Raw genomic sequence first — 53,762 nt, 5'->3', positions numbered from 1 at the left:
CAATTTCCGCCTCCAAACCATTTGAGCGGAAACTTGTTTCAACTTTTCCGCCCAGCCTGTAGCCGATTTCTCCGCGCAGAAGGGTAAGGCCGAAGCCGCTGTCGGTTGGCTCCTTGATGCGGGGGCCGCCCTTCTCGCGCCAGACGAGCTTGAAGGTTCCATCCACCACCGACCATTTCACAATTATCCGCCCGGCAGGCTTCGACAGTGCGCCATATTTGGCGGCATTGGTCGCCAGTTCATGGATTGCCATGCCGAACGAAAGCCCCTGTACAGCCTTGAGGCTTACCCGCTTGCCATCGAGCTCGAACCGTTCGGCCCCGAAGGGATCAAGCTCCTGGCGCAGCAGTTCCTCGACGGAGGCTTCCGTCCAGCTTTCGCGCGAGAGCAGACTGTAGGCTCGTGACATTGCATGCAGACGGCCGATCAAGGCTTCAGCGAACTCGTTTTTCGACGCCGAGTATTCACGCGTCCGGTTGGTGATGCTGGCGACAACCGCCAGCATGTTCTTGACGCGATGGTTCAGCTCCGAGATGAGCACTTGCTGACGCTCTTCAGCCTGCGCCAGCGTCGTCACGTCGATCAGGGTCACGACCACGCCTTGGATGCTGCCGCTTTTGTCCCGGTAAGGGTTGATGCGAACCAGGTAGAACCGGCCCTTGTCGTCGCGCGCAAGGTGATGGTTCAGGGTCTCTCCCGTCTCGAACACCGCCTGGATGTGCCGCTTCAACTCGGGGTAGTCGAGCTGGCTCGAAAGATCGGTCAGCGGTCGGCCGACATCGGACGGACGCAAGTTGAAGAACGACGACGCGGCGGGAGTAAAGGTCCGCACCACAAGGTTGCGGTCGAGGAAGATGGTGGCGATTTCCGTGCTTTCGAACAAGTTTCTGAGATCGCTGTTGGCGCGATCGAGTTCCTCTATCTTGCCGGTCAGTTCCGCATTGATGGTGTTGAGCTCTTCGTTGAGCGACTGCATTTCCTCCTTCGAGGCCTCAAGCTCCTCATTGGTCGACTGTGCCTCTTCATTGACGGAGACGAGTTCCTCGTTCGAAGATTTTACTTCCTCCAGCGCGGTTTCGTATTCCTCGACTGTCGACTGCAGCCGCTCGCGAGTGTCGCGCAACTCCCGTTCGAGATAGGCCGCATCTTCGGTGCCGCGGCTTTCCCGTGTCGGATCGGAGCGGATCTGGGCCTGTCCCACCGGATTGAACAGGACGAGGTAGAGGGGCTCGCCATTACTGCGTTCCGTGTATGGCTCGACCGTCAGTGTAATGAACTGAACCTGTCCGTCGTCTTCCTCGACCGCTATGTTCTCCCGCACGACCGTGCGGCGCGTCGTGGCTGCTTCCCGCAACGCGGCGCGCAGTTCCAGTCTCAGCCCGCGGCGGGCCAAGGTCAGCAACTGCCGGCTCGGGGCGCCTTGTGGCGCTTCCAGATATTTGCCCGTCCGCGCCGAATAGTAGACGATGTCGCCATCGCCATTGACCAGAACGTGAGGCGGGGCGAACCGCTCCAGCACCTGAGCCTCGATCGCCTGGCGCAGTGAATGGCTGGCCGCATCCTTCTTCGAGCCGCCGCGTCCAACCGGAAGGGCACCCGTGCGGCCATTGCCGATCAGGACCGGCGGCCGCGGCGTGGCATGTTCCCGCGCCTGGAATATCCGCTGCTTCTTGTCGACCGTGGCGAACAGGTCACCGTGCTGACCGATGCTTTCCGAGTTGCCGAGGAACAGGTAGCCGCCCGGCCTCAGCGCGTGATGGAAGATCGGAATGACCCGGTTCTGGATTTGCGGGCCGAAATAGATCAGCAGGTTGCGACACGAAATCATGTCGATGCGCGAGAAGGGAGGATCGCGGATAATGCTGTGCGGGGAAAAGATGCACAGTTCGCGCACCTCCTTGCCGAGCACATAGCTCTCGCCGTCACTGTGGAAAAAGCGTTGCCTGCGCTCGGGCGAAAGCCCGTGCAGCAGCGCTTCTGGATAACGTGCCGCACGCGCCACCGCGAGCGCCGGCTCATCGATGTCGGTCGCGAATATCTGGACGCGCGGCGGCGCGGAAAGCTTCTCCATGCGCTCGCGCATCAGCATGCCGATCGAGAACACCTCCTCGCCGGTGGCGCAGCCGGGCACCCACACACGCACGGCATCGGAGGCGTTCTTGCCTTCGAAAATCTGCGGTATGATCTTTTTCTCCAGCAATTTGAACGCTTCGGCGTCGCGAAAAAAGCTGGTGACGTTGATGAGCAGGTCGCGAAACAGCTTCGCCACCTCGTCCGGATCCCTTTTCAGCCGTTCTATGTAGGTGGTGATCGACTGCAGCTGCGTTATCTGCATGCGCCGCTTTACGCGACGCAGAAAAGTCTTGGTCTTGTAGCCGGAAAAGTCGTGACCGGAATGGCTGCGCAAAATGGCGTAGATTTCATCGCGGGCCTGATCCATCTCGGCCTTGTGCTCGTCGTCGGCTTCGGTCAGTCCGTTCAGCACATCGAAACCGCGGGCAAACGCCTGAAGCTTTGCCCCGATCTGCTCGGCGGGCGCCGCTATGTCGATCAGGCCGCTCGAAATCGCACTCTGCGGCATGTCCGGATTGCGCGGGCCGGAACCGTTGGAGGCCTGGGCAATCGTCAGCCCGCCATGCTCCTTGATCGCCCTGGCGCCGAGCGTGCCGTCCGAATCGCCACCCGACAAGATAATGCCGACGGCATACTCGCCCTGGTCCTCGGCCAATGCGCTGAAGAAAATGTCGATCGGCTTGCGCTCGCGGTTGAGCGTGTTCGGCCGGCGCAGCGAAAGCGCGCCCTTGCGGATGGTGAGGACGACGTTTTGCGGCATCACATAGACTTGGCCGGGCTGGACCGCCGCGCCCTCCTCGGCCACCAAGACCGGCATTTCGGTATAACGTCGGATGACCTCGTGCAGCAGGCTTTCCCGCTCCGGGCTGAGATGCGTGACGACGACGAACGCCATGCCGGTGTCGCCGGTCAGTCCTTTGAACAGGCCCTCCATCGCGGGAATGCCGCCGGCCGATGCACCGACGCCGACTATGGGAAATCTTCCATTCTGGGATGCCACGCCAAGCCCTTAGACCCAAATCACGCCTCAGACTAAGACCGGGCCGAGCCTGAGGCCAGTAAATAGTCCAATAACGGAACAAAGCACCGCCGGTGGCATTAACATTTGACTTCGGAGGCGGTTCCAATGGCAAGACGACCACCTGAAATAAAGCCGGCCAAGCGAATCCTGTTGCCCTCGCCGGATCTGACCAGGTTCCCGGTATCTGAAAACATCCCGCCTCGCCTGCTCGCGCTCGCGGAACGGTTGCAAGAGGTCCTGGCCCGCCATTTTGCAGAAGTCCGCGCCGACAGCCGTAAATCCCGCAGGAAGAAGGAACAATGAGGTGCGCGACCTGCAAGGCTTGCATATCCTGATCGTCGAGGACGAATGGATGCTGGCGGGCGATCTTGCACGTTACTTCAGCAAGATGGGCGCCGTCGTGCTTGGCCCAGTGGCGACGGTCGAACAGGCATCGAAACATACGGACGAGGCGGAGGCCGCGATCCTGGACGTCAATCTCAACGGACGACGGGTATTCCCGATCGCCGACGAGTTAATGCGCCGTGGCGTGCCGTTCGTGTTTTTCAGCGGCGATGAAGACATCGTTATTCCTGAGCGCCTTCGGTATGCCAGCAGCCTCCGAAAATCCTCGGACGGCCAGGCTGTTTTCGATGCTCTCTTCCCAGCCGAGACGCCTGCATCGAAAGGAGGTCGAGCGTCGGAGCCCTCGGACGACGTATTTTCACTGCTGCCCAAGCTCAGGCTCGCTGCACGCCTGCTGCTGGGAGACATGGATGCTTCCGACCGGCTGGTTGAGCGAACGCTCGAGCAGGCCATCGGCGAGATCGACAGGAGACGATCCGGCTCCTCCACCGAGGACTGGCTCAACGGCATCATGCGAAACATCGTCAGGGCACGTGGAGCGAACCTGCTGCACTGACCGCGGCCGTTGCCGGCAACTAGACGCGGTCAGCCTTTCCGGCTGCGCTCGACGAATTTGTTGAAACGGCTGGTTTTCCCGCCGCTGGTCTCGTCCTGATAGAGGAAGGCCAGTTCGTTCTCGTCGAATATCCTGAAGAACTCGTCCCATTCGACAGGCTCGAACGTCTCTTCAGGCTCGCCGAAGTCGATGCGCAGTATGCCGCCCTCGCCCTTGGTGCGAACCACCGCCGGCCGCCCGTCGCGGTCCTCGGCCCAGCGGCGGATTTCGTTATGATCGGTGGTCGTCTTCGATTCAGACATCGCAATCTCCCTTCGATTCCACCGCAGACCGCGAGACCCCCGCGTTGCCGGTCTGCCTTCACACAACCAGCAGATGCATCGCTGTCGGCATGTGCGCGCGGTCAGTCGAATATGGCTCCTAACACCAAGCGCGCTTCGATGTTCCCGTCCCCAGCCCAAGCCGGCCGGGACACTTTCGCGATCACACGGCGTTCCGGGAACTTTGTTGAAGCAAGGGAACAAACCTTTCGCCCGGAAGTTTGGGGCGGCAAAGCCATTCGTATGAGGAGTTGTCGTGAAACGTATACTGGTCACGGGAGGCTGCGGTTTCATCGGCCGCCACGTCGCCCAGGAACTCGTTGAACATGGCTATGGGGTTTCAATTCTCGATGCGCTGCTGGACCAGGTGCATGGCGGCGAGGCAATCAGCCTGCCGCCAGGCGCCAAGCTGATCAAAGGCGACGTTCGCGATCGCGATGCCGTCACAGAGGCAGTCGAAGATGTCGACGCGATCATTCACCTGGCGGCTGAAGTGGGCGTCGGCCAGTCCATGTACGAGATCGCCCGCTATGTCGGCGCCAACGACCTCGGCACCGCCACGTTGCTGGAAGTGCTGATCAAACGCCCGATCGAACGTATCGTCGTTGCTTCGTCGATGAGCGTCTATGGCGAGGGTCTCTATGCCACGCCGGATGGCCGGCGCATCGACAATGCGAGACGGCAGCCGGACGATATCCGCAGCGGCCAATGGAATCCCCTGTCGCCGGAAGGTGAAGTCCTGTCGCCGTTGCCGACCGACGAGCAAAAACCGGTCGATCTCGCCTCGATCTACGCGCTGACGAAATACGCTCAGGAGCGCGCCGTACTGATCTTCGGCGAAGCCTATGGCGTCGATGCGGTCGCGCTGCGCCTGTTCAATGTCTTCGGCGCCGGACAGGCACTCTCGAACCCGTATACCGGCGTCTTGGCGAACTTCGCCTCGCGCATCGCAAATGGCCAGCGGCCGCTGATTTTCGAAGACGGCGAACAGAAGCGCGACTTCGTTCATGTACGCGACGTTGCCCGCGCCTTCCGGCTGGCGCTGGAACAGCCCCAGGCGCGCGGCCACGTCATCAACATCGGCAGCGGGCGGGCCTATGCGGTCAGCGAAGTCGCCCGGCTGCTCGCCGAAGCGATGGGCGTGCCTGGCCGCCCGCCGGAAATCCTCGGCAAGGCACGCTCCGGCGATATCCGCAACTGCTTTGCCGACATCTCGAAGGCGCGCGAACTGCTCGGCTTCCAGCCGCAGTACCGGCTGGAGCATTCGCTCGGGGATTTCGTCGCATGGGTGCGTAACACGGTTGCCATCGATCGCAGCGCCGAGATGAAGCGGGAACTCGAAGCGCGAGGGCTGGTATCATGAGACCGGATTCACGCAATTTTCGCGAAGCGCCCGTCGCCATTATCGGCGGCAGCGGCTTCATCGGCTCGAACCTCGCCGACAGCCTGTTGTCGGACGGCGAGCCGGTGCTGGTCATCGACAATCTGAGCCGTCCCGGCGTCGAGCAGAACCTCGAATGGTTGACGCGAAAGCACGGCAACCGCCTCACCGTCGAAATAGCGGATATCCGCGACGCGGAGGCGCTCGCGCCGTCGGTGGCACGTTCGAAGGCGGTTTTCCACCTTGCCGCGCAGACCGCCGTAACCACGAGTCTGGTTCAACCGGATGAGGATTTCGAAATCAACCTGCGCGGGACGTTCAACGTCCTGGAAGCCGCCCGCCGCAGCGGCAAGCGCATCCCCGTCGTTTTCGCCAGCACCAACAAGGTCTATGGCCGCCTCGCCGACCTCGCAATGCGAGAAGAGGACGGCAAATACGCGCCTTGCGACGCGGGCATCCGTGCGCACGGCGTCGACGAGACGCGCGGCCTCGATTTCTGCACGCCCTATGGCTGCTCGAAGGGCGCGGCGGACCAGTATGTTCTCGATTATGCCAAGTCATACGATCTGCCGACGGCGGTGCTGCGCATGAGCTGCATCTATGGACCGCGCCAGTTCGGGACGGAGGATCAGGGCTGGGTCGCCCATTTTCTGCTCAGCGCGTTCTCCGACCGGCCGATCACCATCTACGGCGACGGCAAGCAGGTGCGCGACATCCTGCATGTTTCCGATGCGGTCGCGGCCTATCGCGCCGTGCTCGACCGGATCGAGACGATCAAGGGCCAGGCATTCAACCTCGGCGGCGGACCGGAAAACGCCGTCAGCCTGCGCATGCTGCTGAAGGAGATTCGCGACATAACGAAACGGGACGTTTCGATCCGTTACGACCGCGAACGCACTGGCGACCAACCGTTCTTCGTCGCCGACACGCGGGCGATCACCGCTGCGCTGGGGTGGAGAGCGCACATCTCTTGGCGCGACGGTATTCGTGACCTCGCCGACTGGCTGCAGCGTCATCGCATCGACCCGCGTCCCGAACCGGCGAGGTACGTGGCATGAAGGTCGCCCTGGTCAATCCGTCCTGGACATACCAGGACAGCATCTATTTCGGCTGCCGTCAGCCGCATCTGCCGCTCGAACTCGGTTATTCGAAAGCCCTGCTAGAAACCGCCGGCCACGAGGTGCTGATGCTGGACGGGCAGATCCAGAAGCTCGACAACGCCGCGCTCGCTGATCGCGTCGCCGCCTTCGAGCCTGGCATGACCGTCGTCAGCACCGCGCCGACCTATCTGTTCTGGCGTTGCGCACCGCCCGAGTTGCGCGTGCCGGCCGATTTCCTCAACCGTCTTGCCCGCCACGGCGGCCGCACCGTCGCCGTCGGCCCGCATGGCTCGGCGACGCCGGCGCCGACATTGCGCAAGCTTGGGGTCGACATTGTCGTGCGCGGCGAATGCGAGGAAGTGGTCGCGGAACTTGCCCTGCGCGACGACTGGAGCGCGGTGCCGTCCACCGCCCATTTCGAGCATGAAAAACTGGTTTCGAACGGCGGCGCCCATGCGAGTTCGTTCATCAATCACCCACCGCTCGAATGGCCGTCGGACTGGATTGCCGCGCATTCGCACCACCACCATCGCTTCGACGACAATCAGGTCGGTTTCGGAGCGGAGGTCGAAGCGTCGCGCGGCTGCCCGTATAATTGCAGCTTCTGCGCCAAGATCGATTTCCGCGATGCCTACCGCCGCCGGAACCACGAAGCAGTGATCGCGGAGATCGATCGGCTCATCGCACAGGGCGTGGGCTACATCTACTTCATCGACGAGATTTTCCTGCCGCAAAAGGCGTTGCTGGAGGCGTTGGTCGATCGCGATGTGAAGTTCGGCGTGCAGACTCGCATCGACCTCTGGAAGCCGGAGCTGCTGAGACTGCTCGGTGCCGCCGGATGCGTCTCGATCGAAGCGGGCCTCGAAAGCCTGACGGTGGAAGGCCGCGCCATGCTGGCAAAACGCTGCCGGCTGGGCACCGAGGAACTGGCGGCGTTGCTGGTCGACGCTAGGCGCCACGTGCCGTTCGTGCAGGCCAATCTGATCGGTGTGGTCGAGGACGATCCCGCGCTGGTCGACTATTGGCGCAAGCACCTGATCGACAACGGCGTTTGGGCCAACGAGCCGGTGCCGCTTTATCCTTATCCGAGTTCGCCAAGCTATCGCGAGCTTTGGGGCGAGCCCGACGACCTCGCCTGGGAGCGCGCGCATGAACATTACCTCGCATCCTTCCGAACGTTCAGCGACATCCAGGAGAAGCGTCCGCGTCCGCTGGCCGAATTGGAGGCCACATGTTGCGGACACTGAGCCCGCCGCGGCGCATCCTGATGACCGTCGATGCCGTTGGCGGCGTCTGGCGCTATGCGCTCGATCTGGCCAGGCAACTGGTCGCCGGCGGCGACAGCGTCGTGCTTGCCGGGCTTGGTCCGGAACCGTCCAGGCAGCAGGCCGAGGAGGCCCAGTCTTTCGCGGCGCTGACATGGCTCAACACGCCGCCCGACTGGATGACCCGCAACGAGCACGACCTCGACGCATTGCAGCAGGAGCTGCACCCACTCATACGTGACTACGCCATCGACGTCGTCCATCTCAACGCGCCCACGCAGGCTGCGGGGCTCGATGTGCCTTGCCCCGTCGTAGCGGTCTCGCATTCCTGCGTGGTGACATGGTTCCATGTCGTCAAGGGACAGGCGGCGGACGGCGAATGGATCTGGCAGAAGGACCGCAACCGGCGCGGTCTCGACAAAGCAGGCATGGTCGTTGCGCCGAGCCGCAGCCATGCCGCCATGCTGGAAACCTGCTACGGGCCGATCGCGCGCCTGAGTGTCGTCGGCAATGGCGCGCGGCCCGGCCCGAAGAGCGAAAGGCGGGAATCGGTCGTTTTCGCCGCTGCGCGCTGGTGGGATGAAGGAAAGAACGCGGCGGTGCTGGACCAGGCCGCCTCCCTGACGCAATGGCCAGTCTTCGTCGCAGGTTCGCTGCAAGGGCCGGAGGGCCAGCATGTTGGCTTCAGTCACGCGGTTCCCGTCGGGCCGGTGCCGCATGAGGAAGTGCGCTCGTTGATGGCGCGGGCCGGAATCTTCGTTTCGCCGTCGCTCTATGAACCGTTCGGCCTGGCCACGCTGGAAGCGGCAATGTCGGCAACGCCTTTGGTGCTCGCCGATATCGCGACTTATCGCGAATTGTGGGACGGCGCCGCCATGTTCTACGACGTGCGCGATCCGCGCGATCTCGCCAGATGCATCAATGATCTTTGCAGCGACGCCCAGCGCCGGCGAGAGCTCGGTGAAGCGGCGGCCCGCCGAAGCCGCAGATTTTCGCTAGCAAGACAAGCGACCGCCATGCGCGGCGTCTACGACAAGGCGGCCCTGGCCACCATGGCGGATAGTTGATTATGCGGTTTTTATTCTACACCCATTCGATCGTTTCCGACTGGAACCACGGCAACGCACATTTCCTGCGCGGCATCATGCGCGAGCTGGTCGCGCGCGGACACCAGGCGATCGCGCTGGAGCCCGCCGAAGGCTGGAGCCGGTCGAACCTGGTTGCCGAGAAAGGGTCCTTTGCGATCGAGCGATTCAGGAAGGATTTCCCCGAGTTGATGCCGGTGACCTACGATGCCGCCTTCGACCACGAAGCCTGGATCTCCGATGCCGATGTGGTGATCGTGCACGAGTGGACCGAGCCGGACCTTATTGCGCGCCTGGGCAGGGCGAAAGCGACTGGCAGCCGTTTCACGCTGCTGTTCCACGACACGCACCATCGCGCCATCTCGGCCACGCAAGCGATTTCTGCCTTGCAGCTTGAACATTACGACGGAGTGCTCGCCTTCGGCGAAGCGCTGCGGGAAAGCTATCTTCGCGCCGGATGGGGCAAGCGGGTCTTCACCTGGCACGAGGCAGCCGATGACCATCTGTTCCGGCCACATCCTGAAATCGAACGCAGCGCCGACCTGATCTGGATCGGCAATTGGGGCGACGACGAGCGCAGCACCGAAATCAGGGAATTCCTGGTCGACCCGGTGTATGAGCTCGGCCTGAGCGGCACCGTCCACGGCGTCCGCTATCCACGGGATGCGCTCGCCGACCTTGCGGCCGCCGGCCTGCACTACGAAGGCTGGATCGCCAACGCCGACGTGCCGAAGGCGTTCGCAGCAAACCGCATCACGGTGCACATCCCGCGGCGTCCATACCGCCAAAGCCTCCCCGGCATCCCGACCATCCGCATGTTCGAGGCGCTCGCCTGCGGCATTCCGCTCGTTTCGGCGCCCTGGTCCGATGTCGAACGTCTGTTCAGGCCGGGCGCCGATTTCCTGTTTGCAAACAATGGCTTCGAGATGCGGCATCATCTCCGCGCCGTGCTGCATGATGCGGATCTCGCCGCTTCTCTGGCGACATCGGGCCTCGAGACCATTCGCTCGCGGCACACATGCCGGCACCGGGCGGATGAACTGTTCGGCGTGCTCGCCGAATGCGGGCACCGGCAAGCCGCCGACACGATCCTTGCAAAGGAGGCCGCCGAATGAAGATCGCATTTTACGGGTCGAGCCTGCTGTCGTCCTATTGGAACGGCGCGGCCACCTATTACCGCGGACTGCTCAAGGCTCTGGCCAGGCTCGGCTACGACATCACCTTCTATGAGCCGGACGTCTACGATCGCCAGAAGAACCGCGACATCGAAGCGCCGGACTGGTGCACCGTCGTCGTCTACGAGGCCACCCCAAATGCGCTGATGCAGGTGGCGGCCCGGGCGGCCGAGGCAGACATCGTCGTCAAGGCAAGCGGCGTTGGTTTTGCCGACGACGCGCTGTTGCGTGCGGTGCTCGATCACGCCCGCGCCGACGCGCTGACGGTGTTCTGGGATGTCGATGCGCCGGCAACGCTTGGCCAGTTGCGCGACGAGCCTGACCATCCGCTGCATAGTGCGCTACAGGAAATCGACCTCGTGCTGACTTATGGCGGGGGCGACCCGGTGGTGTGGGCGTACCGCGCCATGGGCGCCGCCGAATGCGTGCCGATCTACAATGCACTCGATCCGGAAACGCATCATCCGGTCGGCAAGGAGATGCGCTTTGCCTGCGATCTCGCCTTTCTCGGCAACCGGCTGCCGGACCGCGAGGCGCGCGTCGAGGCCTTCTTCCTCGAGCCCGCCAGCCACTTGGCCGATCAGCGCTTCCTGCTCGGTGGGTCGGGCTGGGGCGACAAGCAGATGCCCGCCAATGTCAGGTGGCTCGGCCATGTCGGCACGCGTGACCACAATGCACTGAACGTCACGGCCAAGGCGGTGCTGAACATCAGCCGCGACAGTATGGCGGCCAACGGCTTTTCGCCGGCGACGCGCGTTTTCGAGGCGGCAGGCGCCGGCGCATGCCTCATCACCGACGCCTGGCTCGGCGTCGAGCTGTTCCTGAAACCAGGCGAGGAAATCCTGGTCGCGCGCGACGGTGAGGATGTCGCCGAGATCATGCGAAACCTTACGGCCGAACGGGCCAAGACGATCGGGTCATCTGCGCTTCGACGCGTGCTTGGCGAACATACTTATACGACACGGGCCGTTTTGGCCGACGCCGTTTTCAGGCGCCATTTCGAGCGCCCGACCGTGGAGGCCGCGGAATGACGAAGCCGCTCGACATCGTCTTTCTCGGCCTGTCTCTGTCCTCGTCCTGGGGAAACGGCCACGCCACGACCTTTCGTGGCCTGCTCAAAGGCCTCCATGAGCTCGGCCATCGCGTCACCTTTCTCGAGCGCGACGTGCCGTGGTATGCAAGCCACCGGGACCTGCGCGATCCCGATTTCTGCGCCTTGCGCTACTATGAAACGACTGATGATCTTCGCTGCAATTTTGCGCGCTGCCTGCGCGAGGCCGATATCGTGGTCGTCGGCTCCTTCGTTCCGGAAGGCCCTGAAGTCATCGACGTCGTGGCGTCGCTGTGCACGGGTCGGTTCTGCTTCTACGACATCGACACGCCGGTCACGCTGGCAAAGCTTTCGGCCGATGATTGCGACTACATTGCCAAGCGGCAGGTCCCGTATTTCGACATCTATTTCTCCTTCACCGGCGGGCCGACGCTTGCCCGTCTGACGGCGGAATTTGGCGCAAGGCGTGCCGAGCCGCTCTACTGTTCCGTTGACCCGGAACGGCATCACGGAACGGGTGATCCGATCCGCTGGGATCTCGGCTATCTCGGCACCTACAGCCCCGACCGCCAGGCGACGCTGGAGGCGCTGTTGTTCGAACCGGCGCGTCGCATGCCGGAGCGCCGCTTCGTCGTGGCCGGCTCGCAATATCCGCGCGACATCGTCTGGCCGGACAATGTCGATCGCATCGAGCACCTGCCGCCGGCAGACCACGCGGCCTTTTATAGCCGCCAACGCTACACGTTGAACGTCACGCGCAGTTCCATGATCGCGGCCGGCTGGTCCCCCAGCGTGCGCCTCTTCGAGGCGGCGGCCTGCGGCACGGCGATCATCAGCGACTTCTGGGCCGGACTGGAAAGCCTGTTTCCGGGGCGGACGATCCACACAGCGCGCAAGACTGAAGACGTGACCGGCATCCTGTCCACGGAATCCAATAGCGCCCGGCTTGCCATGGCCAGACAAGCGCACGCGCTCATCCTGGCAGCCCACACAGGCACAGCGAGAGCCTGCGAATTCGTTTCGCTGCTGGCGCAGGCCAAATCGCCACGTTCTGCTCTCGATCTGGACGTCGAGAGTGCAGCATGACCCGCAGACGGGAGAAATAGAGATGCGGCAATCAAGAAAGGCGCAACGGACCAGGACCGTGCTTGTCGCCGGCGGCGCAGGCTTCCTCGGTTCGCATCTTTGCGAGACATTGCTCCAGATCGGCTGGCGCGTGATTTGCGTCGACAATTTCCTTACCGGCCGTATGGAGAACATAGCATCGATCGCCGATCGTCCGCATTTCCGGCTGATCAAGCAGGACATTTGCCGGCCGTTGGAGCTTGGCGAGCCGGTAGACCGCATCTTCAACATGGCATGCGCGGCCTCGCCGCCGCGCTACCAGGCCGACCCGGTCCACACGACGCGAACCTGCGTCATCGGAACGCTCAATCTGCTCGACCTCGTTGCCCGGAACGGCGCCCGCTTCCTGCAGGCGTCCACCAGCGAAGTTTATGGCGATCCCGAACAGCATCCGCAGAAGGAAGACTATGTCGGCCACGTGAACTGCATCGGCCCCCGCGCCTGCTATGACGAAGGCAAGCGTACCGCCGAAACCTTGTGCTTCGACTATTTGAGAATGGGAAAAGCCGATATCCGTGTCGCGCGCATCTTCAACACCTATGGTCCCCGAATGGACCCGGCCGACGGACGGATCGTTTCCAATCTGATCATGCAGGCACTCGAGAGACGGCCGCTGACCATATTCGGGGACGGATTGCAGACGAGGTCGTTCTGTTACGTCTCGGATCTGGTCGACGGCTTGATCCGACTGATGGACGTCGATCCCAATCCGCGCCAGCCGGTCAATTTGGGCAATCCGGGGGAGTTCACCATCCTGCAATTGGCGGGCCTGGTGAGAGGCATGACCAGCACCAAATCGGCCTTGAAATTCCTGCCACTGCCGCAGGACGATCCTCGCCGTCGGCAACCGGATATTTCCCGTGCAAAAAAGCTTCTTGGCTGGTCGCCAAAAGTGCAGCTTAGGCAAGGTTTGATGCGCACAATCAGCTATTTTGCCGAGCTTGAGGCGGCCCAGATGGTCGACAGAAGACCCCCGATTGCCGCCAGCGTGCATTCCGCATCAGGCCGGCTGCAAAACCTGCCGGCCTGAACGGCGGGGAATCGCCCAGCCGCTCGCACGAATCATGTCGGAGAGCGCGGGTCGTTTCGCGTCGGGTCGTCGGTCACTTTTTCTCGTCGCGGGAACAAGCTGTCCAGCTTCTGGTTCGGCCAGGGTACCGGCATGGAGACGATTTGTGCATCCGAAGCGATCCGCCAAAGACATCGAGCAAATGGCCGCAAGGGAGACGGCTGCCTTCCTGCGGCGGGCTTCCATCACCTATCTGGAATGCTGCGTGAGCCTGATGATGACGCATCTTCAGCGCGAAGAGGTAGTCGCCATCCTCGAAAAGGAAGCGGATATGCTGCGCCGACTGGACTGATCCTGCTCAAGCGGCCGCAGGTCCCGTAGGCTATCCAGGAAACGAAGCAGCGCTGCAGTGTAGCGCCCCGCCGCGGCCGCCAGCCGGTCGTGTTCCCGACCGTCGCCAGATCGTTCAGCCATGCTCCACAAGCCAAACTGGAAGGCAAGATAGCAGGGCTCGTAGTACTCGACCAAATTGGCGTCGACGAAACGAGAGGCTCTCGCCTCGACAGCTTTGCAAAGCGCCGCAGTCGCCGCGTCGGGGAGGCTGTACTCGACACGGGCGCCGGCAATGTCCCAGGCGATGTCCTGGCAACCGATCAGCTCGTGCGATCGGCAATGGTCGAGGGCGTCCGTCTTGACCAGCCTTCCACCGGGCGAAAGGATGAACTCCCACGGATGAAGCCGCCCGTCGATCTCGACCCGCTGCATGTTCTTGGGTGGAGCCTGCTTCGAGAACCAGTTCCGCAACTCCGCCGCACGGCTTTCCCCCAGCGCCTCGCTTGTATTCTGCACCGCCATGTCGGCAAGCGCCTCCAGCGAGGCACCCGGCTCGGAGGCGGGCAGATTGGCTGCGCGCCAGGCGAGATAGCGCGCGAGATGAGCGACCACTTTTTCCTTCGAAAGCCTTGCACGGTCCAGCGTTTTACCGCCGACCCAGCGTTCTACGAGAAAGCCATGGCACAGCCCGGCGACTTCCGGAGCAAAGCCTTCGTCATGCAGCCTCCTTGCAGTCTCGGCCTTGTGCATTCCGATTTCGCCGAGGCCGACGAATTTGACCGACCATTTTTCCCGGCCTGCAGAAGCGAGGAACTTCCGCCGCTCGAAGCCGCGGTGAACGGGTGGCCAATGATCCTGCGAGCCGTAGTGCAGGCGACGCCACTCTCCGCCGGATGTTTCCGTCAGGCTGACCGCTGTGCTGCCGATCGTCCGGGCTACCCAGTCCCGCAGCGTCGGGACAGCGGATCCAGCTAGGAAAGTACGTTCGAAGTCGGCGGTGTGTTTCTGGCAGCGCATCCATGCCTCGCGACTGTCCGCCGAAGCCTCGGGACCCGGGCCACTTGAATGGCTTGGGAACAGATGGATGCGTCCGGCATCGATGCCTAGCCCTTGCAGCCATGCGACGACGGCGTGGAACGAGCTGCCGGACAGGCCCGGGCCTTCATCGACGACAGCGAAGCGGGCCAACGGCTTCGTCCTCCAGCCGCTGATCAGCTCCGGATCGGCGGCAAGCCGCCTGCGAAACGGGTGACCGGTCGGACGGACGCTGACGGGTGCCGGTGTGTCGATGGCTGCAGCCACCATCGCTGCCAGCCCTAGGCCGATGCTGCGGATGCCAATCACGCATGTGTTCGCATCGAGACCCGACTGCCGCGCGGCGACGAAATAGCTCTCCGGATAGAGCGCATAATGGGCGTAGCCTTCAGCCGTGCCGGTCAGGATTTCGCCATCGCAATCGAGTTCGGCCATCATCCGCGGCACGTCCGCACCGACCGGGCCGTCGACTGCAAATCCGGCCTCGCACGATCTACCCACGTCCCGGGCCAAGCCGACCAAGAGATTTGCGCCCGCGATCCGCTGTGGGGAATTCCTGTCCGTGCCGTTGGCTTCGAATTCAGCATCGGCAAGGCCCTGGACCAGTTCCGAGAGCTTGATGAACAGGCCGACCAGGGCTGCGTGGCGTTCGATCCCGCTTGGCATGTCCGCAATGTGCTCGGCCGCTTCGCAGGCCGAGCCGCGAAGATATTGCGCGCTCTCCATTTGCTTGTGGTCGCCATAGACGATCATTGTCCCATCCCGGTTGGCCTTGCCCCCCGCTGCACAACTCGGCGAGCGCTACTTTGATCCACCGTCGGTTGCACGATTTTTGCAGCCGGCAAGGAACAATCCGGGAGGCAGGCGGTTTGGCACGAAGAACTTACCTTCAACAGCATAGGCAGCGGTTTCGTGGGATCGAAGAAAGTTCGGATCGGTATAGTCGGCGTCGGCAACTGCGCCTCCTCCCTTGTTCAGGGCATCACCTATTACCGCGACGCAAGGAGCAATGAGCCCATACCCGGGCTGATGCATGCCGATCTTGGCGGCTATCATGTCAAGGACATCGAAGTGGTCTGCGCTTTCGACGTCGCCAGGGGCAAGGTCGGACGCGATGTGGCGGAGGCGATCTACAGCGCGCCCAACAATACTTTCCGCTTTGCCAATGTGGCGGCTACCGGTGTTCGCATCGAACGCGGGCCGACGCTGGACGGCATCGGCAAATATTTGCGCGACGAGATCGAGGAGGCCGACGAGCCGGTCGCCAACATCAGCAAGATCCTCGCCGAAAGCGGCGCCGATGTCCTGGTGTCCTATCTGCCTGTCGGTTCTGAGGAGGCAACGCGCTTTTATGCCGAGTGTGCGCTCGAGGCGGGCTGCGCCTTCGTCAACTGCATACCGGTCTTTATCGCCTCGCGGCCGGAGTGGCGCCGGCGCTTCGAACAGCATGGCTTGCCGCTGATCGGCGACGACATCAAGAGCCAGGTCGGTGCGACGATCGTCCACCGGCTACTCGCCAACCTGTTTCGCGAGCGCGGGGTGCGTATCGACCGCACCTACCAGCTCAATTTCGGCGGCAACACCGACTTCCTCAACATGCTGGAGCGCGAGCGGCTGGAATCGAAGAAGATCTCGAAGACGCAATCCGTCACCAGCCAGATCGACGTTCCTCTGGAGCCCGGCAACATTCACGTCGGGCCGAGCGACCACGTTCCGTGGCTGACCGACCGCAAGTGGGCCTATATCCGGGTCGAAGGCACGACCTTCGGCGGCGTGCCGCTGAGCGCCGAACTCAAGCTGGAAGTGTGGGATTCACCCAACTCGGCCGGGGTCGTGATCGATGCGGTGCGTTGCGCCAAGCTGGCGCTCGACCGCGGCATCGCGGGCGCTCTGACCGGTCCCTGCAGCTATTTCATGAAATCGCCGCCCGAGCAGTTCACCGACGCAGAAGCCCGCCTGCGCACGCTCTCTTTCATCGCCGGTAAGGACGAGCCGATGCTCGATGCCGCGGAATGACGACGACGTTTTTTCTGGTCCGCCACGCCGCGCACGATAATGTCGGCTGTTATCTTGCGGGACGAATGGCTGGCGTGTGCCTCGGCGAAGCCGGCAGGGCACAGGCCTCGCATCTGGCTGACCGCATGGCACGCGAGGCGATAGCGGCAATCTTCTGCAGCCCGCGCGAACGCACGCGCGAGACAGCAAATCCGATCGCAATCGCCTGCAATGCCGGTGAAATCGCGATCCATGAGGAACTCGATGAGGTCGACTTCGGCACCTGGTCGGGAAAGACCTTCGAGGAACTGAACCAGGACGCCGACTGGCGGGCGTGGAACGACCAGCGTCAGCAGGCGAGAACGCCGAGCGGCGAGACCATGCTGGACGTGCAGCAACGCGTCGTCTCGTTGATCGAGGAGGTTCGCGGCCCATACCAGAACCAGTGCGTTGCACTGGTCAGCCATGCCGACGTCATCAAGGCCGCCGTGTGCAACGTGCTCGGCCTGTCGCTGGGAGACTGCTTTCGCTTCGATATCGACCCAGCGTCGATCACCACGGTTCTTTGGGGAGACTGGGGGTCGAAGCTGATCAGACTCAATGAAGCTGCCTGACGAGGAATTGCCGGATGCGCATGGTCATTTTCGGTCTTACCGTGACATCGTCGTGGGGCAACGGGCACGCCACGCTGTGGCGCGGATTGATCCGGGCGATGGCCGGGCTGGGCTGGTCCATCACCTTCTTCGAACGCAACACTCCCTATTACGCCGGGACGCGCGACCTCGACCAGCTGGATGGCGGCAGCATTGTCCTTTATCCGGACTGGGAGGACATCCAGCGCGTTGCCGAGCAGGCGATGAATGAGGCCGATGTCGTCATTGTCACCTCCTATTGCCCTGATGCCGTGAGCGCCTCGCGCCTTGCCCACCAAGCCTGTCGCGGACTGAAGGTGTTCTACGATCTGGACACGCCGGTGACGCTGGCCCGGATCGAACAAGGTGCGCCTCCGGCCTATTTCGGGCCGGAAGGGCTTCGCGATTTCGATCTCGTGCTGAGCTACACGGGAGGCACCGCCATCGACGCATTGAAGTCGATGCTGGGTGCACGCCGCGTCATGCCGCTCTACGGCCATGTCGATCCAGAGCGACACCGCCCGGCCCCGCCCAGGCCAGAGTTCGGCGGCGACCTGTCCTATCTCGGAACCTATGCAGCAGACCGCCAGGCCGGGGTCGAAAGGCTGCTGGTCAGCCCGGCCGCGCGCCTGCCGGAGCGCCGTTTCGTCATTGGCGGTGCACAATATCCGCAAGAATTCCCGTGGAGCGACAATATTTTCTTCGTCCGTCACCTGCCGCCCGCCGACCACCCGGCCTTCTTTTCATCATCGCGGCTGACCCTGAACGTGACCCGCGAGGCGATGGCCGAAAGGGGCTGGTGCCCATCCGGCCGGCTGTTCGAGGCTGCCGCTTGCGGCGCTGCGATGGTGAGCGACACATGGCCGGGATTGGACGCCTTTTTCCGGCCCGGCGAGGAGATCGTCGTGGCGAACAGCACTGACGACGTGGTCGCCGCGCTCGACCTGTCCGACGCCGAGCTTGATGCGATCCGGCGCCGTGCGCGGGAGCGGGTGCTGGACGAACACACCTCGGCACGGCGGGCGAAGGAATTCGATCGCATCCTGTCCGATTCACTGCAAGGCTACACGCTTGGCGAGCCGTTGAAGGAGGCAGTTTGATGTTGGGCATCGTGCCCGCAGCCGGACGGGGAAGCCGCATCCAGCCGCTCGGCTTTTCGAAGGAACTTCTGCCGGTCGGCAGCCGCATCGACGGCAACACCGAGCGGCCTTGCGCGGTCAGCGAATATCTGGTGCGCCGCATGGTGCGCGCGGGGGCCGACAAGATCTGCTTCGTCATCGGTTCGGGTAAGTCGGATATCCTCGAATATTATTCTGCCGGCTATGCCGATGCGGCTGCGCTGTTTGTGGTGCAGCCCTCTCCAGTCGGCCTTTGCGACGCCATCTTTCGCGCCGCACCGCTGGTCGCACCGGACGAGACCGTTCTGGTCGGGCTGCCCGATACGATCTGGTTTCCCGAAGACGGCTTCTTGGCCCTTCCGGACGATGGCCTGTCCTTTCTGCTGTTTCCGGTGGACCAGCCGGAATTCTTCGATGCCGTCGTTGTCGACCAGGACAGCCGGGTGAAGCAAATCCAGGTCAAGCAGCAGAATGCCGCGTCGAACTGGATCTGGGGTGCGTTCAAGATGCCCGGCCGCACCCTTCACCGGCTTGCCGCGCTATGGCGGGAACGGGACCGGTGCGATGAATATATCGGCACGCTGGTCAACGCCTATTTGGCCGCGGGGGGTGAAGCCTATGGCGTCAAGGCCGGCACCGCCTATGTCGATGTCGGCACCTTCAACGGCTATCGCACGGCACTTCGGCTGCTTGAAAGCAGAGCCGGGAGCAAGGACGACCAAGCCGCCGTGACGCTGCCCGGCCACCAGCACGTCCCTATCCTCGCAGGCGAAGGAGGCTAGCCATGCTGCATTCCGATGCCGAAATCCGCCGCCGTATCGATGCGCTCGGCCCATGGTTCCACAATATGGAGCTGGCCGGCATCGAAACCGCTCCCGACCATTTCCTTGGTAACTATCCGCTGATCAAATGGCGCAAATTCGCCGACGCCATCCCCGCCAATCTTTCCGGCAAAGCGGTACTCGACATAGGCTGCAATGCGGGCTTCTACTCGATCGAGATGAAACGGCGCGGCGCCGGCCGCGTGCTTGGCATCGACTTCGATGAGGCTTATCTGGCGCAGGCCCGCTTTGCCGCCGAGGTAGCGGACTGCGACATCGAATTCCAGCAGCTCTCGGTCTACGACGTCGGCGCCTTGCGCGAGCGGTTCGACATCGTGCTGTTCATGGGGGTGCTCTACCATTTGCGCCATCCCTTGCTCGCTCTCGATCTGATCCGGAAGCACGTCGCCGACGACCTGATGATCTTCCAGTCGATGCAGCGCGGCAGCACCGACGTGCCGGCACTCGAGCAGAATTATCATTTCTGGACCCACGACCTGTTCGACCGGCCGGAGTTCCCAAAGCTGCATTTCATCGAGCATCGTTACGCCGACGACCCGACCAACTGGTGGATTCCCAATCGCGCCTGCACCGAAGCCATGCTGCGCAGCGCCGGCTTCGAGATCGTGCTGCATCCGGAGCAGGAGGTCTATTTCTGCCGCACCGCCGACATACCGGCCGGTGGCGGCGCCGTCTACCCGTCGAAAGGACAGATAAATGATTGAAGCCGCGATGATCTGGAACGAGCCCAATAACAAATCCCACTGGGATCCCGAGCTCGACCCCGACTGGAGCCGCTTCGCCAATATGGCAATTCTGGCCGCCGACGCGATCGCCTCGGAGAATCCGGCCTTGACCAAGGTGCTTGGCGGCATCTCGCCGATCGATGCTGGCTTCATGACACGGATGAAGGAATTCGGCGTGCTCGATCATGTCGACGCGGTCGCCGTGCACGGCTTTCCGCTCGACTGGAACCTCTGGCAGATCCACGCATGGCCACAGAAGATCGGCGAGATTTCGGCTGTCACCGATCTTCCGGTATGGGTCAGCGAGGTCGGCGTGTCGACCTTCGGCGCCGAGGAGGTACAGGTCTGGGGCCTGCGCCGGACTGCGGAGCTGCTGATCGGCAACGCGCCACGCATCCAATGGTACAGCCTCTACGACCTGCCGCGAGAATGGGAAGCGACGACGCGCCATCGCGAGGCGGAAGGCTCTTCCTACTACCGCCATTTCTACATGGGCCTGCTGCGCCAGGACGGTACGCCAAAGCCGGCGCTCGAGGAATTCCTGCATCACGCGCCGGCAATGGGACTGGTGCAGTGGTTCCATTTCGAAGATCACCGGCTGGATGACGCCGTCGCCTGGATGAAACGGCTCGGCGTCACCAATCTGCGTACCGGGCTTTCCTGGGCCGACAGTTTCAGGCCCAACGCACTTGACTGGTTCGACCGGCAGATGGAGGCATTGGCCGACTTCGACGTGACGGTCACCTTCTGCTTCACGCCGGAACACTGCGGAATGATGCCGCACCACGCCAGTCCGCCGCTGGTGCCGGAGGAATTCGCCGAGTTCTGCGCGGCAATGACGCGCCGTTATGCCAGCAGCATCGCTGCCCCTTCCGCCGGCAGGCAGCGCGCCTCCGCAGCGTGAGGAGCTTCGGCTCGCCAGCCATGACGCTCACCGTCCTCAACGTCGCCTATCCCCTCGCCCCGGTCGGGCCGGATGCGGTCGGCGGCGCCGAGCAGGTGCTGTCGATGCTCGACCAGGCGCTCGTACAGGCCGGACACCGTTCGATCGTGATCGGCTGCCAGGGCTCGAGCGCTGCGGGCACTCTCATCGAGACGCCGGCGGAACCGGGCGTGCTCGATGAAGCGGCGAAGCGTCGGGCGCAGCGTGGGCATCGCGCTGCAATCGCCAGCGCACGGGCTCGCTGGCCGATCGACGTGGTTCATTTGCACGGCATCGATTTTGATGCCTATCTGCCAGGCGACGGGCCGACATTGGTGACCTTGCATTTGCCGCTCGACTGGTATCCGGCCGACGCTCTCAATCCGGCGCGGAACGATCTGTGGCTGCATGCGGTATCGGCGGCTCAGCAACGAACCGCGCCACCGGGCGCCAGGCTGATCGAACCGATCCCCAACGGGGTGGACATCGATGCGTTGAGTGAACGGCAGGCCAAACGCGACTTTGCGCTCGTGCTCAGCCGCGTCTGCCCGGAAAAGGGCATCCATCTGGCGCTGGACGCGGCCCAAAAAGCCGGTGTGCCGTTGGTCATCGGCGGCAAAGTCTACCCCTACGAAACCCACACCGCGTATTTTCGCGACGAGGTCGAGCCGCGGCTGGACGACCGGCGCCGCTTCCTCGGTCCGCTTGGCTTCGTCGCCAAGCGGCGCTTGCTCAACGCGGCCCGCTGCCTGCTCATCCCGAGCCTTGCCGCGGAAACCAGTTCGCTCGTCGCCATGGAGGCACTCGCCTGCGGGACCCCCGTGGTGGCCTTCCCGAATGGCGCACTGCCCGATGTGGTCGAGCATGGCAAGACCGGGTATCTCGTCGGGGGTGTCGACGATATGGCGGAAGCCATCGTTGCAGCATCCGGCCTGAATCCCGAGACGTGCCGGGCCGAGGCGCGCCGGCGCTTTTCACTCGACCGCATGGTTTCTTCCTACATGGACGCCTACCACGCGCTGGCACGGCTTGGCACGAACAGCGGACAGCTCGCGGCGACGAAGTGAACGGACATGTTCCGCAGCGAGATCATCGACGATCCGGCGGGCCTCGAAGCCCTCGAACCGCACTGGTGGGAGCTCTGGTCGCGCAGTCCTTCGGCGACGCCGTTCCAGTCGCCCGCATGGCTGGTGCCGTGGTGGCGGACATTCGCTCCCGGTGAGCTTGCGACGGTCGCTGTCTGGCGTGGCGATGATCTGGTCGGCCTGGCGCCGCTCTATCTGGAACACCAGGAAGCCGGCGCGCGATTGCTTCCGCTCGGGATTTCGTTGAGCGACTATCTGGACGTCCTTTGTCTTCCCGAGATCGCCGAACCGGTCGCCGCCGCCATCGCCGGCGCGGTTCTTTCCGTCGATTGGTCGCAATGGATCTTGCAGGACCTGCCGGCCGGCGGCGCCGGCCTCGCCATCAGGCATGCCGGGCTCGAAACGAGCCAGGCTGTCGGCCACGCCGCTTGCCCGGTGCTTTCCATTGGTGGTGACGAGACGCTTCAAAGCTGCGTTCCGGCGCGGCGAAGACGCCAACTGCGCCGCGCCCACAGAGCCGCTTCGAGACGTGGCCGGGTGTCCATCGAACGCGCACTGTCCGACCCACAGACATTCCTCGATCATTTGATCCGCCTTCACCGCGCGCGCTGGGCCGCACACGGCGACGGTGTCCTGTCCGACGGCCGCGTGGAAGCATTCCACCGTAAGGCGCTGCCGCAGTTGGCTGCTCAGGCGCTTGCCCGATGCTGGCTTGTCGCCATTGGTGGCGCGATCGTGGGCGCCTATTACGGATTCCATCATCACGGCCGCTCCTATGCCTATCTCGGTGGCTTCGATCCGGCCTACGCCGAGGAAAGTCCCGGCGCGTTGCTCATTGGCCAAGCGGTAAGGCAGGCGGTCTGCGAAGGCGCGGAAGAGTTCGATTTTCTGCGCGGACAAGAAGCCTACAAATACAGCTGGGGCGCCGTCGACCGGTGGACCATGCGCAAGATCTGGACGCGGAGCGCGGCGCGATGAGCGCGACCCAGTTGAGATCCGAGCAGTCGATTTCAGCAAGGCTGGTGCTGGAGGACTGCATGGCGGACGGTGCTTGTGTCGAAGCCGTCATCGCCAGGCTGGCACTCCGTTTCGAGACAGGAATCGATGCTGCAGATTTGGCTGAGCTTGCGCTAAATATGCACTCGGCCGATCCGCGAAAGACGGCAAAACTGCAACGGATTGCCGACCTGCTTCAGCGTAGGCCCGAGATCTTCGCCACGCTGCGCAAAACGGGTGCTGCCGTTCGGCACGAACGCGGTGAGGGAGAGACGGACGATGCGGTCGTCAAGCGGCTGGCAGCCGGGTTTGACGCGGCGGCGGCGATTTCCCCGGCGGCGAGCGTCCAGCTGTCGTCGCTGGGCGATGAGGAAAAACTCGCGGCCGCGACGGCTGAGATCGGCGCATGGCTGGAGAGGCGAGGCTTTACCGGCACCGAACGCGACATACTCGATATCGGCTGTGGTATCGGTCGTTTCGAACGCGCGCTCTCCCCTCTATCGCGCCGGATCGTCGGCATCGACATATCCCCGGCGATGATCTCGATCGCCCGGCGGCGATGCACCGGGCTCGGCAATGTAGAATTCCGCCCTACCCAGGGTTTCGATCTTGCCGATTTCGGCAATGCCAGCTTCGACCGCGTGCTGGCCGTCGACAGCTTTCCCTATCTGGTGCTGGCTGGCCTCGCGGAACGGCATTTCGTGGAAATCGCGCGCGTGCTGAAGAGGCCGGGCATGGCCGTGCTTTTGAATTATTCATATCGCGGATCGCCGGCGCTGGATCGCGCCGATGTTCATGACTTCGCTAATGCGAATGGCATGCAAGTCCTCGTCGGCGGCGAAAGGCCGTTCCGGCACTGGGATGGCGATGCCTTCCTGCTTACGATTTCCAGCGGAACATTGCGGCCCAACGCTGGTTCGGATGCCGAACGGGAAAAGCCGCTATTCGACAGTATGAAGGAGGACAAGATGGCGTCCGGCAGCAAGAAGCACATCGGTCGCGGCAGTCACGGCAAAGGCGCTGGCGCTGGCGCAATGACCGATCTTCCCAAGGATAAGATCGGGGAGAACACTGTTCTGTCCAACAGAGACAAGAAGCAGCACACCAAGGAGCGCGGGCTCGACGGTAATAGGGTCAAATCCGAGCAGTACCAGGATCATTCGGCGGATCGGCGGCCTGAAGACTGATCGTTGCGGCCGCATGTGGGCTTGCAGCCGGTGAGCAATTGGCAGGCGGCGAGAGCCCAACCGCCGACGAAGCTGTGCAAGGATCGAAGCCGTTCGCACGGATGGCGTGCAAATTCTTGCAAAGTCGCACTGCTGCCACCAGAGTGAGGTGAAGGGACCAACATTTGCCAAGAGAACGCGATGTCTCGCTCAAGGGAAGATTCCGTCAACACGCGTGCCGATCTGACGATAGACCGGGAAATTGCTTCCTTGCTTGCGGCCATCGAGCAGGAAAAGGTTCCTGACCGGCTGACCAAACTTGCGATCGAATTGCAGCATGCGCTTGTCGAAAGGCGCTTGCGCGAAACCAGTAACTAGCGTGACATGTATTAGCGGCGCCTCTCGGCTTCGAAGTCCAGTTGTCCTTCGGACAGATAGCTGCGCCGTTCCATCAGGGTTTGCGAGGAGCTTTCGCCAAGGTATTCCAGCACGCCGGCGCGTGCGCGGTTGAGCCGGCTTTTCACGGTTCCCACCGCGCAACCGCATATTTCGGCCGTTTCCTCATAGCTGACGCCCAGCACGCCTATCAGCATCAGGACCTCGCGCTGGTGCTCGGGAAGGCTCTGGATGGCTTGGTGAACTTCCTTGCCTTGGACAGACCATTCCTGCGTCGCTTCCGAGATCGGCCGCAGGGAAGCGCAGTCGAGCAGGCCGGGCGCTTCCCGCACGGCGGCTCTGACACGCGTGTAGTAAGTGTTCCGCATGATGGTGAAAAGCCATGACTTCATGCGCGTTCCAGCCTCGAACTTGTCGATGTTGGCCAGTCCCTTGGTCAGCGTCTCCTGGACCAGGTCGTCGGCATCATCGGGAGTGCGGCAGAAGGTACGCGCGAAAGCCCTTAAAGCGGGTATGAGATGGACGATGGAAACTTCTTCGGTTTCGCGGTTCGCCAAGGCGTAGGCTGTGGAAGGCAATGGTCCAGCTCCCGTCCAGAATGAGTTCGTGAGCGCAGACCAGTTAAATGCATTGGGCGAAAGATCGTTCCGGTTGGCGAAAATCACCCGGCTCCAGAAACCGGCTTGGCTGGGCAATCCAGCCGGCAGCGATATTCTTGACGGAACAACCACCGGCATCGCGGAGTTCGAATCGAGGTCGTCCGATAATCCGGGGCGCCGCCATTGGCACGTCGAAGCGCGATCTCGCAGCGGGCCTTGGCCCGCCACCCTCAAGGACAGCCCGCCACCTCAAAAAACAGGAGGAATCCATGACAGGAAACAAGCACGCCAAAGGCAAAACGCCGGCCGACAGCGACCTTGCCAACGATCCCGGCATCGGCAGTTCCAAGGGAACGATCAAGGAGGGCGACCGGCTCGATCAGGGCAACAACACGTTCGAAGGCGATGTCGAGAACGACACCACGCCTCAAGGCGGTATCAATCCCCGGCAAAAGATGCGGACCAACAAGTGACGCCAGGACCGGCCGGCGCACGATCGAACAAACCCGCTGCAACCCGTGCAGCAATCCCGCGTTAAAGGGCATCGGCCTCGTGTCCGCCTCGAGCGTTGACGCGACAGGCTCTTTCGCGGAGACACAGATGGCAAAAAAATCGTTTGGCCGCCCCGTTCCAATTCTCGTCGGCCTTGGTTTCCCTCGCCATGTCGAAAATATCTGGCAGGCCTATGACGTCTTAAACGAATGGCCGAGCCGCGGCCCGGCGCACAAGGCGGCGTTCGACGCCTGTCGCGCCGGGCTGGCTGACGAGGTCGATGCCGAGACGGTGCGCGCGGCGTTCGAAGCATTCGCCCGCAAGGCGGGCATTCTGGCGCACGATGTCGTCGCCGAAATACCGGCAGGCACCAATCCCACTGAGGTCTGCGATGTCGGCTAAAATGCCCTGCAGGCCATGTGACCCGCTGAGGCTAATTTATATCAAGGGTGGTTAAATCGGGAGGACCGCCATGCTGGAGATAAAGTTCGATGCTCCGGTTTGCATCTACTTCGGCAAGCCGGGACGATCGCGAATGGTCAGCTCCGTTTTCGAGGCCTCTTACTGCCTCAAAAGCGAGAAATGGCCTGCCCGCAATGCCCCGTTGTCGCTGATGGCGGCAGATGCATTGGATGGCGCCCAGATCGGCCAGATTACGGCAGCGGAAGCCCGCGAAGCATTTATCGACGCGGCTTTGGAAGCGAACATTCTTGTCGAAGGCGAGCCGCATGACGCGCATGCCCCGGCAGCCTTCATGCCGGACGGCGGGTGAACCGGCAGGCTGCCTCCCCGCAGTGCCGTTCATCGCGAATGGCCGGCGTCCTCGGCCTTTTTCTCCCGCTGCTGCCTGAGGACCTCGTCGGTTCCGACCAGCTTCTTCGATCCGCCGGGGATCGCGGTGGAAACAACAGCCGGCGGGTCGCTTGCGGGGAAAGAATCCTCCAGACCCGCCTGCAGCTGGTCTTCCAGCGTCTGCGGCTCTTCCGACCGGCCAGGGGTCCTTCGGGTGTCTACGTTCTCCAGCGGCTGTTTCGTGTCCGGTGAAGACTTGACCTCTCGAATCCAGCCATAGAGCTGTTCGATGGCAAATTCCCTCATCGCATCAAAATCGGCCTTTTCGTCACGCGATGCCTCGATTTGGTCGACCATCGTCTTCTCGAACCGGTCGAGGCTCTCGCTTCCACAGGCCTGGCTGAGACGCACCAGCGCATCGCGCAATATGAGCGGCGCAAAGTGCGCTGTCGCCTCGAGCCTGAGCTGCTGCAAACGCTCCGGGGTAGCGGCTTGGAACTTCGACATGCTCGACCTCTTCGCCTTGTGGAGCATGTCAACGAAAATTGTCGGCGGATGTTCCATGACCGAGGGCCGGTGGATCGCTCGATCCTCAGCGGTGCGCGCCACCGATTGCCATGCGGATACCGAGACCGACGACGAAGCAGCCTGCCACGCGCTGCTGCCAGAGCCTTACCTTCGGTCGTCTCATGGTCCAGGCCCCGAGCGTACCGGATGCGAGCGCATATGTGCCCAGCACCAGCACACCGGTCATCTTTTGGGTGCCGCCGAGCAGCAGCAATTGCAGTGTGACCGATCCGCGCGCGGGATCGACGAACTGTGGAAGGAAAGCCACCATGAAGGTTATTGGCCAGGGATTTACCAGATTGGCGATCATCCCTTCGCGCGCTGCCGCGAGCGGCTCAACGGCCCTAGGCTCCTCGAGGGCCACGCCGGCCGACGGCGACAATACCAGACGTGATCCAAGCCAAACCAGATAGGCTGCACCCACCCAGCGAAGCATGGCAAAGGCAAGGGGCGATGCCTGGAGCAGCGACGATATGCCGAGGGCAAGGAGCGGCAACTGGACCATGCCGGCGCCGAGGGTCATTCCCAGGACGGTGAACAGGGCAACCTCACGGCCCTGCCCGATGCCACGCGCCATCACCAGCAGACTGTCAGGCCCCGGCGGCATCTGCATCAGGATGACCGTCCCAAGAAAGGCCGCCCACGAGGCGGGACTCCATGCCGCTACTTCGCCCCGGTTTCGTAAGATGCCTTCGCGCCATCCTTGAACCGACCGGCATCTCGCATCATCTTGAGCGCTTCGTCCCTGGTCAGGCCGCACCTGCGGGCAAAGAAATTGATCTCGTAGGCCTGCTCGGCCGACAGGCCATGTTTGGTATGCATTCTTCGCTTGTGTTTGCGTCCGCTCATACAGGCTGGATCCCCGTGAGACTTAGCCTCCCCAACTCACTTCGGGCCAGCCGGTTCCCCACAGCTTCGTCACTGCGCAGGCTTTTCAGGCGCCGTCGGGCCGGCCGATGCTGTCCTTGAGTTCGTTCAGGAATGCGAGCAGCGCGTCCTCAGGATCGTCGGCCTCTTCGGTCAGCATATCGATTCCCCAGCGGCCGAGGACAGCCTCCTGGACGATGCTCGGCTGCGACATGAAGATGAAGGATTTCGGGCGATTCTTCTCGTAACCCGACCGCCGCCAGGTCTGCCAAAGCCTATGCAGCAGCAGACGGATGTTCATATCGGACATGCTGTAGCCGATGAACAGGATAGTACGCCCAAGCGCGTCGGCGCGAAACTTCACGTCGAGCGGCGAATCGAATGAAAGCCGGTCGAAATAGTCGGTCTCCGCCAGGACCAGCGATTTGTCGTCGTCGAAATCGCCGTGGAATTTGATGATCTGGGTGACCTCGCCGGTCGTCTTGGGCAAGTCCTTTGCATTGGCCACTTTCACAAAGGGCCGGCCATGTATCTCGAAGGCAACCTCGAGGTTGCGATCATAATTGGTGGTGTAGATGATCGGAAAATCGAGCGACACGATAAGCTTGTGGATCGCCGAACCCCGCACTTTTTCCCGCGACACGCTCCATTCGCGATCCATCCACCTGCGCAACGAGCCGAGGCTCCCCTGCTTCAGCCGGTAATATTCGGCAAGGGCCTGATAGCTGGCCTCCGGTGCGCCGGTCGTGTCGTCATCGAGACCGAGCTCGTTTTGCATGTGCTCGATGAGCTTTTGCCAGGACGGCAAGCCGACGCTCATCGACACCCCGGCTCCAACGAACAAGATCGCTCGCCGCTCTTTCACCGATTGAGCCAGTTGCTCGACTGCAGACAGCATTCGACACAACTGCGAAAAGCGCCGCTCCGTTCCAGCCGAACCCGGACCGCCGCGGGAGCAGTTTTATTTCCGACTTGAATACGAACACTCGGATCGGCTGTCCCGACCGCCCGGCCGTCGACTTTGGCCAACCGAATCCGACATTTATTTCATTCCATTGGCACTTCTGCGCCGCTCACGCGTTGGAGAGTGTTCAACAAACACGGCGCCGCTGCAGCTAATGGAGCTCGGCGCCAACGTCGGCAGCTCGACATGCAAATGAGGCAAGCGCGACTGGTGGCGGCGAGAATTAGGCCTGGCAAAGCGGGAAAGAGGCCAATGGCGGCGATGCTGGGTTGGACGCTGCTGGCAGGGTTTGCGCTGATCGCCGCGGCGGTTGCTCAGCCCGCATCAGGCCCTGCGATAAATCCGCCGGCCGCAGCTGCTCCGCCCGACGACGGCCAGTGGACGATGCCGGCTAAGAACTATGCCTCGACCCGCTACAGCGAACTTGCGGAGATCACTGAGGACAACGTCAAGAACCTGCAGGTGGCCTTCACCTTCTCGACCGGCGTCAACAAGGGTCACGAGGCCGCGCCGCTGGTCATCGGCAACACCATGTACATCGTGACGCCGTTTCCCAACATCCTCTACGCGCTTGACCTTACCAAGCCTGGCGCGCCGATGAAGTGGAAGTTCGAGCCCAATCCCGAGCCCGCGGCGCAGGGCGTTGCCTGTTGCGACGTGGTCAACCGCGGCGCGGCCTTCTTCGACGGGCGCATCTATTTCAACACGCTTGACGGCCACGCCATCGCCGTCGATGCGGCCACCGGCAAGCCGGTCTGGAACACCCATATCGGCAACATCAATATCGGCGAGACCATCACCATGGCGCCGCTGGTGGTGAAGGGCAAGGTGCTGGTCGGCAATTCCGGCGGCGAAATGGGCGTGCGCGGCTGGATCAAGGCCCTCGACGCCGGCGACGGGCACGTCGTCTGGACGGCCTACAACACCGGCCCCGACGCCGAGGTGCTGATCGGCCCCGATTTCAAGCCGCATTACGATATGGACAGGGGCAAGGATCTCGGCGTGACCTCGTGGCCGCCCGACGCCTGGAAGATCGGCGGCGGCAATGTGTGGGGCTGGATCTCCTATGACCCGGATCTGAACCTGATCTTCCACGGCACCGGAAATCCCGGCCCGTGGAATCCGGATCTGCGACCCGGCGACAACAAATGGACCGCCGGCGTCTTTGCCCGCGATCCCGATACCGGCGCGGCCAAATGGTTCTATCAATGGACCCCGCATGACCTGCACGATTATGACGGCATCAACGAACAGGTGCTGCTCGACATGACTTGGCAGGGCAAGCCCCGCAAGGTGCTCGTGCGGCCGGAACGCAACGGCTACGTCTACCTGTTGGATCGCACGACCGGCGAGGTCTTGTCGGCGGTGCCGTTCGGGCCGGTCAATTCCAGCAAGGGGGTCGATCTCAAGACCGGCCGGCTGATTGCAAATCCGGACAAAAAGACCGGCACCGGCAAGGTGGTGCGCGACATCTGCCCGACCGCATCAGGCCTGAAGGATTGGCAGCCCTCGGCGTTCTCGCCCAAGACCGGCCTGCTCTATATCCCGCACAACAACCTGTGCATGGACGAAGAAGGCGTCGAGGTGAATTACATCGCCGGCACACCCTATGTCGGCATGAATGTGCGCATGATCCCCGGGCCGGGCGGCAATCGCGGTGCATTCACCGCCTGGGATGTCGCTGCCGCCAAGCCGGCATGGAGCCTGAAGGAGGATTTTCCGGTGTGGAGCGGCGCCGTCGCCACCGCCGGCAATGTCGTGTTCTACGGCACCATGGAAGGCTGGTTCAAGGCGGTCAGCGCCAGGACCGGCGAACTGCTTTGGCAGTTCAAGACGTCGTCCGGCATCATTGGCCAGCCGATCACCTATCGCGGCCCGGACGGGCACCAATATGTCGCGATCCTTTCGGGCGTCGGCGGCTGGGCCGGCGCGATCGTGTCCGGCGATCTCGACCCGCGCGACGCCACCGCTGCGCTCGGCTTTGTCAACGTCATGAAGGATCTGAAGGATGTAACCACGCCGGGAGGTACGCTGTATGTGTTCCGGCTGCCTTGAGAGGATCGACCGCGTTGCGCGCCCACGGCGAAAGCGTTCCCGGCACCTTGCCGCCGCGATCGGCGCACTGGCGCTCTCGCTTGTCGCCACCCTTGCCGATGCGCGCGAGCTGAGGGTCTGCGCCGATCCCAACAACATGCCATTCTCCAATGCCGCCAGAGAGGGCTTTGAAAACAAGATTGCCGAACTCGTCGCCAGCGAGCTTGGTGCGACGGTTTCCTACACCTGGTGGGCACAGCGCCGTGGCTTCGTCCGCAACACACTGAAAGCCGGCCTGTGCGATCTGGTGCCCGGCACGCCCGCCAATCTCGAGATGCTGCGCACCACCGCGCCCTACTACCGGTCTTCCTACGTGTTCGTGACACGCGAGGATGCGCCGGAAATTACGTCCTTCAACGATCCTCGCCTGCGCGATCTGCATGTCGGCGTCCAGCTGATCGGCGACGACGGCGCCAACTCGCCGCCCGTCCAGGCGCTGGGGCGCCGCGGCATTGTCGGCCATCTCATCGGTTTCCCGGTCTATGGCGACTATTCAGCGCCGAACCCGCCGGCGCGCATCATCGAGGCGGTCGCCAATGGCGACATCGATATGGCCGTCGTCTGGGGACCGTTGGCCGGCTACTTCGCCGCCAGGCAAAAAGTGCCGTTGCGGATTACGCCGGTTGCGCCGCGCATCGACGGCCCGCTGCTGCCGATGATCTACGACATCTCGATGGGCGTGCGCCGCCAGGACGATGCGCTGCGCAGCGAAGTAGACGCCGCTCTCGCCAAGCACCGCGCCGAAATCGGTGCAATCCTGGCGGAATATGGCGTGCCCCGCTTGGACATCACCGGGACAGCAGCGCGATGAACCGCGGCCTTCCATGCTTGCTGTCGGCAATGCTCGTCCTTGTCGCTTGCCAGCGCGAGGAACGCGATACGCGTCCACAGTCGGCGCTTGGCTCGGGTGACCAACCGGCAGCCGTCACAGCCCTTGAACCGGGCGGCCAGCGGCCGGCCGCGTCCGACGACAAGGCCGGCGTGTTCGAGGCCAATGCCTTCCACCTCAGCGAGGGCAAGCGCCTGTTCAACTGGTTTAACTGTTCCGGCTGCCACGCCAATGGCGGTGGCGGCATGGGCCCGGCCCTCATGGACCAGAAGTGGCTCTATGGCAGCTCGATCGAAAGCATCCACGCCACGATCAGGGACGGCCGGCCAAACGGCATGCCGAGCTTTCGCAACAAGATCCCGGATGACCAGATCTGGGAGCTTGCCGCCTTCGTCCGCGCGCTGAGCGGCAACGCACCGAAGTCCGCTGCGCCGGGCCGCGACGACGACATGATGCCCCATCCATCCGAAAATCGCCTGCCGCATGCCGCGACGCTGGGAAAGTCGCCGTGAACCGCCTTGTCTGCAAGGTGTGCTGCTGCACAACCTGCACGCTGCTCCTTGCAGGGTGCAGCGGCTGGCAATCCGCGCTCGACCCAAAAGGCCCGGCCGCGGGCGAGCTCGCATGGCTGATCTGGTTCTTCACCGCGCTTTGCACGGTGGTCTGGCTTCTGGTGATGGCCGTGCTGATCATGCCATTGGCCCGGCGCCCGGCTCCGCTCGGCGATCCGCTTGTCCTTGATCCCGCCGCCGAGCGCCGCAAGATGCGAATTGTCGTCGCCGCACTCGCCGCTACTGCCCTGATCCTGGTCGGCCTGACGCTGCTGAGCTACTTCGCCAACCGGACGCTCGCCGCCATCGGCTCGGATGCGGCGCTGACGATCCGGGTGACCGGGCATCAATGGTGGTGGGAGGTGCGCTACGAAAACGATCAGCCGAACCGCATCCTGACGACAGCCAATGAAATCCACATCCCGGCGGGCGAGCCGGTGCGGCTTGTAGTGACTTCGACCGACGTCATCCATTCCTTCTGGGTGCCGAACCTCTCGGGCAAGCTGGACCTCATTCCAGGCCACGAGAACATTCTCGATCTGAAGGCGGACAAGCCCGGCGTCTATCGTGGCCAGTGCGCCGAGTTCTGCGGTGCGCAGCACGCCAATATGAGCACCTTCATCGTCGCCGAACCCCGGCCTGTTTTCGACGCCTGGCTGAACGATCAGCTGCGGCCGGCCATCGCTCCTGCCTCGGCCGAGGCGAAAGCCGGCCATGACCTGTTCCTCAAACGGCCCTGCGTGATGTGCCACAAGATCGGCGGCACCATCGCCGGCGGCACGGTCGCCCCCAACCTCACCCATATCGCGAGCCGGCAAACGCTCGCCGCCGGGACGCTGACGATGAGCCGTGGCAATCTCGCAGCCTGGATAGCCGATCCGCAGGGGATCAAGCCAGGTGCCCACATGCCCGTGGTGGGACTGAACGGCGACGAGCTGAATGCGATCGTCGCCTATCTCGAGGGCCTGAAATGAGCAGCGCCAACCTGGCCCATGAGCGTCACCTCGCCCAGCAACGCGAGGCGGCACAAAAGGGTGACCTGGCTCCCGAGCGCGACGGTCCTCGCGATACCGGTCTCGACGACGCCAGCCTTGACCGCTGGCTGGCGCGGACATGGCAGACGACGCCGGGCATCATCGGTGCGCTGTCGAGCGTCGACCACAAGATCGTCGCGCGGCGCTATTTGATCACCGCTTTCGTGTTCCTGTGCCTCGGCGGCCTCAGCGCCGTTGCCATGCGCATCCAACTGTCGGGGCCGGAGCGGGGACTGATCGGGCCCGACCGCTACAACCAGCTGTTCACGATGCATGGCGTGACCATGATGTTCCTGTTTGCGGTGCCGATCGTGCAGGCGACCGGCATCTACCTCGTGCCGCTGATGGTCGGCACCCGCAACATCGCCTTTCCGCGCCTGAATGCGTTCAGCTTCTGGATCTATCTCTCGGGAGGCCTCTTCGCCTGGGTGTCGTTTGCACTCGACATGGCGCCCGACGTCGGCTGGTTCTCCTACGTGCCGCTATCGGGCCCCGAATTCGGGCCAGGCAAGCGCTCCGACGTGTGGGCGCAGATGATCACCTACACCGAAGTGTCGTCGTTGGCGGTCGCCGTCGCCACCATCGTTACCGTGCTGAAGCAACGCGCGCCGGGCATGTCGCTGGACAGGATTCCGCTCTACGTATGGGCGATGCTGGTCACCTCATTCGTGATCGTGTTCGCCATGCCGGCGGTCATGATCACGTCGACGTTCCTGATCCTCGACCGGCTGGTCGGCACCCATATTTTCAATCCCGCGGAGGGCGGCGACGTACTGCTCTTCCAGCACCTGTTCTGGTTCTTCGGCCACCCCGAAGTCTACATAATATTTCTCCCGGCAACCGGCATCGTGTCCTCGATCATCGCCGCTTTCGCCCGGCGTCCGGTATTCGGCTATCTGGGCATGGTTCTGTCCTTGATTGCGGTCGGATTCCTGTCGTTCGGACTGTGGGTTCATCACATGTTCGCAACCGGCCTGCCGAAGCTCGGCGCGAGCTTCTTCACCGCATCGAGCATGATGATCGCCATTCCGAACGGACTGCAGATCTTCTGCTGGCTGGCGACGTTGTGGGACGGAAGGCCGATAGTCAGGACGCCGCTGCTGTTCGTGTTCGGCTTCTTCTTCACGTTCGTCGCGGGCGGCCTGACCGGCGTGATGCTGGCGTCGGTGCCATTGGACCTGCAAGTGCACGACACCTACTTCGTGGTCGCGCACTTCCACTACGTTCTGATCGGCGGCTCGGTGTTCCCATTACTGGGCGCGACCTATTTCTGGTTCCCCAAGATAACCGGCCGGATGATGAGCGAACGTCTCGGACGCTGGCACTTCTGGCTCGCCTTCATCGGCTTCAATGCAGCGTTCTTCCCGATGCACATTGTCGGCCTGTGGGGCATGCCGCGCCGCGTCTACACCTACCCGGTGGAGCTCGGCTGGGGCAACATCAACCTGTTCATCACAGCCGGGGCGGTCATCCTGTTTGTGAGCTTCGTGCTGTTCACCGTAAATCTGGTGCACAGCGCCTTGAGAGGTGACCCGGCCGGCGACAATCCCTGGCATGCGGGCACGCTGGAATGGGCGACGGCGTCTCCGCCGCCGAGCTATAATTTCGCTCGGATTCCGGTGGTTACGCACTCCGAGCCGCTCTGGGCCGAACGCGATACGCTGCCCGTAGCGATCGGGCTTCGCGTCGACGTGCGCGAACTTGTTATTTCGACGGTGGCAGAGGCGCATCCCGATGTGCGCGAGACGTCGGTGACGCCATCGATCTGGCCATTGTTCGCCGCGCTCGCGATCGGCGCAACCTTTCTTTATTCGATCTTCAGCCCGTGGGCGGTGGTCTGGGGAGCCGGGCCGATCGCCATCACTCTGATCGGCTGGTTCTGGCCAAAAGGCGACCCGGAGGATGAGGAATGAAACAGCGCCTTGCCGCCGATCTTTCCAAACTCCCGACCTTCGGGCTCGGACCACGCAGCCCGACCTGGTGGGGCACTCTCGCCTTCATGGCACTGGAGGGCACTGGGTTCGCGCTCGCCGCAGGCGCCTATCTTTACCTTGCGTATCTGTCGCCCGAATGGCCGCCAGGCGTGCCGCCGCCCAACCATTGGCCAGGCACCATCGTCACGCTGTTGCTGCTCGCCAGCGTGGTGCCTAACCACATACTGAACCGCTATGCCGAAGCCTGTGCGATGGTGCCGGTTCGCATCGGCCTGGTGGTGATGTCGGTGCTCGGCATCGCACCGCTTGTCGTGCGCTGGTTCGAGTTTCCGGCCCTCAACATCTATTGGGATGCCAACGCCTACGGCTCGATGCTGTGGGTCCTGCTCGGCCTTCACACCACACACCTGATCACCGATGTCGGCGACACGCTGGTGCTGACGGTCCTGATGTTCACGCGCCATGGCTACAGCGGTCGACGTTTCGGCGATGTGGGCGACAACGTCTTCTACTGGGATTTCGTGGTCGCGACCTGGATCCCGATCTATCTGTTGATCTACTGGACACCGAGGCTTGGTTGAAATGCGCGCGGTTCGGTATGGAACTTCATGGGGTGGGCTGTTGTCGGGGCCATTGGCCTGGGCGGTGTCGACGCAACTGAATTACGCGGTTGTCGAGTGGCAGTGCGCCCACGGTATTCCTGTCATACCAGTCATTGCACTGGTGCTGGCAGTGCTGGCCCTGCTTGGCGGCGCGCTGTCGTGGCGGGCGCGACAGCAAGGCGGCGCCGCCTTCAAACCGGAGCGTACGCGCGGCACCGAAGATTTCGTCGCCAATGTCAGCATTCTCAGCGCGGTGCTGTTTGCGCTGGTAATCGTCATGCAGGGCGCTGCCTCGCTCATTCTTGACGGCTGCATACGATGAGCTTCGAGGCACTCTTCTCGACCTCGATCTGCTACGGTGCCGGCGCCCCGCAGGCCGGTTGGACGCTGGCGCTGCCAATCACGCTGCCGTTGGCAGCGATCGCACTGCTTTACACGGCCGGAGCCGCTCGGTTGTGGCGGCGGAGTGCTCGCAGCCGCCCGTTGCGGCTGTGGCAAGCCCTGCTGTTCGCGGCCGGCTGGGTCATCCTGGCAGCAGCGCTGGTCAGTCCGCTCCATGCATTGGGTGAGCGCGTTTTCACCGCCCATATGATCGAACATGAGCTGCTGATGGCGGTGGCGGCGCCCTTGCTGGTCGCCTCCTGTCCGGCCGCGGCGATGATGTGGGCATTGCCGATCAAGCTGCGGCAGGCGCTGGGCACAGCCGGGCACGCCAAGATGCTGCGAGCGATTTGGGCCGCCATCAGCCGCCCTGCAGCCGCCACCGTCCTGCACGGCGTCGCGATATGGGCGTGGCACGTTCCGGCCCTGTTCGAGGCAGCGCTTGCACAGGGTGCCCTGCACTATGCGCAACATGCCAGCTTCCTCGGTAGCGGCCTGCTGTTCTGGTGGGTGCTGCTGCCGCGCCCCGGCCGCGAACAAGCCTATGGCAGCGCGGTCATGCACCTTTTCTTCACCTCGCTGCACACTGGTCTGCTCGGAGTGCTGCTGCTGGTCTCGCCAAGGCTGTGGTACCCGGAAAACGCCGCCGGCGCAGAATTGTGGAGCCTTAGTCCGCTCGAGGACCAGCAACTCGCCGGTCTGGTGATGTGGGTTCCGGCCGGCCTGATCTATGGCGGCGCGGCGTTGCTGTTGGCCGGCCTGTGGATCCGCTCCAGCGGCCGAAAGGATCGGGAGGCGTCGCATGCGCTCCACCCTGTCTAAGATGGTCATTGGTGCCGGGACGGTGATTGCCGTGTTGGCCACAGCCTGGGTGGCCTTGACATTATGGCAGAAGCATCCCGACCGGGTCGAGCATGAGGCCGACAATGCCACCAGCGGCGTTGGCGTGCGCAGCACACCGCGCTTCATGCTGTCTGGACCGGTAATCGGCGCCGGGGCAATCGTTGTGATCGTTGCAGCTTTGGCTGGGGTCACGTTGTACTCGGAGCAAAGCCGCCGAGTCGAGGACAAGGCCAACAGGGCGACCGGCGGTGTCGCCGCCCGCGCCATACCGATCATGACGGCCAATGGCTGCACCGGTTGCCATACAATAACCGGCGTCCCTGGTGCGCAAGGATTGGTCGGTCCACGCCTCGACGCCAGCCTGGCAGCTAAGGTCTATGTCGGCGGCGTATTGTCCAACAAGCCGGAAAACATGATCCGCTGGCTACGCGCCGCAAGGGAGGTCAATCCGCATACGGCGATGCCTTCGACCAGAATTTCCGAGCAGGAGGCGCGGGATATCGCGGCCTATCTCTATTCGCTGAAATGAAAGTCATTGCTCGCCGCGTCGGGACGGGAGGCGGTGCCGGACCGGAATAGCTAAACCGCGGCAGCTGCCGCCGCTTGTCTTCACCAGTCGATCGCAGGCCGCGCGATCATCAGCCAGAAAATCCCGAGCACCGCAGCGAAGGCGGGAAAGCCGAAGGCGAACCACAGCCAGAAGAGCCGATGATAGCGCGGCGGCAACGGCGCGCCTGCAGCAGCGGCTAGCGAGGCCAGCTTGCGCATCTCCATTTGCATCCAGACGACCGGAAGCCAGAACATTCCTGTGAAGATGTAGAGCGCAATCGAAAGCACGATCCAGCCCTCGGACAGCGAGTAGCCTGCCTGCCAGGCGAGCGCGGCTCCGGTCAGCGGCTGCGCCACGACGGCTGTTGCGGTGAACAGAAAGTCGGCGACGACAACGATGCGCGCCACCGCCGCAACCGTCGCCGCGTTGCCGCTCCTGTGGGCGAGCAGCATGAAGAAGGCGATGCCGGCGCCGGTGCCAAGCAGCACGGATGCGCCGATGACATGCAGAAATTTCAGCAGGAAATAGAGCATCAACGCTCCTCCAGCACTGCCAACGCCACAAAATGCAGCACCAGGATCGGCAACACTTTGAGGAACGGTCCAAGCGGTTCGTTCCACAGCTCCGGGCGCAGGAAGCTTCCCACCACTAGATAGAAGAGCGACAGCGCGATCCCGCCATAGAGGCCCTTTCGCGTCGTCGACCGCCAGGCTATGAGTGCCCCGACGGCGATGTCGGCAAGAGCGCCGGCGATCACGGTCGGCGCCGACAAAATGCCAGCCCCCGTGCTTTGCATCAGGCCGATGCCGCTGTCATAGCCGGTGGTCAGCGACACAATTCCCGTCACTATCCAGAAGAAGGGCAGGACGACGAATATCGCCGGCTTGATGAAATACAGCCGGGCAAACCATTTTTCCTGCACCGTCGCCGGATTGAGCGCGAGGAATCCCGCCAGGGTCTGCGGCCGTATGCCGGTCGAGGCGGTCCAGTCCGAGGGATCTCCGACCGCCCCTCGTGCGATCTCCCTGGCCGCGTTGGTGCGCATCGGAGGCCGCCAGCCGAACATCGCGGCAAGATCACCGAGGCGGTAGAGAAGCTTTGCAAGTATCCCGGGCAAGACAAACCTGGTTGCCGGAGCCCAGCCGAGCCATCGGCGATAGGTGCCGACGACCTCGTCCATGCTCAGCGGTTCGGGACCGACAAGTTCCAGCACAATGCGAGACGGACTGGCCGGATCGAGAAAGAAGACGACGGTAGAGACCACGTCGTCGAGTTGCACCACCTGCAGCCGGCCGGTGTCGGGCATGGACGGCAGCATCGGCAGCGAGGCGAGACCCCGAAACAATGCGCTGGCTCCAAACACCGGCCGGCCTAGCACCACGGACGGGCGAAGGATCGCCCAGTCCAGATCAAGCGCCATAAGCGCTTCATCGCCGGCTAATTTCGTCGCCGAGAACGACGAAGGCTGCGCCCGATCGACGCCTATCGCCGAGAAGTGGATCACCCGGGCAACCCCTGCCCGCGCACAGGCAAGGAAGAGCGCAGCCGCCGCATCGCGATGGACTTCGCGCGTCTTTTCGCGGGGGCTGTCCTGCAGAACGCCCGCACAATTGACGACGGCGTCGACGCCCGTCAGATGCGGCAGCCAGTCTTCGGGCTGCAGCGCCACCGTCATGTCCAGCACCAGCAACTGATAATTGCCGGCCCGGTTTGCGCCGGGGTTGCGGACCAATCCGATCACCTCATGCCCTTCGGAAAGAAGGCGTGCGACGACCGAGGCACCGATCAGGCCGGTGGCGCCGGTAACCAGAACTTTCACTGGACCGCATTCTCCGACGGCGGGAAAGTATCGTTCATTCCAGCGTATCGCCCTCGATACTCCCCTTCATACCTGAAAGTTCTTCCTTCGTGCATAACAGTCGCGGCCGCGACGGGTCGGAGATGTCGAGCTTGTCCCAGGGAATGCGGTACATGCTGTCGCGACTGCGCAGTCGAAAGATATCGAGAACCGCTATGCCGATGGCCGAAGCGGAAAGACGCTCGAATGCGGCGTAAATGCCGACATGGTACTCGGTGATCACGAGGTCGTCGCCCTCCGGTTCGGCGCGTATCTCCTCGATATGGCCGATGCTTTTGCCGCGCTGCGAAAGCACATTTCTGCCAGCCAATTGCTCAAGGTTGACAGTGGCCATCATCCGGCCCCCGGGATACGCCCAATGACATGGTCGCGCAGCCAGTCCTGCCAGTCGAGAATCGCGGTTTCGCGGACGTCGATGTCGAACTCGATGTCGACGCCGATGTCGCGCACCTTGTTCCAGGCGATGCGGTGCGGCTCGGCATGGCGCTTGCCGCCAAGCCTCGCGGCAAGCCGCGCCATCCAGCGCCCGGGCCGCTCGCCAAGCCTCCGCGCCAGCGTGATCGAGCCGAGCTCGACGGCAACGATTTTGGGCGGCTTGCCTGGCCTGAGCTCAACCACCAGCCCGTCCACCTTGCCGATTTTGACCTGCTCGCGGTCGACAACTTGCTTGTCCAGAATGTCGCGCAGCAAATCCATCACGTGCCTCCGAATATCTGCAACGGAATGGTCACGACTGCGAGCACGAAACCGAGTGCGATAATGAAGATGACCGCGGCGTTCGAGATCATGCCATTGCGGTGCTCGCCGACATAACGCTCGTCGTTCAGCAAGAAGAGGAACGGAACCACGGAGAGAGGCAGGCTGGCGGCCGTCAGTGCCATGGAAAAGATCGTGAGCCTCAGTGGATCGAGACCCAGCGCGATCGGAATGGCGGCGAGGAGCAACGAGACCGTGTAGACGGTGCTGAAGCCCGGATCGTCGCGCGGTTTCTGGTCCTCGCCCCAGGTCCAGCCAAAACCTTGCGCCACGAGGTAAGCTTGCTGTAGCCCGACTTCCAGCGCAGCACCGAAGCAGGCTATGCCAAGTGAAGCGACGAACAGGACGAACCCCCAGAAGCCGAAGATCGGGATCAGCATCAGCGGCAGTTGGTGGTAATCGTCGACCTGGTCTATGCCGTGTGCCGCAAGCACGAGCGCCGCCACGATCAACACACCGATCGCGATCGTGCCGCCAAAACTCATGCCCAAGCCGGCAATGGCCCGATTGGTCCCGAGATAACTCTTGTCCCACTGGTCCTCGATCGCTCCCGACGAATAGAACATGAACAGGTAAGGCGATATCGACGCGCCAAGAATGCTGACCGCCATGAACCAGTATTTGGCGGCGTCGTGGTCCGGCAGAGTGGGCACGGCGCCGGCCGCGACCTGCCCCCAATCGGGTCCCAGCATGACGGCGCCAACCACGAAGCATAGCGTGACGAGGCCGAGGATCGAGACGCCTTTTTCGATGAAGCCGAACGTGCCTTTCCAGAGGAACAGCCATGCCAGAAAAGCGACCGGCAGCGCCCACCATTGAAAGCCGATGCCGGTCGCGAGCTCGAGCGCAATGGCAGCGCCGCCGATCTCGGCGGACATCACCAGGAAGTTGACCAGCAAAGTCGCAAGCAAGGGCCACAGAAAGACGTTGAAGCCAAACCGTTCCCGGATCCCGTCGGCGATGGTGTGATGACTTACGGCGGCGAACCGGCCGGCCATCTCGACCAGAAAGATGATGCAGATCGTGCCCAGAACGACGGCCCAGATCAGCTGGAACCTGAACGCCGCGCCCGCCTGAGCGGCGGTTGCCATCGATCCGACCTCGAGAAAGCCACCAACGCTGGTGACGATACCCAACGATATTTCGAGCAGCTTCTTCATGGTTTCGGCGCGAAATATTTGGACTGGGACGCGTTCAGGGCCGCAGTGGCAGCCCGGAGATCCTGCTGCGCCTGTTCCACTCCCGGGCGGTTGCCGTCCTGCACTGCCGTCGCGGCGCGTGTCACCGCCGTCGAAAGCTGTCCGACTGCCGCCGTCAGACCGGCTTGCTCGCTGGCTTCAGGCGACTTGGCGGACTGGATTTGCGCACCGGCATCGGCGAGCGTCTTGCCTACCGATTGCAAGGTGCGCGACGTGTATTTCGAGGGGGCCGCCCCTGAAGCCCAGGCATCCAGCACCAGCGATGCGGTCTGTGCGGCGGAAGCCGCGGTTTTCGACTGCTGCTCGATCTGGTCGGAAGGCGAGCATGCCGTCAGCACAAACATCGTCAGCAGCAAGCACAGGCGGTCTGGTCGAAGACCGACAGCTGCAATGGCATCTACAATACGTGCTTGTAGCGTGGCTGCCACACGATTGCTCTCCCCGCACCAAGCGACTTCCGCGTGCAATTTGATCTAGAGCGCTCGGTGATCACGTCAACTAACCGCGATGACTGCCCTGGCCGCCCGGAACAAACCACCGATCGCCGGATTAGGGGGATGAGGAGGCAAAGGTCATGGACAGGGAAGAGCGTATCAGGCAGCGAGCCCATGAGATCTGGGAGCGCGAAGGCCGTCCGCAAGGACGCGAGCGCGAGCATTGGGATCAGGCCGTGCAGGAGATCGAAGCTGAGGGTTCCGAGGCCGAACGCGGTCCGGTCGTGCCCGATCCAACGGTCGGGGCCGGCTCCGATCCCGAGGCGCGCGGCAGCAAGCGGCGGGGGAAATGAGGCCCAATGCCTCGTCTCGTTGCCTGGATCGTGGTCGTACTGGTCGTGCTCTTCGCCGCATGGCTGATGCTTGGGCGCGACAGAACCAGTGGCGGTCCTCAGCCCGCGCCTCATGCAATAGACCAGAATGGATAGGAGCTGACATGACGGCTAGGGAAAGCCATCCCGAACAAGACCCTGCGGAAGGATCGCGATCGACAGTGGAAAAGCAACTCCGCAAGGAGCAAGGCGGCGAGGGGCAAAAACGCGAAGCCAAGCCGGCTTCCGACAAATCCCGCAGCAAGACCAAAACGCCTTCGGAACCGCCGAAGAAAGGCTCAGGCCTGGACTGAGCCGGCTGGTTTCACGTTTTCACGTCGTCTCCTCCTCGCTCTGTCGCGCGACCGGTTGTCATTCGGGCAGACCGCCGGCAGCCGCTTCTGTCCTCTTTCCCGTCGAGCCTGGTGCCTCGAAATAATGGGGATAGCGCTCCTGGACGATTTCGAGCACGTCGAAGATGCGGCGAAGATGCGTTCGCATCGCCTCTTCCGCCGCAAGCGCGTCGGCCTGCTCGAGCGCATCGACAATCCGCCGATGTTGGCCGAGGACCACGGACATGCTGTCGAGGCGCGGGAAGGACAGGAAGCGGAAGCGGTCCATGTGCAGCTTCGCCGCACTGATGTCGGCCCAGATTCCGGGGAAGCCGGCATGGCTGGCGATGTGCTGATGGAACAGCTCGTCCGACTTGAAGAAGCGCCTGTCGTCCGCGATAGAGGCGAACGTCTCCTGGACCGCCAGTTCGCCTTTGAGCATGGCGAGCAGTTCGGCGCGGCGCGGGCTCTCGACCGCACGCTTGATCAGGCCGACTTCAAGCGATTCGCGCAGAAATTGCGATCTCTCGAGATCGGCGATCCGGAGCGGCGCTACCATGCTGCCGCGCTGCGGATAGATGTCGATCAGGCCAAGACCGGCGAGCCGGGCGAGCGCCTCCCTGACCGGCGTGCGGCTCACGCCGAGGGCTTCCGACATCGCCTTTTCGGATATCAATTCGTGCGGCTTCAGCCGGAAGGTCAGGATCTGGTCGAGCAAAACCTCGAAGGTTCTCGCCGCGACCGATACGCCGGGGCCAGATTCGAGCAGCCGTCCCTCGGTGATGGTCCGCATTCCCAAAAGCCCCGCCATCGGCAATCCCCTTAAAGACTCTCGCCAGCACTGTGGCCGTCATGACGAAGTTGGGCGAGCCATGGCGATGCGCTGGCGCTGGCCGTCCAGGCTGACATGAGACACAACGGCGTTATTCCTTGCGCGGAGAACCGCCGATGCGCGCCAGCAGGCCGCCATCGACGCGCACGACCTCGCCGGTGACGAAGGAGGCATCGTCGGACAGCAGGAAGGCAACGACGGCGGCAATCTCTTGCGGCCGGGCCGTGCGGCCGAGCGGATGCATATTGTCGAGGATGCGCAGGATCTCCTCGGGGTTGTCGTTGAGCTTGACCGCATCCCGCAGCATCGGCGTGTCGACCGCGCCCGGAGCGACGGCATTGACGCGCACGCCGAGCGGCGCATAGTCGACGGCCATCGACTTTACGAGGCCGATCAGGCCGTGCTTGGCCGTGGTATAGGCCAGAACGCCTTCCTGGCTGGCCAGGCCCTGCACCGAACTCATATGGACGATGGCGCCGCGGCTTTGGCGCAGCAGCGGCATCGCCGCGCGCGACAGCAGATAGGCAGCCTTGAGGTTAACGTTCATCACCTCGTCCCAAAGCGCCTCGTCGGTGGTTTCCACCGTTCCGTAACGCTGGATGCCGGCATTGTGGGAAAGCATGTCGAGCCCGCCGAACGCGGATCGGGCAAGCTCGACGGCGCGGCCGCAGGTCTCAGCATCGGCGGTCGAGCCAAGTATGGTGCGCACGGTCACGCCGCGCGTCGAAAGCTGCGCCGCGACCTCATCCAGCTGATCGCCCGCCCGGTCGAACAGGACCAGGTCTACGCCTTGCTCGGCCAGCCTTTCGGCGACGGCACGGCCGATACCCATGGCCGCCCCGGTGACCAGCGCGCGTTTTTTGAATTCAGCCATTTATCCTCCACGAGCGGTTGTACAGCGATTACCATGGTAGTCGATCAGCGCTACTTGACGTGCCCTTTTCCGTCGAGCCGGCAAGCGGGTTCGGCGTCATGTCGGCGATCCTTGCATGAAGGCCAGCGTTTCCGCGCGCGTCGGTGCGCCGAGACGTCCGCCAAAGCGCAGGCATTTCAGGGCGGCGGCAGCGCTGGCCACTGCTATGGCCCACTCTTCATTCCAGCCTTCGGCCAAACCCAGAGCGAAGGTGCCGTGAAACACGTCGCCCGCCGCCAGGGTGTCGACGGCTTCGACCCGTGGCGACGGCAGATGACGGACATCATTGCTGCCCGGGTGCTGGAACGCGGTGCCGTTCGCCCCATCGGTGACCGCGACGAAGGCGCCGGTCCGTTCGCCGAGAATGGCGACGGCGGAACCAGCGGAAGCCTCTGGACCGCACAGAATACGCGCCGCCGGCAGCGAAGCAACGACATGCGAGGCGAGCGGCAGTAGCCGGTCGAGCACCGGTCGCGACGCGACATCGGCGTCAAGGATCGCCGGAATGCCGCATTCGCGGGCTTTCGCCAGCGCCAGCGCGGCGGCTCCCGGCCAGCGTACGTCGACCAGGACGGCGTCGAAGCGGGAAAAATCCGCGGGCGGAAGACGGTCCGGATCGGCTTGTGTGATGGCATCATAGAAGGGCACGATCATGCGCTCGCCGACGGCGTCGACCAGGATCGTGGCAATGGCGGAGCGGCCACCTTCGACCCTGCGCACCAGCGAACAGTCGACCCGCTCCGCCTCCATCTGGGCGATGACGTCGCGGCCGACGGCATCGTTGCCGACGCTTGCCCATAGCCAGACCTGCCCGCCCTGGCGGCTGGCCGACGCGGCGGCACTTGCCGCCATGCCGGCCGCGATCTGCACGGCCTCGCTCGGCAGGAACTTGCCGGCGCCGGAGGGCAGGACGTCGAGGCGCAAGATCGTGTCGTAGGTGAGCGCGCCGACACAGAGCAGGCGGGGCGCCGTCATTGAAGTCGGTAGCCGCGCTGATGAGCAATCGCCGTCATTACGCCTCTCAGTTCGGCAAGGCCGCGAAGACGACCGATCACGGGGTAGCCGGGATGGGTGTGCCGCGTGGCGTCATCGATCAGCTCGTGGCCATGATCCGGACGAAACGGCAGCAGCGCCGCCGGCTCTCCGGCATCGCGGCGGCGTTGCTGCTCGTCGAGCAGGATCGAGACCACCGAAACCATGTCGACATCGCCGTTCAAATGCTCGGATTCCATGAAGGAGCCGTCCGGATCCTTGCTGACATTGCGCAGGTGCACGAACTTGATCTTATGCGCAAAACGCCTGGCGATGGCAGGCACGTCATTGGCCGGATTGGCGCCCAGCGACCCCGTGCACAAGGTAAGTCCACTGTTGGCCGAGGGCACGGCGTCCAGGATAAAGGCGATGTCTTCGGCATTCTTGACGATCCGGCACAGTCCGACGAGATCGCGCGGCGGGTCGTCCGGATGGATCGCCAACGTGACGCCCGCCTCTTCGGCCGCCGGCAGCACGTTTTCGAGAAAACGGACGAGATTCTCGCGCAACCGGTCGTGCGACAGGCTCGACTGCTCGGCCACCACTTCGCGCAATTCCGCTATGTCGTAGCGCTTGAAGGCACCCGGCAGGCCGGCCATGATATTGGCGAGCAGACGTTCTTTCGCCGCATCCGGCGTCGTCTCGAACCACTCGCTCGCCCGCTGGAGAACATCGGACGCATAGTCGCGCTCCGACCCTTTGCGCTGCAGCATGTAGCAGTCGAACGCGGCAAGCTCATGCATGTTCAGGCGCAGCGCCCGTCCGCCGCCCGGCAGCGGCACAGCCAAGTCGGTGCGGGTCCAATCAAGGATCAGCATGAAATTATAGCAGACCGTGCGCACACCGCAGGCGCCGAGATTGCGCAAGGTCTGCCTGAAATTGTCGTAGAGCCGGTCGAGATCGCCGCGGCCGAGCTTGATGTCCTCGTGCACGGGCACGCTCTCGACGACGCTCCATTTGAGGCCCATCACCGGATCCGCTTCGATCTGCGCCCGGCGCTGCCTGATGGCGTCGACCGGCCAGACTTCGCCGTATGGAATGTCGTGCAATGCCGTCACGATGCCGGTTGCGCCGGCCTGCCTTGCGTGGGCAAGCGTTGCCGCGTCGCTCGGCCCAAACCATCGCCACGTCTGCTCCATTCGACCTCCAGCTGCGGAATTCCCGATGACGGCCGCCGGTGTATTGGATACTACCATGGCAGTCAATTGCCTGTAGTTCGGGACCCTGTGAGTTAGCCGTCGGACGGCTTTGCTCCTTGAAAAAAGACGACGACGATACGTGGCGTTCAGATAGAAGGGCTACGCAAGGTCCGGGTTTCGGCTGGCCCAAATCGCGCCGCGCTCGAAAATCATGCGCATTTGCGGCACGGCGAACTCGTCGGCGGTGTGGCCGAGCGCGCTGTAGAAGACGCGGCCCTTGCCGTATCGGCGCTTCCAGACGACCGGCATGACGACGCCGGCGATGAAGTCGAGATGCTCGCCGGTGAAAGTCGTCGTCGCCAGCACCTCGTTGGTCGGATCGACATGCATGTAATACTGCTCTGAGCGGTAGGCGAAGCCGTCGATGCCTAGCACGACCGGATCATCGGACCTGATGACATCGACCCTGTAGTCGATGATGTTGCCGGGATGGGCGACCCACTGGCCGCCGGTCATGAACTGGTATTCCGGCTCATTGCGGAAGCTGTCGCACATGGTGCCGTGAAAGCCCGCAAAGCCGGTGCCGGCCTTGACGGCGCTGGTCAGGTTTTGCAGCTCCGGCTTTTCGATCGTCGACATGGTGATCACCGGGACAATGAGATCGAGCTTGGATATTTGCGGATCGGCGAGTGCCGAAGTCCCCTGTTCCAGCCGCACGTCGAAGCCGTTGCCGGTCAGCATCTCCTTGACGATTTCGGCGCTTCGAGCCGGGGTGTGACCTTCCCAGCCGCCCCAGAAAATCAGTGCCGTCTTGCTCATTGCATTATTCCCTATTCCAGAATTCCGAAAGGCAGGTCGGCGTGCATCGGCGCCGGACGGGCGCAGCCATATCTCAGGTCGATACGCCGCCCTCTCTCTGCTGAAGAGATGATCGATTCCATGATTTCCAGGACATGGAGGGAAAGATCGAGGCTGGCGCGGTGTTGCCTGCCGGAGACGATCGCCTGCGCCATGTCGGCGAGGCCGAGGCCCCGGTAATTGCCGTTGCCATAGGAATGGATCTGATCGGCCATCGTCCAGTCGCCCTTGCGTTGGCTGGTGCTGATGTCGCCCTGGAACTGGTTGGGATCGGAGACGATCATCGAGCCGGTGGTGCCGTAGAGCTCAATGTGATTGTGATCGTGCTTCCAGACGTCGAAGCTGGTGGTGATCGAGACCGCCGCGCCATTCTCGAATGTGAGCAGGCCGGAAATATGGGTCGGCACCTCGACCTGGATCGTTTCGCCCTGGCGCGGTCCAGAACCGATGGTACGGGTGGCATAGGATGACTTCGCCTGCCCGGTCACCGATTTTACCGGCCCCAGGAGATTGACCAGGCAGGTCAAATAGTAAGGTCCCATGTCGAGCATCGGCCCGCCGCCGGGCTGGTAGTAGAAATCCGGATTCGGATGCCAGAGCTCGTGGCCGGGCACCTGCATGAAAGCAGAGCCGGCGACAATGGTTCCAACGGTATCCTCATCGACCAGCCGCCGCGCCGTCTGGTGGGAGCCGCCAAGAAAAGTGTCGGGTGCGCAGCCGACACGCACGCCCTTTTCGCGCGCGGCCGCGACGAGCCGCTCCGCGTCGCTGAGCGTCGTTGCCAGCGGCTTCTCCGAATAGACGTGCTTGCCTTTGCCGACAGCCTGCAAGCCGACCGGCACGTGATGCTGCGGCGTCGTCAGGTTGAGCACGATCTCGACCCGGGGATCGGCCAACAGCGTGTCGACCGGCATGGCAGCCAGGCCGTAGGCCGCTGCCTTGGCCTCGGCCGCCGTCCGGTTGATATCGGCGACGCCGACAATGTCGAGCACCGGAAATTGCGGTGACGCCTTCAGATAGGCATCTGAAATGTTGCCGCAGCCAATGATGCCGACACCGATCCTCCGCATGGGCTTCTCCTCAAAAAGCGGCATTGATGGAACAGCAGAACTCGTTTGTCACCCCCCTCGACCAGACGATGTTATCCGGTGCCAGGATATACCTCGAGAGCCTCGTCGAGTGTCAGGGACGTCCGGCCCTGTTGCGCCTAGTCCGCTTCGCTTCGTAGAGTCTGGCGTCGAGCCGTTCGCACAGGCTTCAGAGCCGTCGCCCGATCACAATCGCGCGCCTATGCACGAGCGGCTTGCGTTCGGGGCCGAACGGCCGGTACTTCAGCAGCACTGCTCATGTGGCTTGCCCGGTGGGGTACAGGTCACCGGGTTTTGAGCACTGCACAGATTTTCACCGGTAGAAGGACGCCCATGATCCGCCCGCAAGGAACCATCGCTCCGATCCTGACGCCTTTCGAAAACGACGGCCGCATCGCCCGCGACCTCTGGACATCCCACGCCAAGTGGGTGCTGGATCAGGGAGCGCATTTCCTGTCGCCGTTCGGCACCACGGGCGAGGCCTTGTCCGTCTCGTTGCGCGAGCGCATGCAAGCGCTGGAGTGGCTGGTCGAGGCCGGCATTTCGCCAAGCCGGCTGATGCCCGGCACCGGTGTCACAGCACTTGCCGAGACCGTCGAACTGACCGCGCATGCGGTCGGTCTCGGCGGTGCCGGGGTGATGGTGCTGCCGTCATTCTTCTACACGGCTGTCGGTGACAACGGCCAGGCCCGCTACTACAGCGAGCTGATCGAACGGGTGGCGAACCCGGCTATGAGGATGATCCTCTACCACATCCCGCAGAATTCAGGCGTGCCGGTGAGCCCGGCGCTGACCGCCCGGTTGAGCAAAGCGTTTCCCGATGTCGTGGTGGCCTACAAGGACAGCGCCGGCGACTGGAACAACACCGCGGCGGTTATCGCGGCGGCGCCAAGGGTCGCGGTCTTCCCGAGTTCGGAAGCACAGCTGACCAAAGGCCTCGCGAACGGTGCTGCGGGGTGCATCTCGGCGACAGTCAATCTGAATGCCGCAGCGATCCGTTCCCTCTACGACGCGGCACTGGCGGGAGAGGATGTTGCCGAGGCGGACGCCGCCGTCAAAGCGTTTCGCAAAATCATCCAGGACGCCGGCCTCATCGCTGCAATGAAGGCGGTGCTGGCGGTACGGTCCGGCGACAGACGCTGGCTGAACCTGCGCGCGCCGCATGAGAATGCAACGCAAGCCAGCGGCGAAGCCTTGCTCGCCGCTCTCGGCCCGTCGGCCGACCATATCGGCCGGGATCCGACTATCGGGCCGCGTTCAGGGCTGCAGCGGCGCGTATCAGCGTCTTGAACGCGTCCTCATCTATTTCCTCGCCCTCGCGGATATCGATGGCGCGCCTGGTGTTGCCTTCGAGGCTGGAGTTGAACAGGCCGGAAGGGTCCTCCAGCGCGGCGCCCTTGGCGAAGGTCAACTTCACGACGTTCTTGTAGGTCTCACCGGTGCAGATTATTCCGGCGTGCGACCATACGGGAACGCCTCGCCACTTCCACTCCTCGACCACTTCGGGGTCGGCCTGCTTGATCAGAGCGCGGACATGGGAAAGCGTTTTGCCTCGCCAATCGCCTAGCTCGTTGATTCTGGCATCGATCAGCTGAGAGGGAGAGTTGCCTGCATTTCCTTCCATCGAGCCACTTTTCATCATTATTGTCGCTTTCCCTAGGGTTGTTGCCGCTCGCCCGTCACTTGAATACCGCCAGTCGGCACCGGGTTTGCGGGGATGACTGGCATTCCCACTCACATTCGCTCGCCTGGCAATTGGCTGGCTTGCCTCACCCAAGCGGCGAGCTGAGCTTCGTCGAGCTGGTCGTCCTCGTGGATGTCGAGGTAGCGCACTTCCTTGTGCTTGGACTCGCCGGGAGGGACAGGACGCAGCGACGTGCCGCGGAAGAAAGCCAGCTTGATGTACTTTGTGAAGCAATGGAAGTTGAGGAACCAGCCTTGGCCCTCTACGCCATAGAAGGGCGAGTTCCATTTGACGGCCTTGCGGACGTTGGGCACGTTCCGCACGATGAGCGCGTCGAGGCGGCGCCCGACGTCGCGTTTCCAGCCCGGCATGGCCGCGATATAGGCCTGCACCGGAGCGTCGCCGTCGGCCTTCGCGATCTGAGGGTTGCCGCCTGCGAGGAGGGCCGGCTTGGCAGCGGCAGGCTTGGCGGCGGGCTTCTTTGCGACCGCCGATGGCTTTATGGACGTCTTGTTGGCCATGCGTTCACTCCAATGCGCCGGTGCCTCCTGCGCTGCGCCACTTGGGCGCGTAAGGCAGCACGAACATGTACAGACCGGTGAGCAGGAGCAAGCCGAGCGGGAACAGCGGCAAGAAGTACACCCAATTGGCGGGTTCCTTGCCTACTCCCAAGCTGATGAAGATGGCGGCGACGACCGCCGCAAAGATAATCGACAGCCAGCGATGGATCTGCCGAACCCATTTGTTCCAATTCATTGAGATCTCCTGTGAAGACGAGCCGAAGCGGATCGGGCGGCCCGTTTGGCGGCTCTCGCCGGGCAGCCACGCCACCGAACGTGTGCCCTACCAGCGCGCCAGCTGGGTGATTTGAATGAGATTGCCGCAGCTGTCGTTCAGCTGGGCAATCGTCGAGCCGGTTACCTCGGTCGGCGGCATGGTGAACTCGGCGCCACGCGCTTTGATGCGCTCGTCGTCGCCCTTGATGTCGTCGGTGAAGAACATGACCGCTGGCTGGCCCTGCTGGAAAATGGCTTGCTGGTAGGCCTTGGCTGCCGGGTTGTCGTTGAGCGCGAGTTGCAGCTCGGTCCCGTCCGGCTCGTCGGGCGATGCGACGGTCAGCCAGCGAAACGGTCCATTGCTGAAATCGGCCTTCTTGGTAAAGCCAAGCATTTCGGTGTAGAAGCCCAGCGCCTTCTCCTGGTCGTCCACGTACACTTTGGTCAACTTGATCTTCATTGGCTTGCCTCCATTGTCGCCTCATGACGTGCCGCTCTGGAACAGAGCCCTTGCTTGAATAGCGCCGGCGGACCTCAGTCGGTTCGCGCCAGAACCTCCTCCAAACTGTCAAAGAATCTCGGCCAGCCAACTTTGGCGCCCCGGAAGTAAGGCTGCTGATCCGGCCGGAAGCCCGACTGCTCCATGCGCAAGCGGGCTCCGGCGCTTGTAGGAGTGAGCGTCCAGGAGACGACACTCTTGAGATCCTTGGTATCCCACGTGTAAGTCAGCGTTCTGTTCGGCTCGACCGTCTGGACCTGACATTCGACAGAGCCCCAGTCTGCGTGAAGATTGAAACGGTGGTCCGCGACAGGCTTGAAGTCGTTTTTCATTAGCCACTCCTCGATCAGGTGTGGTTGCGTGAGCGCGCGCCAGATCTTCTCGGGCGGATAAGCGATTTCCCGTTCGACGACGACGGAGAGCGTTTCGGTCGACGTTTGGTTCACTGGTCCATCCTTTTGAGCAGGTCTTCGAGGTCATCGAACCGGCTCTGCCAGAACCCGGTCATCTGGCTTGTCCAGTCGATCAGGGGGGCAAGCGCAGCGAGCTGCGCGCTGTAATGGGTCTGCCGTCCTGCATGGCGGTCGCGCACCAGCCCCGCCTGCCTCAAAACCCCGAGATGCTTCGACACGGCCGGTTGCGAGATCCCGGCGCGAGCCGTCAGAGCCCCGACCGTCTGCTCTCCTTCGCGACACAGCCGCTCAAAAATAGCGCGCCGAGTCGGATCGGCAAGCGTTCTGAAGAGCACATCGTGAGCGTTTGGCATTGGGATCGATAACCCTTCGGCTATTGATCGATGCATAACCACCGGGATATGTGTGAGTCAAGCCAATTCGTCAGGGTAGCGTGGCCGATCTGGACAGGCCGGCGTCTGCCCAGACGTTTTCTCGGCTAAGCAAAGCCTGGTCGCGCCCTACCCGGATCACACCAACCAGTCCGCCCATCAAGGGTGAGAACAGCGGCTACGGCGAGGCCAATGCGAGGAGCCGATTCCAGCGAAACGAGCGAGAAAAGCATCGTCATGATGACAGCGCCCGTCGTCTGCCCAACAAGGCGGGCCGTGCCCTGCATGCCGCCAGCGGCGCCACTCCCCTCGCGTGGCGCCAAAATGAACATGTTCCGGTTATTGGCAGCCTGAAAGAACCCAAGACCCAGCCCGCTCAGCATGGTGAACGGCACGATTGGCAGAAGATTGCCTTGCAGCGGCCACATACATGCGAGCGCGAGCCCGGCGGCATACACTGCCTGCCGCACATATCCATGCCGTCGAACCAGCCTGACGATCGGAACTTGCTGCGTCGGGTGCGCCAAATAGATTGCAATCGAACACTATATGTAATAGATGTCGATCGCAATCTAATTGTGGAGGTCGACGATGCGCGTCAGTCGCATTCAGGCAGAGGAAAACCGGCAGACGGTGATCAATGTGGCGAGCCGCCTTTTTCGGGAGCACGGCTTTGACGGTGTCGGCCTTAAGGACCTGATGAAGGGTGCCGGCCTGACTCAGGGCGCGTTTTACAAGCAGTTCGCGTCAAAGGACGACTTGGCGGCGCAGGCGTCCGGGCGGGCGCTTGAGAGCGCCTCCCGGCGATGGTCAGCCGCGGTCGCAGCCAATCCGCAGGACCCGCTTGGCGCGGTGATCGCGTTCTACCTCAGCATGGAGCATCGCGCAGAAAGGATGGACGGCTGCCCGATCGTTGCGCTCGGCTCAGATGCTGCCCGGCAGGGCGTCGATGTGAAGGCGTCATTCGAAGCCGGGATCAAGGCGCATCTCGAAATCCTCGGCCGTTTGATCGGCGAGACGAACGGCGAGGAGCGCAAGGGTAAGGCCTTGGCCATTCTCGCGACGATGGTCGGTGTGCTGACGCTATCGCGCTCCGTCAACGACCCGGACCTCGCCCGGGCCTTTCTGGATGCGGCAAGCGAACAGGTTCACGCAGCCGTCGTCGCCTGAAAGGAAACGCAACGTCGCCGCGTGCAAGTGTCCGCACAGCCACGGCGTGGGCCGCTGGCGGCGCACCCAAATTGCTAGGAGAATAGATGCGACGGATTGTTGTTACAGGCATGGGCGCGGTCACCCCGCTTGCCGCCAATGTCGAAGCGTCCTGGTCGCGTCTGCTGGCCGGTCGTTCGGGGCTTCG

At 63.0% G+C, this 53,762-nt stretch carries 62 protein-coding genes and 1 pseudogene (1 of these 63 running past the window's edge); 36 read left to right on the top strand and 27 right to left on the bottom strand.

Annotated features, from left to right (window positions below):
• Window positions 1-3,073, bottom strand: partial view of a CheR family methyltransferase gene (locus NKJ94_RS19450; RefSeq protein WP_352527135.1) — the 5' portion only. The gene continues 32 nt to the left of window position 1, outside the view; 3,073 of the gene's 3,105 nt are visible here — the first part of the coding sequence; its start codon is at window positions 3,071-3,073; the stop codon falls past the left edge of the window.
• A 126-nt stretch (window positions 3,074-3,199) separates the two neighbouring features.
• On the opposite strand from NKJ94_RS19450, the gene NKJ94_RS19445 reads away from it, so the two are divergent.
• Window positions 3,200-3,397 (top strand): hypothetical protein, encoded by a 198-nt coding sequence (locus NKJ94_RS19445; protein ID WP_352527134.1) that lies wholly within the window; start codon window positions 3,200-3,202, stop codon window positions 3,395-3,397.
• Between the two features lie 19 nt (window positions 3,398-3,416).
• Window positions 3,417-3,995, top strand: a complete 579-nt coding sequence (locus NKJ94_RS19440) for a response regulator (protein WP_352527133.1) — start codon at window positions 3,417-3,419, stop codon at window positions 3,993-3,995.
• 29 nt (window positions 3,996-4,024) lie between these two features.
• Here NKJ94_RS19440 and NKJ94_RS19435 read toward each other — a convergent pair whose 3' ends face one another.
• On the bottom strand, window positions 4,025-4,297 hold the full coding sequence (locus NKJ94_RS19435) for a hypothetical protein (RefSeq protein WP_352527132.1): 273 nt from the start codon (window positions 4,295-4,297) through the stop codon (window positions 4,025-4,027).
• A 274-nt stretch (window positions 4,298-4,571) separates the two neighbouring features.
• On the opposite strand from NKJ94_RS19435, the gene NKJ94_RS19430 reads away from it, so the two are divergent.
• Genes NKJ94_RS19430 through NKJ94_RS19395 form a run of 8 tightly spaced genes read left to right on the top strand, consistent with a single transcriptional unit; the run spans window position 4,572 to window position 13,527 of the window.
• On the top strand, window positions 4,572-5,678 hold the full coding sequence (locus NKJ94_RS19430; protein ID WP_352527131.1) for an NAD-dependent epimerase/dehydratase family protein: 1,107 nt from the start codon (window positions 4,572-4,574) through the stop codon (window positions 5,676-5,678).
• Window positions 5,675-6,754 (top strand): NAD-dependent epimerase/dehydratase family protein, encoded by a 1,080-nt coding sequence (locus tag NKJ94_RS19425; RefSeq protein ID WP_352527130.1) that lies wholly within the window; start codon window positions 5,675-5,677, stop codon window positions 6,752-6,754. The genes NKJ94_RS19430 and NKJ94_RS19425 overlap by 4 nt, the downstream gene beginning before the upstream one ends.
• Window positions 6,751-8,043: a TIGR04295 family B12-binding domain-containing radical SAM protein gene (locus tag NKJ94_RS19420; RefSeq protein WP_352527129.1), complete on the top strand. Its 1,293-nt coding sequence runs from the start codon at window positions 6,751-6,753 to the stop codon at window positions 8,041-8,043. The genes NKJ94_RS19425 and NKJ94_RS19420 overlap by 4 nt, the downstream gene beginning before the upstream one ends.
• Complete coding sequence (locus tag NKJ94_RS19415; RefSeq protein WP_352527128.1) at window positions 8,028-9,128, top strand: glycosyltransferase family 4 protein; 1,101 nt, start codon at window positions 8,028-8,030, stop codon at window positions 9,126-9,128. Before NKJ94_RS19420 ends, NKJ94_RS19415 begins: the two co-directional genes overlap by 16 nt.
• A gap of 2 nt (window positions 9,129-9,130) precedes the next feature.
• Window positions 9,131-10,261 (top strand): CgeB family protein, encoded by a 1,131-nt coding sequence (locus tag NKJ94_RS19410; protein ID WP_352527127.1) that lies wholly within the window; start codon window positions 9,131-9,133, stop codon window positions 10,259-10,261.
• The gene (locus tag NKJ94_RS19405; protein ID WP_352527126.1) at window positions 10,258-11,352 is read left to right on the top strand and encodes a CgeB family protein; all 1,095 of its coding nucleotides are present in this window, start codon (window positions 10,258-10,260) and stop codon (window positions 11,350-11,352) included. The genes NKJ94_RS19410 and NKJ94_RS19405 overlap by 4 nt, the downstream gene beginning before the upstream one ends.
• Complete coding sequence (locus NKJ94_RS19400; protein WP_352527125.1) at window positions 11,349-12,458, top strand: CgeB family protein; 1,110 nt, start codon at window positions 11,349-11,351, stop codon at window positions 12,456-12,458. The genes NKJ94_RS19405 and NKJ94_RS19400 overlap by 4 nt, the downstream gene beginning before the upstream one ends.
• 22 nt (window positions 12,459-12,480) lie before the next feature.
• Complete coding sequence (locus tag NKJ94_RS19395) at window positions 12,481-13,527, top strand: UDP-glucuronic acid decarboxylase family protein (protein WP_352527124.1); 1,047 nt, start codon at window positions 12,481-12,483, stop codon at window positions 13,525-13,527.
• A gap of 267 nt (window positions 13,528-13,794) precedes the next feature.
• Here the strand turns inward: NKJ94_RS19395 and NKJ94_RS19390 are convergent, their stop codons facing one another.
• Window positions 13,795-15,627 carry a hypothetical protein gene (locus NKJ94_RS19390; protein ID WP_352527123.1) on the bottom strand — a complete coding sequence of 611 codons (1,833 nt, stop codon included), beginning with the start codon at window positions 15,625-15,627 and terminating at the stop codon, window positions 13,795-13,797.
• A 159-nt stretch (window positions 15,628-15,786) separates the two neighbouring features.
• Between NKJ94_RS19390 and NKJ94_RS19385 the strand changes: the two genes are divergently transcribed.
• The 10 genes and pseudogenes from NKJ94_RS19385 (at window position 15,787) to NKJ94_RS19340 (ending at window position 24,376) form a co-directional block, all read left to right on the top strand.
• Complete coding sequence (locus tag NKJ94_RS19385) at window positions 15,787-16,890, top strand: inositol-3-phosphate synthase (RefSeq protein ID WP_352527122.1); 1,104 nt, start codon at window positions 15,787-15,789, stop codon at window positions 16,888-16,890.
• Window positions 16,887-17,483 (top strand): histidine phosphatase family protein, encoded by a 597-nt coding sequence (locus NKJ94_RS19380; RefSeq protein WP_352527121.1) that lies wholly within the window; start codon window positions 16,887-16,889, stop codon window positions 17,481-17,483. The genes NKJ94_RS19385 and NKJ94_RS19380 overlap by 4 nt, the downstream gene beginning before the upstream one ends.
• 14 nt (window positions 17,484-17,497) lie before the next feature.
• Window positions 17,498-18,601 carry a CgeB family protein gene (locus NKJ94_RS19375; protein ID WP_352527120.1) on the top strand — a complete coding sequence of 368 codons (1,104 nt, stop codon included), beginning with the start codon at window positions 17,498-17,500 and terminating at the stop codon, window positions 18,599-18,601.
• Window positions 18,601-19,401: a nucleotidyltransferase family protein gene (locus NKJ94_RS19370; RefSeq protein WP_352527119.1), complete on the top strand. Its 801-nt coding sequence runs from the start codon at window positions 18,601-18,603 to the stop codon at window positions 19,399-19,401. Before NKJ94_RS19375 ends, NKJ94_RS19370 begins: the two co-directional genes overlap by 1 nt.
• Window positions 19,402-19,403: 2 nt before the next feature.
• Entirely contained in the window at window positions 19,404-20,165 is a 762-nt protein-coding gene (locus NKJ94_RS19365; RefSeq protein WP_352527118.1) for a TIGR04290 family methyltransferase, read from the top strand.
• Complete coding sequence (locus NKJ94_RS19360) at window positions 20,158-21,090, top strand: glycoside hydrolase 5 family protein (protein ID WP_352527117.1); 933 nt, start codon at window positions 20,158-20,160, stop codon at window positions 21,088-21,090. The genes NKJ94_RS19365 and NKJ94_RS19360 overlap by 8 nt, the downstream gene beginning before the upstream one ends.
• 20 nt (window positions 21,091-21,110) lie before the next feature.
• Entirely contained in the window at window positions 21,111-22,175 is a 1,065-nt protein-coding gene (locus NKJ94_RS19355) for a glycosyltransferase family 4 protein (RefSeq protein ID WP_352527116.1), read from the top strand.
• A 6-nt stretch (window positions 22,176-22,181) separates the two neighbouring features.
• A complete protein-coding gene (locus tag NKJ94_RS19350; RefSeq protein WP_352527115.1) occupies window positions 22,182-23,171 on the top strand; it encodes a GNAT family N-acetyltransferase in 990 nt (329 codons plus the stop codon).
• Window positions 23,168-23,935 (top strand): annotated as a pseudogene (locus NKJ94_RS19345) (class I SAM-dependent methyltransferase); the annotation flags it as partial. The gene NKJ94_RS19350 and the pseudogene NKJ94_RS19345, both read left to right, overlap by 4 nt.
• A gap of 222 nt (window positions 23,936-24,157) precedes the next feature.
• Window positions 24,158-24,376 (top strand): hypothetical protein, encoded by a 219-nt coding sequence (locus NKJ94_RS19340; protein ID WP_352527202.1) that lies wholly within the window; start codon window positions 24,158-24,160, stop codon window positions 24,374-24,376.
• A 189-nt stretch (window positions 24,377-24,565) separates the two neighbouring features.
• Here the strand turns inward: NKJ94_RS19340 and NKJ94_RS19335 are convergent, their stop codons facing one another.
• Window positions 24,566-24,694, bottom strand: a complete 129-nt coding sequence (locus tag NKJ94_RS19335) for a hypothetical protein (RefSeq protein ID WP_352527114.1) — start codon at window positions 24,692-24,694, stop codon at window positions 24,566-24,568.
• Between the two features lie 50 nt (window positions 24,695-24,744).
• Window positions 24,745-25,329 (bottom strand): sigma-70 family RNA polymerase sigma factor, encoded by a 585-nt coding sequence (locus tag NKJ94_RS19330; protein ID WP_502896056.1) that lies wholly within the window; start codon window positions 25,327-25,329, stop codon window positions 24,745-24,747.
• Window positions 25,330-25,619: 290 nt separating this feature from the next.
• Here NKJ94_RS19330 and NKJ94_RS19325 point away from each other — a divergent pair, with 290 nt between their 5' ends.
• The 3 genes from NKJ94_RS19325 (at window position 25,620) to NKJ94_RS19315 (ending at window position 26,614) form a co-directional block, all read left to right on the top strand.
• On the top strand, window positions 25,620-25,823 hold the full coding sequence (locus NKJ94_RS19325) for a hypothetical protein (RefSeq protein ID WP_352488465.1): 204 nt from the start codon (window positions 25,620-25,622) through the stop codon (window positions 25,821-25,823).
• 127 nt (window positions 25,824-25,950) lie between these two features.
• The gene (locus NKJ94_RS19320; protein WP_352527113.1) at window positions 25,951-26,244 is read left to right on the top strand and encodes a DUF982 domain-containing protein; all 294 of its coding nucleotides are present in this window, start codon (window positions 25,951-25,953) and stop codon (window positions 26,242-26,244) included.
• Between the two features lie 70 nt (window positions 26,245-26,314).
• The gene (locus NKJ94_RS19315; RefSeq protein WP_352527112.1) at window positions 26,315-26,614 is read left to right on the top strand and encodes a DUF982 domain-containing protein; all 300 of its coding nucleotides are present in this window, start codon (window positions 26,315-26,317) and stop codon (window positions 26,612-26,614) included.
• A 29-nt stretch (window positions 26,615-26,643) separates the two neighbouring features.
• On the opposite strand, the gene NKJ94_RS19310 is transcribed toward NKJ94_RS19315, so the two are convergent.
• The 4 genes from NKJ94_RS19310 to NKJ94_RS19295 form a co-directional block, all read right to left on the bottom strand.
• Entirely contained in the window at window positions 26,644-27,060 is a 417-nt protein-coding gene (locus NKJ94_RS19310) for a hypothetical protein (RefSeq protein ID WP_352527111.1), read from the bottom strand.
• Window positions 27,061-27,226: 166 nt separating this feature from the next.
• On the bottom strand, window positions 27,227-27,814 hold the full coding sequence (locus tag NKJ94_RS19305; RefSeq protein ID WP_352527110.1) for a LysE family translocator: 588 nt from the start codon (window positions 27,812-27,814) through the stop codon (window positions 27,227-27,229).
• A 50-nt stretch (window positions 27,815-27,864) separates the two neighbouring features.
• Complete coding sequence (locus NKJ94_RS19300; protein WP_352527109.1) at window positions 27,865-28,023, bottom strand: hypothetical protein; 159 nt, start codon at window positions 28,021-28,023, stop codon at window positions 27,865-27,867.
• 112 nt (window positions 28,024-28,135) lie between these two features.
• On the bottom strand, window positions 28,136-28,966 hold the full coding sequence (locus NKJ94_RS19295) for an SIR2 family NAD-dependent protein deacylase (protein ID WP_352527108.1): 831 nt from the start codon (window positions 28,964-28,966) through the stop codon (window positions 28,136-28,138).
• Between the two features lie 327 nt (window positions 28,967-29,293).
• Between NKJ94_RS19295 and NKJ94_RS19290 the strand changes: the two genes are divergently transcribed.
• The 9 genes from NKJ94_RS19290 to NKJ94_RS19250 are packed head-to-tail and all read left to right on the top strand — an operon-like array spanning window position 29,294 to window position 37,829.
• Window positions 29,294-31,087, top strand: coding sequence for a methanol/ethanol family PQQ-dependent dehydrogenase (locus NKJ94_RS19290; protein ID WP_502904208.1), 1,794 nt, complete (start codon window positions 29,294-29,296; stop codon window positions 31,085-31,087).
• Window positions 31,068-31,937, top strand: coding sequence for a substrate-binding domain-containing protein (locus NKJ94_RS19285; RefSeq protein WP_352527106.1), 870 nt, complete (start codon window positions 31,068-31,070; stop codon window positions 31,935-31,937). Before NKJ94_RS19290 ends, NKJ94_RS19285 begins: the two co-directional genes overlap by 20 nt.
• Complete coding sequence (locus tag NKJ94_RS19280; RefSeq protein WP_352527105.1) at window positions 31,934-32,467, top strand: c-type cytochrome; 534 nt, start codon at window positions 31,934-31,936, stop codon at window positions 32,465-32,467. Before NKJ94_RS19285 ends, NKJ94_RS19280 begins: the two co-directional genes overlap by 4 nt.
• Window positions 32,464-33,480, top strand: a complete 1,017-nt coding sequence (coxB, locus tag NKJ94_RS19275; protein ID WP_352527104.1) for a cytochrome c oxidase subunit II — start codon at window positions 32,464-32,466, stop codon at window positions 33,478-33,480. Before NKJ94_RS19280 ends, coxB begins: the two co-directional genes overlap by 4 nt.
• Complete coding sequence (gene ctaD / locus NKJ94_RS19270) at window positions 33,477-35,453, top strand: cytochrome c oxidase subunit I (protein WP_352527103.1); 1,977 nt, start codon at window positions 33,477-33,479, stop codon at window positions 35,451-35,453. The genes coxB and ctaD overlap by 4 nt, the downstream gene beginning before the upstream one ends.
• Window positions 35,450-36,055, top strand: coding sequence for a cytochrome c oxidase subunit 3 (locus NKJ94_RS19265; protein ID WP_352527102.1), 606 nt, complete (start codon window positions 35,450-35,452; stop codon window positions 36,053-36,055). Before ctaD ends, NKJ94_RS19265 begins: the two co-directional genes overlap by 4 nt.
• Window position 36,056: 1 nt before the next feature.
• Entirely contained in the window at window positions 36,057-36,398 is a 342-nt protein-coding gene (locus NKJ94_RS19260; protein ID WP_352527200.1) for a hypothetical protein, read from the top strand.
• Complete coding sequence (locus NKJ94_RS19255) at window positions 36,395-37,279, top strand: cytochrome c oxidase assembly protein (RefSeq protein ID WP_352527101.1); 885 nt, start codon at window positions 36,395-36,397, stop codon at window positions 37,277-37,279. The genes NKJ94_RS19260 and NKJ94_RS19255 overlap by 4 nt, the downstream gene beginning before the upstream one ends.
• Window positions 37,260-37,829: a c-type cytochrome gene (locus NKJ94_RS19250; protein ID WP_352527100.1), complete on the top strand. Its 570-nt coding sequence runs from the start codon at window positions 37,260-37,262 to the stop codon at window positions 37,827-37,829. Before NKJ94_RS19255 ends, NKJ94_RS19250 begins: the two co-directional genes overlap by 20 nt.
• Before the next feature lie 80 nt (window positions 37,830-37,909).
• Here NKJ94_RS19250 and NKJ94_RS19245 read toward each other — a convergent pair whose 3' ends face one another.
• The 6 genes from NKJ94_RS19245 to NKJ94_RS19220 are packed head-to-tail and all read right to left on the bottom strand — an operon-like array spanning window position 37,910 to window position 42,091.
• Window positions 37,910-38,383: a DUF2269 family protein gene (locus NKJ94_RS19245; protein ID WP_352527099.1), complete on the bottom strand. Its 474-nt coding sequence runs from the start codon at window positions 38,381-38,383 to the stop codon at window positions 37,910-37,912.
• Window positions 38,383-39,669 carry an SDR family oxidoreductase gene (locus NKJ94_RS19240; protein ID WP_352527098.1) on the bottom strand — a complete coding sequence of 429 codons (1,287 nt, stop codon included), beginning with the start codon at window positions 39,667-39,669 and terminating at the stop codon, window positions 38,383-38,385. Before NKJ94_RS19240 ends, NKJ94_RS19245 begins: the two co-directional genes overlap by 1 nt.
• 34 nt (window positions 39,670-39,703) lie before the next feature.
• On the bottom strand, window positions 39,704-40,045 hold the full coding sequence (locus tag NKJ94_RS19235) for a hypothetical protein (RefSeq protein ID WP_352527097.1): 342 nt from the start codon (window positions 40,043-40,045) through the stop codon (window positions 39,704-39,706).
• Window positions 40,042-40,404: a hypothetical protein gene (locus tag NKJ94_RS19230; protein WP_352527096.1), complete on the bottom strand. Its 363-nt coding sequence runs from the start codon at window positions 40,402-40,404 to the stop codon at window positions 40,042-40,044. Before NKJ94_RS19230 ends, NKJ94_RS19235 begins: the two co-directional genes overlap by 4 nt.
• Complete coding sequence (locus tag NKJ94_RS19225; RefSeq protein ID WP_352527095.1) at window positions 40,404-41,624, bottom strand: NRAMP family divalent metal transporter; 1,221 nt, start codon at window positions 41,622-41,624, stop codon at window positions 40,404-40,406. Before NKJ94_RS19225 ends, NKJ94_RS19230 begins: the two co-directional genes overlap by 1 nt.
• Window positions 41,621-42,091, bottom strand: coding sequence for a hypothetical protein (locus NKJ94_RS19220; protein WP_352527094.1), 471 nt, complete (start codon window positions 42,089-42,091; stop codon window positions 41,621-41,623). The genes NKJ94_RS19225 and NKJ94_RS19220 overlap by 4 nt, the downstream gene beginning before the upstream one ends.
• A gap of 146 nt (window positions 42,092-42,237) precedes the next feature.
• Between NKJ94_RS19220 and NKJ94_RS19215 the strand changes: the two genes are divergently transcribed.
• Window positions 42,238-42,450, top strand: coding sequence for a DUF2934 domain-containing protein (locus tag NKJ94_RS19215; RefSeq protein WP_352527093.1), 213 nt, complete (start codon window positions 42,238-42,240; stop codon window positions 42,448-42,450).
• 390 nt (window positions 42,451-42,840) lie between these two features.
• Here the strand turns inward: NKJ94_RS19215 and NKJ94_RS19210 are convergent, their stop codons facing one another.
• From NKJ94_RS19210 to NKJ94_RS19185, 6 genes are all read right to left on the bottom strand, one after another.
• Window positions 42,841-43,611, bottom strand: a complete 771-nt coding sequence (locus tag NKJ94_RS19210) for a GntR family transcriptional regulator (protein WP_352527092.1) — start codon at window positions 43,609-43,611, stop codon at window positions 42,841-42,843.
• 112 nt (window positions 43,612-43,723) lie between these two features.
• Window positions 43,724-44,506 carry an SDR family NAD(P)-dependent oxidoreductase gene (locus NKJ94_RS19205; protein WP_352527091.1) on the bottom strand — a complete coding sequence of 261 codons (783 nt, stop codon included), beginning with the start codon at window positions 44,504-44,506 and terminating at the stop codon, window positions 43,724-43,726.
• 96 nt (window positions 44,507-44,602) lie between these two features.
• Window positions 44,603-45,520, bottom strand: a complete 918-nt coding sequence (locus NKJ94_RS19200) for a PfkB family carbohydrate kinase (protein ID WP_352527090.1) — start codon at window positions 45,518-45,520, stop codon at window positions 44,603-44,605.
• Window positions 45,517-46,716 (bottom strand): mannonate dehydratase, encoded by a 1,200-nt coding sequence (gene uxuA, locus NKJ94_RS19195; protein ID WP_352527089.1) that lies wholly within the window; start codon window positions 46,714-46,716, stop codon window positions 45,517-45,519. Before uxuA ends, NKJ94_RS19200 begins: the two co-directional genes overlap by 4 nt.
• A gap of 159 nt (window positions 46,717-46,875) precedes the next feature.
• Window positions 46,876-47,535 (bottom strand): ThuA domain-containing protein, encoded by a 660-nt coding sequence (locus NKJ94_RS19190; protein ID WP_352527088.1) that lies wholly within the window; start codon window positions 47,533-47,535, stop codon window positions 46,876-46,878.
• Window positions 47,536-47,546: 11 nt separating this feature from the next.
• Window positions 47,547-48,644: a Gfo/Idh/MocA family protein gene (locus tag NKJ94_RS19185; RefSeq protein ID WP_352527087.1), complete on the bottom strand. Its 1,098-nt coding sequence runs from the start codon at window positions 48,642-48,644 to the stop codon at window positions 47,547-47,549.
• Between the two features lie 351 nt (window positions 48,645-48,995).
• Here NKJ94_RS19185 and NKJ94_RS19180 point away from each other — a divergent pair, with 351 nt between their 5' ends.
• On the top strand, window positions 48,996-49,952 hold the full coding sequence (locus NKJ94_RS19180; protein ID WP_352527086.1) for a dihydrodipicolinate synthase family protein: 957 nt from the start codon (window positions 48,996-48,998) through the stop codon (window positions 49,950-49,952).
• Here the strand turns inward: NKJ94_RS19180 and NKJ94_RS19175 are convergent.
• The 6 genes from NKJ94_RS19175 to NKJ94_RS19150 all read right to left on the bottom strand — a co-directional run bounded on the left by NKJ94_RS19175 (window position 49,906) and on the right by NKJ94_RS19150 (window position 52,387).
• Complete coding sequence (locus NKJ94_RS19175; RefSeq protein WP_352527085.1) at window positions 49,906-50,304, bottom strand: DUF1801 domain-containing protein; 399 nt, start codon at window positions 50,302-50,304, stop codon at window positions 49,906-49,908. The genes NKJ94_RS19180 and NKJ94_RS19175 overlap by 47 nt on opposite strands.
• A gap of 92 nt (window positions 50,305-50,396) precedes the next feature.
• Window positions 50,397-50,867, bottom strand: a complete 471-nt coding sequence (locus NKJ94_RS19170; protein WP_352527084.1) for a DUF1801 domain-containing protein — start codon at window positions 50,865-50,867, stop codon at window positions 50,397-50,399.
• A gap of 4 nt (window positions 50,868-50,871) precedes the next feature.
• On the bottom strand, window positions 50,872-51,102 hold the full coding sequence (locus NKJ94_RS19165) for a hypothetical protein (RefSeq protein ID WP_352527083.1): 231 nt from the start codon (window positions 51,100-51,102) through the stop codon (window positions 50,872-50,874).
• Window positions 51,103-51,189: 87 nt separating this feature from the next.
• Entirely contained in the window at window positions 51,190-51,582 is a 393-nt protein-coding gene (locus NKJ94_RS19160) for a VOC family protein (protein ID WP_352527082.1), read from the bottom strand.
• Between the two features lie 74 nt (window positions 51,583-51,656).
• Window positions 51,657-52,067: an SRPBCC family protein gene (locus NKJ94_RS19155; RefSeq protein ID WP_352527081.1), complete on the bottom strand. Its 411-nt coding sequence runs from the start codon at window positions 52,065-52,067 to the stop codon at window positions 51,657-51,659.
• Complete coding sequence (locus NKJ94_RS19150; protein ID WP_352527080.1) at window positions 52,064-52,387, bottom strand: ArsR/SmtB family transcription factor; 324 nt, start codon at window positions 52,385-52,387, stop codon at window positions 52,064-52,066. The genes NKJ94_RS19155 and NKJ94_RS19150 overlap by 4 nt, the downstream gene beginning before the upstream one ends.
• A gap of 609 nt (window positions 52,388-52,996) precedes the next feature.
• On the opposite strand from NKJ94_RS19150, the gene NKJ94_RS19145 reads away from it, so the two are divergent.
• Window positions 52,997-53,575, top strand: a complete 579-nt coding sequence (locus NKJ94_RS19145) for a TetR/AcrR family transcriptional regulator (RefSeq protein ID WP_352527079.1) — start codon at window positions 52,997-52,999, stop codon at window positions 53,573-53,575.
• Between the two features lie 86 nt (window positions 53,576-53,661).
• On the top strand, window positions 53,662-53,762 hold a 101-nt coding region (locus NKJ94_RS19140; protein ID WP_352527199.1), incomplete at its 3' end, for a beta-ketoacyl synthase N-terminal-like domain-containing protein.

The sequence above is a fragment of the Mesorhizobium sp. M0060 genome (assembly GCF_040323155.1).
GTDB lineage: Bacteria > Pseudomonadota > Alphaproteobacteria > Rhizobiales > Rhizobiaceae > Mesorhizobium.
The sequence above is the reverse complement of the archived record's forward strand: the minus strand, read 5'-3'. Positions and strand labels throughout refer to the sequence as shown.

Bases quoted from the DNA above. Each gene is read 5' to 3' on its own strand.
- NKJ94_RS19445 (WP_352527134.1), top strand. From the start codon at position 3,200: ATGGCAAGACGACCACCTGAAATAAAGCCGGCCAAGCGAATCCTGTTG.
- NKJ94_RS19435 (WP_352527132.1), bottom strand. From the start codon at position 4,297: ATGTCTGAATCGAAGACGACCACCGATCATAACGAAATCCGCCGCTGG.
- NKJ94_RS19425 (WP_352527130.1), top strand. From the start codon at position 5,675: ATGAGACCGGATTCACGCAATTTTCGCGAAGCGCCCGTCGCCATTATC.
- NKJ94_RS19420 (WP_352527129.1), top strand. From the start codon at position 6,751: ATGAAGGTCGCCCTGGTCAATCCGTCCTGGACATACCAGGACAGCATC.
- NKJ94_RS19415 (WP_352527128.1), top strand. From the start codon at position 8,028: ATGTTGCGGACACTGAGCCCGCCGCGGCGCATCCTGATGACCGTCGAT.
- NKJ94_RS19410 (WP_352527127.1), top strand. From the start codon at position 9,131: ATGCGGTTTTTATTCTACACCCATTCGATCGTTTCCGACTGGAACCAC.
- NKJ94_RS19405 (WP_352527126.1), top strand. From the start codon at position 10,258: ATGAAGATCGCATTTTACGGGTCGAGCCTGCTGTCGTCCTATTGGAAC.
- NKJ94_RS19400 (WP_352527125.1), top strand. From the start codon at position 11,349: ATGACGAAGCCGCTCGACATCGTCTTTCTCGGCCTGTCTCTGTCCTCG.
- NKJ94_RS19395 (WP_352527124.1), top strand. From the start codon at position 12,481: ATGCGGCAATCAAGAAAGGCGCAACGGACCAGGACCGTGCTTGTCGCC.
- NKJ94_RS19390 (WP_352527123.1), bottom strand. From the start codon at position 15,627: ATGATCGTCTATGGCGACCACAAGCAAATGGAGAGCGCGCAATATCTT.
- NKJ94_RS19380 (WP_352527121.1), top strand. From the start codon at position 16,887: ATGACGACGACGTTTTTTCTGGTCCGCCACGCCGCGCACGATAATGTC.
- NKJ94_RS19375 (WP_352527120.1), top strand. From the start codon at position 17,498: ATGCGCATGGTCATTTTCGGTCTTACCGTGACATCGTCGTGGGGCAAC.
- NKJ94_RS19370 (WP_352527119.1), top strand. From the start codon at position 18,601: ATGTTGGGCATCGTGCCCGCAGCCGGACGGGGAAGCCGCATCCAGCCG.
- NKJ94_RS19365 (WP_352527118.1), top strand. From the start codon at position 19,404: ATGCTGCATTCCGATGCCGAAATCCGCCGCCGTATCGATGCGCTCGGC.
- NKJ94_RS19360 (WP_352527117.1), top strand. From the start codon at position 20,158: ATGATTGAAGCCGCGATGATCTGGAACGAGCCCAATAACAAATCCCAC.
- NKJ94_RS19355 (WP_352527116.1), top strand. From the start codon at position 21,111: ATGACGCTCACCGTCCTCAACGTCGCCTATCCCCTCGCCCCGGTCGGG.
- NKJ94_RS19350 (WP_352527115.1), top strand. From the start codon at position 22,182: ATGTTCCGCAGCGAGATCATCGACGATCCGGCGGGCCTCGAAGCCCTC.
- NKJ94_RS19340 (WP_352527202.1), top strand. From the start codon at position 24,158: ATGGCGTCCGGCAGCAAGAAGCACATCGGTCGCGGCAGTCACGGCAAA.
- NKJ94_RS19335 (WP_352527114.1), bottom strand. From the start codon at position 24,694: ATGCTGCAATTCGATCGCAAGTTTGGTCAGCCGGTCAGGAACCTTTTC.
- NKJ94_RS19325 (WP_352488465.1), top strand. From the start codon at position 25,620: ATGACAGGAAACAAGCACGCCAAAGGCAAAACGCCGGCCGACAGCGAC.
- NKJ94_RS19320 (WP_352527113.1), top strand. From the start codon at position 25,951: ATGGCAAAAAAATCGTTTGGCCGCCCCGTTCCAATTCTCGTCGGCCTT.
- NKJ94_RS19315 (WP_352527112.1), top strand. From the start codon at position 26,315: ATGCTGGAGATAAAGTTCGATGCTCCGGTTTGCATCTACTTCGGCAAG.
- NKJ94_RS19305 (WP_352527110.1), bottom strand. From the start codon at position 27,814: ATGCAGATGCCGCCGGGGCCTGACAGTCTGCTGGTGATGGCGCGTGGC.
- NKJ94_RS19300 (WP_352527109.1), bottom strand. From the start codon at position 28,023: ATGCATACCAAACATGGCCTGTCGGCCGAGCAGGCCTACGAGATCAAT.
- NKJ94_RS19295 (WP_352527108.1), bottom strand. From the start codon at position 28,966: ATGCTGTCTGCAGTCGAGCAACTGGCTCAATCGGTGAAAGAGCGGCGA.
- NKJ94_RS19290 (WP_502904208.1), top strand. From the start codon at position 29,294: ATGCTGGGTTGGACGCTGCTGGCAGGGTTTGCGCTGATCGCCGCGGCG.
- NKJ94_RS19285 (WP_352527106.1), top strand. From the start codon at position 31,068: ATGTGTTCCGGCTGCCTTGAGAGGATCGACCGCGTTGCGCGCCCACGG.
- NKJ94_RS19280 (WP_352527105.1), top strand. From the start codon at position 31,934: ATGAACCGCGGCCTTCCATGCTTGCTGTCGGCAATGCTCGTCCTTGTC.
- ctaD (WP_352527103.1), top strand. From the start codon at position 33,477: ATGAGCAGCGCCAACCTGGCCCATGAGCGTCACCTCGCCCAGCAACGC.
- NKJ94_RS19265 (WP_352527102.1), top strand. From the start codon at position 35,450: ATGAAACAGCGCCTTGCCGCCGATCTTTCCAAACTCCCGACCTTCGGG.
- NKJ94_RS19260 (WP_352527200.1), top strand. From the start codon at position 36,057: ATGCGCGCGGTTCGGTATGGAACTTCATGGGGTGGGCTGTTGTCGGGG.
- NKJ94_RS19255 (WP_352527101.1), top strand. From the start codon at position 36,395: ATGAGCTTCGAGGCACTCTTCTCGACCTCGATCTGCTACGGTGCCGGC.
- NKJ94_RS19250 (WP_352527100.1), top strand. From the start codon at position 37,260: ATGCGCTCCACCCTGTCTAAGATGGTCATTGGTGCCGGGACGGTGATT.
- NKJ94_RS19245 (WP_352527099.1), bottom strand. From the start codon at position 38,383: ATGCTCTATTTCCTGCTGAAATTTCTGCATGTCATCGGCGCATCCGTG.
- NKJ94_RS19235 (WP_352527097.1), bottom strand. From the start codon at position 40,045: ATGATGGCCACTGTCAACCTTGAGCAATTGGCTGGCAGAAATGTGCTT.
- NKJ94_RS19230 (WP_352527096.1), bottom strand. From the start codon at position 40,404: ATGGATTTGCTGCGCGACATTCTGGACAAGCAAGTTGTCGACCGCGAG.
- NKJ94_RS19225 (WP_352527095.1), bottom strand. From the start codon at position 41,624: ATGAAGAAGCTGCTCGAAATATCGTTGGGTATCGTCACCAGCGTTGGT.
- NKJ94_RS19215 (WP_352527093.1), top strand. From the start codon at position 42,238: ATGGACAGGGAAGAGCGTATCAGGCAGCGAGCCCATGAGATCTGGGAG.
- NKJ94_RS19210 (WP_352527092.1), bottom strand. From the start codon at position 43,611: ATGGCGGGGCTTTTGGGAATGCGGACCATCACCGAGGGACGGCTGCTC.
- NKJ94_RS19205 (WP_352527091.1), bottom strand. From the start codon at position 44,506: ATGGCTGAATTCAAAAAACGCGCGCTGGTCACCGGGGCGGCCATGGGT.
- NKJ94_RS19200 (WP_352527090.1), bottom strand. From the start codon at position 45,520: ATGACGGCGCCCCGCCTGCTCTGTGTCGGCGCGCTCACCTACGACACG.
- uxuA (WP_352527089.1), bottom strand. From the start codon at position 46,716: ATGGAGCAGACGTGGCGATGGTTTGGGCCGAGCGACGCGGCAACGCTT.
- NKJ94_RS19190 (WP_352527088.1), bottom strand. From the start codon at position 47,535: ATGAGCAAGACGGCACTGATTTTCTGGGGCGGCTGGGAAGGTCACACC.
- NKJ94_RS19185 (WP_352527087.1), bottom strand. From the start codon at position 48,644: ATGCGGAGGATCGGTGTCGGCATCATTGGCTGCGGCAACATTTCAGAT.
- NKJ94_RS19180 (WP_352527086.1), top strand. From the start codon at position 48,996: ATGATCCGCCCGCAAGGAACCATCGCTCCGATCCTGACGCCTTTCGAA.
- NKJ94_RS19175 (WP_352527085.1), bottom strand. From the start codon at position 50,304: ATGATGAAAAGTGGCTCGATGGAAGGAAATGCAGGCAACTCTCCCTCT.
- NKJ94_RS19170 (WP_352527084.1), bottom strand. From the start codon at position 50,867: ATGGCCAACAAGACGTCCATAAAGCCATCGGCGGTCGCAAAGAAGCCC.
- NKJ94_RS19165 (WP_352527083.1), bottom strand. From the start codon at position 51,102: ATGAATTGGAACAAATGGGTTCGGCAGATCCATCGCTGGCTGTCGATT.
- NKJ94_RS19160 (WP_352527082.1), bottom strand. From the start codon at position 51,582: ATGAAGATCAAGTTGACCAAAGTGTACGTGGACGACCAGGAGAAGGCG.
- NKJ94_RS19150 (WP_352527080.1), bottom strand. From the start codon at position 52,387: ATGCCAAACGCTCACGATGTGCTCTTCAGAACGCTTGCCGATCCGACT.
- NKJ94_RS19145 (WP_352527079.1), top strand. From the start codon at position 52,997: ATGCGCGTCAGTCGCATTCAGGCAGAGGAAAACCGGCAGACGGTGATC.